The following is a 57,142-nucleotide window of genomic DNA, read 5'->3' on the forward strand; positions in this document are numbered from 1 at the left end:
CGCTGCAGTTAGAAGCGTTAGAAGCTGAAATTGCCATCTTGCAATCTCAAGTTAGTGCGCCGGAATTTTTTAATCAGCCCCATGGCGTTACTGAATCAGTATTAAAAGCGTTAGCTGAGAAAGAAGCAGAAATGGAAATGACATTTGAGCGTTGGCAAGAATTAGAATCACTTAAAGATAGCCAATAATTTGGCATTATGACTGTATAGAGGAGAGAAAAGTTGTGCTCTCATAATCATCTTAATGAAAGTTGTCATAATAAGATACTCTGCCCGCAATGTGATTTATTGGTAGCATTACCGGTTTTAGAACAAGGCACTAAAGCCAGCTGTCCACGCTGTCATACTGTTTTATCTGCTAAGTGGAAGTATCCAGCTAATCAACCAACTGCAATTGCGATTAGCGCATTAGTGATGTTGCTTATTGCCTGTTTATTTCCTTACGTAAAAATGAGTGTCATGGGCATTGAAAGTCAAATTTCACTGTTTAATATTGCTCATGCCATGTTTGATGTAAATTATGCTAGTCTTGGCTGGTTTTTTCTCCTTTTCGTCGTTGCAGTACCCGCTTTTTGTATGGTTGCCATTATTTTATTATGTCAACGAGTTAATCTCCCGCTTTGGTTAAAAATAAATCTGGCAAGGATGTTATTTCAAATGAAAACCTGGTGCATGGTAGAAATTTTTCTAGTTGGTGTGCTGGTTAGTTTTGTAAAACTAATGGCCTATGGTGAAATTACTTTGGGTATCAGTTTTGTTCCTTATTGTTTTTTTTGTTTGTTGCAGGTCAGGGCATTTCAATGTTTAGATAGACATTGGTTATGGCAGCAAATAGGTGAAGTGCCAAAGCTTGAGATCCCGCTGCAAGAAGGCAAAAGTGGTATTAGTCAAGGAGTCAGATCCTGTCATATTTGTATGGCCATTTTGCCAGCTGAACGTAAATACTGTCCTCGTTGCCATACCAAAGGCTATGTTAGGCGGCCTAATAGTTTACAAAATACCATGGCATTATTGCTTTCCTCATTAGTCCTTTATATTCCAGCAAACGTTTTGCCTGTTATGATCACCAATACGTTAGGTAGTAGACTAGACTCTACTATTATGTCCGGTGTTATTTTGTTATGGGGTGATGGTTCGTATCCGGTCGCCATTATTATTTTTATTGCTAGCATTATGGTACCTAGCTTAAAAATAGTGGCAGTAGGCTGGTTATGTTTTGATGCTAAAGGCTATGGCAATCGGGATCCGGCGAGGATGCATTTTATTTATGAACTTGTTGAATGGGTTGGACGTTGGTCAATGATTGATATTTTTGTGATTGCAGTATTATCGTCATTGGTGCAAATGGGACGATTAATGAGCGTTTCACCGGCACTTGGGGTGATTTTATTTGCTGCTGTTTTGATTTTAACCATGTTTGCGGCAATGACTTTTGATCCGCGTTTAACTTGGGATCGCTGTAATGTTGTATCGCAGAGTAGAATTCGGTTAGAAAAGGGGTTGCAAGGTGGCTAATAAAGATAACACTGACGCGCAAGCAAAGATCAGTAAACTAAAAAGCTGGTCACCGATTTGGATCATTCCGATTATCACCATCTTTATTGGTGCCTGGATCCTAATTTACCATTTTAGCCATTTAGGTCCTGAAGTGACATTGATTACTTATAATGCCGAAGGTGTTGAAGCGGGAAAAACCAAACTTAAAAGTCGTAGTGTTGATATAGGCTTGGTGGAAAAAGTTTCCCTTGATAACAACTTCAAGCGTGTAATTATTAAAGCACGTCTAAATGATGGCATGAGGGATTTGTTAAAGAAAGATACCGCATTCTGGATCGTTAAACCGGCTATTGGCAAAGAGGGAATAACCGGTTTAGGAACGCTGTTTTCTGGCGTATTTATTGAAGTACAACCTGGCAATAGTGAACAGTATGCTGAGAAATTTGACTTATTGGGTTCGCCACCATTAGCTTCACCTGATGCTAAAGGTATTCGAGTGATTTTGACTAGTGATCAGGCTGGTAGATTAAATACTGGCGCCCCAGTGCTATTTCATGGTTATCAAGTCGGTTCGGTAGAAGCGAGTTCGTTTGATATTAAAAGCCGCAATATGCATTATCAACTCTTTATTAATGCCCCTTATGATGGGCTAGTTACGGAAAATGTTCGTTTTTGGAGGGATAGCAGTATTGCTTTTGATCTATCGGCACAAGGTGTTCGCTTAGAGATGGGCTCTTTAACCACACTATTTAGTGGTGGGGTTAGTTTTGATGTTGTAAAGGGTTGGCAACCAGGTAAACGGGTGGAAGATAAAAGCCTATTCAGACTTTATGAAGATCAAAGAAGTATTCAGAACTTTTTATATACTGTACATAAAGATTTTATTTTGTTTTTCTCTGATTCAGTTCGCGGATTACAACCTGGCGCACCGGTTGAATTTAGAGGAATTCGTTTAGGAACCGTGATGGAGGTTCCGTTTGATTCTGAGAAATTGCGTCAAAAATTGGATAATGAATTCCGTATTCCGGTTTTAATTCATATTGAGCCTGGTCGTGTTAGTACTGATATTGATCTAGAAAAAGAGTTTGCTGCAGCATTAAGACAAGGATTAAGAGCAGCTTTAAAATCGGCTAACCTAATTACCGGAGCATTATATGTCGATTTGGATTTCTATCCAGAAAAAGGCCAATGGAAAGGGTCATTAAAAGTTGCTGATTACGATATTATTCCAACGGTCAGTGCTGGATTATCACAGATCCAACAAAAAGTGGTTGAGGCATTAGATAAAATCAATCGTCTGCCGATTGAACCTATGATAAGTCAAGCCACAAATACGCTAGCAGAAAGTCAGAAAACCATTCGTGAAGCACAGCGTACTTTATCTGAGTTGAATAAACTGATGACTAGCAAAGACTTTCAAAAGATTCCTGTTGATCTGCAACAAACTTTGCTTGAATTGAATCGGGTTATGCAAGGTTTGCAACCAGGATCACCTGCCTATAATAGAATGATCGATAATATGCAGCGTCTTGATCAGGTGTTAAGAGATATTCAACCCGTTATCAAGACATTAAATAATAAGAGTAATGCACTTGTTTTTGAAGCAAAATCGATGAAGGATCCAGAACCGAAGAAGGTTACAAAATAATGAGATATTTGGCATGGATTTTGTGTTTTTTACTTATTGGTTGTAGTAGTGGTATTGAAAAATCTTATTATCAATTACCAACAACGCCGAGCTTAGTGACTAAAAAAAGTGATTTACTAACGCAAAAACAGCTTTGGGTACAGACAGTGCAATTGTCTGGAATATTGGCAGCTAATGGTATTACTTATCAAACTAGCGATGTTAATTATATTAATGCAAACAATCATCTATGGGCAAGCCCGTTGGAACAGCAATTGATGCAAAATTTAGTCAATCAGTTATCAATAATGTTGCCTAATCGATTAGTATCGGCTCAACCGCTGGAAAACAGACCTGATAGCCTTAATGTCTTTTTGACCGCTTTTCATGGCCGCTATGATGGTAAGGTGATTATCCAGGGAAACTGGATTTATAAAAGTGATAAAGGCATTATCAAGCGAGATTTTAGTCTGCAGCTTGATCAAGATGAAAATGGCTATTCGCCATTAGTTAGGACGTTAGCAAGAGGCTGGACTCAGGTTGGACAATCTATAGCGAGCCAATTATCTTGAATGTATAAAATATTTGCTCCTTCAGCTTGATAACAGAAGGGGTTTTTGACAAAAAAATCTGGCTTTAAAAGCTACTTGTATCTTGAAATAAACCGACTTTCAAATCTTTTGCTGTGTAAATACACTTATCATCAACCAAGACTTCACCATCAGCCACTCCCATAATCAATTTTCGATTAATAACGCGTTTTAAATGGATACGGTAGGTTACTTTTTTTGCGGTTAGCAAAACTTGTCCAGTAAATTTGACCTCACCTACGCCCAGTGCCCGGCCTTTACCTTTACCACCGAGCCATCCTAGGTAGAAACCAACGAGTTGCCACATTGCATCTAAACCTAGACAACCAGGCATAACGGGATCATTAGTGAAGTGACAACTAAAAAACCATAAATCAGGTTTGATATCAAATTCTGCTTCGATAAACCCTTTATCATAATTGCCGCCAGTTTCGGTCATTTTTGTGATGCGATCCATCATCAACATATTACCGGAAGGTAATGGCGGCCCATTTTCACCAAAAAGTTCACCTCTTCCGGAAGCATCTAAATCTTCTTTGCTATAAGAGCTGTGTTTATCAACCATATTACTAAATAGCCTTATTAAAAATAATAAGGCTAAAGAATAGCGTTCACTTGTAAGCTGAACAACTCCGATCAGCTATTTTTTTAATTTAGCCACTTTAGCAGCCCCATGAATTTGGGTCTTTCTTGGTCATTAGCTTGAGTAATTCGTTCTTGTATTAAAGCTAACAGATGTAAGTTATTTGTATCATATTGTTGCTTATAATAAGCATGTTTGGTTAAAATTGAAATGGCTTCAGAAACGTGTTCAACCGGCCAAATGTGAAATACGCCAGATTTGACTGCCGCAATAAGATCGGCTTTTAAGCATAAATGACGAATATTAGCCGCAGGAATGATAACGCCTTGCTGACCGGTTAATTCACGTTGGAAACAGACATTAAAAAAGCTTTCGATTTTTTGGTTAATACTGCCAATCGGTTGTACATAACCGAATTGATCTACTGCACCAGTAACCGCAATTTGCTGATCGATAGGCTGAAGAGAAAGTGCACTAATTAATGCACAAAGCTCAGCTAATGATGCGCTATCGCCATCAACTTCATTGTAAGACTGTTCAAATACGATTGAGGCAGAAAAGGGTTGTGGCTGTTCAAGCTTTAATTCGTAATTGAGATAGGCTTGCATAATCATCATGCCTTTAGCGTGAATATTACCGCCCAGCTCAACTTTACGTTCTACATCAGTAAACTCACCATCACCGAAGTGAGCAACACAAGTAATACGTGATGGTTCACCGATAAGTTCTGGATGCCCTGGGTACTGCATAACCGATAATCCATTGATTTGGCCAATCATTTCACCTTCAGTTTTAATAAAAACTTGTTTTTGCAGAATATCATCCAGATTGCGTTTGGCTAGGTAACCGTGTTGCCACTGGCGCTGTTGCATCGCTATTTGGAACGATTTTGCAGTTAACTGGTTATCCTGTTGAAATTGATTTGCCTCAGCTAAACAACGAATTAGCCACATTCTATCTAGCGGTAGGATAGATTTGTCTTCCGTATATCGAATTGCTTGAGTAATGAAGGTTGGCCACGCATCAGTTGTTAAAACAGAAAATTGGCAATCGGTAATAATTTGTTTAACAAATTGCATCCATAGCGATAATTGACCACTATGTTCAAAATTCAATTCAAATTCATATTCGCCATACGTAGCTTGAGAAAAAAGCTCTGGCTCTTTTGTTTCAAGTTTTTCAAGGCTAAAATGGTCGCCGACCAAAATGAGTTTAATATCAAGTGGCATTGAATCAATTGGATAGGGTAAAAATTGATTATCATTGGCTGGAAGCCATTCAAACCGTTTTTGCATCACCATCTGTTTTAAACGCTGCCACATTAATGGCTGCGCTGATAATGTACCAACAGAAAGTAATAATACTCCGCCATTGATTTTGTGTAATAGTCCTGGCTCTAAGTGAACACTATTTTGATGTTGATGAACACTGCCAAATAATTGAGGCATTTCTATCCAATTACAGAAATAGACTGAATGACAGGGCGTAAATGATCCTTTAGTGCCTGCTTGCCAATGAAATCTTCCATTTGATTGTTGATAATCTCCAGTGATAGCTATTGAGGATGGATTAATATTTTTAATGCATTTTGCTAACTCAGATAAGTAGCTTTGGCATTCTAATGCTTTAATGACAGCAAAAGGAGAATAGGTTGGTGTTAATAAAAACCTTTCAAGACTATTATATAATCTAGGTTGAATGATGGCCAAAGTGGCATTATCTAGTTTATCAGTAGAAGCAAAAAGATTAAGATAAGGTTCATAATCAGGTGCTAAATTCTGCCATATTAATTCGTTACTAATCACGCTATTTTTCAACTTATAATTTAGATAAAAAGTTTATAAATTATCCTCAATATCCTGATTGTATGAAGTCAAGATAGAAGACATTTTAGAAATACGCTATTGTTTTTAGAGAAACGGGTACATTTTACTATAAAAACAAGATATCCGTTTCCAGCATTATAAATTTTTTAGGATGAAATCATTATATTAACCTGAGTTCGGGATAAGCATTATCAATTATGCTTGAAGATATGTTCCTGCCACCGGTATCTTTGGTTTAGATGGAATTAAACAATATGCAACCAGGCCGGCTAATAAATTCACTATAAAGTTAGCAGGAGATCGGTGCCGCGTATGCTCTATCTGACAAAGATTTTTTAACTCATCAAATACCGTTTCAATGACAGAACGATGACGCAAGATGGCTTTGTCGAAACAAGTCTGTTCAACAGGCTTCATTTTCTTCTTGATATTCGTTATAAGGTTAATTCCCATTGTTTTCAGTTGCTGTTATCAGTGAGCCGATAAATACCCTTTATCCGCATACAAACAACCAGAAAGATCTTTTATCAGCTCAGGTAATGGTTTCCGATCATCTGTGTTTCCTGGTGTAAGTCGAAAACTGAGTATTTCCCCCAAGTGATTGATAATTACATGAAGTTTGAAACCAAAGAACCAACCTGTTGAGGTTTTTCCTCGTTCAGCTATCCCATCGAAGACTTTATGCCGGCGGATCCGTAAGTTATCACACAGCTATCGGAGTAGAATCGGCAACCGACAGACCCGTGCACTTTCCCTTAATTGACTCAAACAGTGCCGTTAAAGCTAAGGCACTGCGCGGAAGTAACTCTACGCAGCGTGAATATGATGGCAAGTTAGGAAATTCCTTCCTGAGATGTAGACGGACATAATAGAGATAAAATACCTTGAATCGTCTGAATCGGAGTTGATGAAACAAAACAACCAGTGTCATCATTTCAGCCAATGAAAGCTGAGTAGACCGTCTACGACGCTTACTACCGTTATTCAGCAAAATTTCATGCATTTTTGGCTCGAAGTCTTTACAAAAATCATCCATCAGGCAATAAAGTTTCAGTAAGATTTTCCATCATTGTTTAACAATGCTCTACGCTTTAACCAGATTGTTAGAGTATTTTAACGAAATATGCGCATTCAACTATTTGAATAGCAAGACTTTCACTTTATTTCTTATCCCGAACTCAGGTTATATTAACGTTTGTTTAAATTTATGCCACTATTAATTTCGTATATTTTAAATATAATTTAATTAATAAACTGTAGTAAGTGCAATAGAAAATGTAAAAGTCTAGTCAACGTAAATAATTTGGGACTGAATATTAGTAACTAATGGTTAGTATCCAAGTAGTAAGCTAATGACAAAAACCACTAATACAGTAGATACAATGTATTATTTCAATTTAAAACATAGTGAAAATTACTAGCTATAAATGTGAATAATCATATTCTATCGCACTAATTATGATTTTTTTGTCGATTGACTTGAATAAATAGGAAAAATTATATTTTTTGCTAACATTTCAATATAGTGTGATTTCTTACTAATATTTTATTAAATTGGCTAAATAAACCAAACGTTTTTATTTTTAAATGTTGTTATAATTACATAAGTTACGTTGTCATAGAGATGATTATGAAATATCAACAGCTTGAAAATCTTGAATGCGGTTGGAAATGGGATTACTTGGTTAAAAAGTATCGAGATGGTGAGAATATCACTAAGTATATAGAAAAAAGCGCCTTTCAGGATGCGATTGAGCAACTGTTGAAATTAGAGAATACCCCAACAAAAGTGATAAACTGGATAAAAAATCATATGTCGCCAGATTTATCCAATCGAATGAAGCAAACAATTAGAGCCCGCAGAAAGCGACATTTTAATGCCGAGCATCAGCACTCATGTAAAAAATCTATCGATTTAGATTTTCTTGTATGGCAAAGACTATCTATTTTAGCAAAAAAACAAGGCTGCACGTTGTCTGAAGCTATTGTGCATCTTATTGAAGATGCAGAGAGAAAAGACCAGTATGCAAATCAAATGTCGACATTTAAGCAGGATTTGCAAAATATACTGGGTGACTAGAGCACAAGTTTCGCACAAACCTAATTTGGGTATACTTATAACCCCCCTGATCTGCTCAGCAATAGCATTTTTGATTACATGCCAATTTTGTTGATAAAGAGTTATTTTTTCAGATATACGGCGTTTATGTTGTTCAAACCACGCAGAAATTGCGAGAAAAGAGGGTGTTCATAATTCTGTGTCAGGGGATTTTATATTTTGATTATACCATCTAGGCGCCCTTTAAAATAGATGGACAATTGAGCAATGGTTAACGCCCAGTTACTAATCGGCATAGTCCATTTGTTGGATACCTGATTGATGCCAATATAGAGTAATTTTAATAAGCTGTTTTCATTAGGAAAAGCCCCTTTGGTTTTAGTTAATATCCTAAACTACCGATGCCGCCTCTACTGCATTGGTCGTATAAATGGGTTTTCTAATGGCTTTAGGGTATCGAAAATAAGCACTGAGCAACTCCCATTTACTTCGCCAGGATTCTGGCACTATCGGGTATTTTTCACCTCATTTCGTTTCCAGTTCATCAAAGGCAAGCTCAGCAGCCGCTTTAGTATCTGCACGATAAACCGGCTTTAAATCAGCCATAAAGGCTTTTTGGTCTTTACTGGCAATATAACGTAAGCTATTGCGAATTTGATGAACTACGCATAGCTGAACTTCTGTCTGCGGGAAAATACTGGCTATCGCTTCTGGAAACCCTTTTAATCCGTCAACACAAGCGATTAAAATATCTTGTATACCACGGTTATGTAAGTCAGAACGCTCAGCCAATGATGTGCTCCTTCTGTTTCAGACATATAGAGTCCTAACAATTCCTTATGCCCATCGGTGGTTAGTCCAAGTACTGTGTAGATTGCCTTATTGATATAGTGACCATCATGTTTTATCTTGTAATGAATGGCATCGAGCCAGACAAAAGGATAGAGCGCCTCCAGAGGGCGTTGTTGCCAGGCTTTTAATTCAGGGAGTAATTTGTCAGTAATATGCGTAATAGCTCCATCCTGCAGGGCAGCTTCGGTCAGCTGTTTTATGAGTGGTGTGAGTATTCCATCCGTACCGAGTAAATTTTTACCTGATTGTAATTGCTTCAACGCTTCATCAAAATTAAATGATTGATTTCTCATATGTCATACTTCTTTTTTTGAGTTTAAGATATGACACAGATTTTTGAACACTACCCGAGAAATATGATTTCTTTGCGCCCGACTCGTGCGAGCCTGACAGCGTTCAATACCACAATTTTGTTTAATTCTCGATGATAAACTTCAACAGACTAACGGGCATCCATGATAGATTTGACGTATTCATGGGTGGGATTGTCTTTGTTTGTTACTCTGTAATCAATACGGCCGTTTTTGGCTATAAATTGAAAACTGTCACCCAACCATAACCTCGTAAGTGTATTAAGGTTCCTTCTTCTGAGGTGTCTAACTTGTTCAATTGTATATAGCTAGGCGACTTAATTTTGATTACAGCATATGTATTAAAAACAGGTCATCGATAGTGCATCCTGTTTCCATCTTTTTACGTTTAGCTTGAGACCATTTATGTTCTATAGGATTTAAATCTGGTGAATACACAGGCAAATATTCTATCTGGTGTCCTGCGTTTATAATTGCCTGTTCAATATTCTTACCTTTGTGAAAGCTAGCGTTGTCCATAAAAATAACAGAATTTTCAGGAAGTTCTGGGAGCAATATTTTTGTGATCCAAACATAAAAAACATCACGATTAATATTGCAATCAAATAATCCGATAGCAAAAAGGGTTGTTCCCAATAAAGCGCCAATAACATTTGTTCTTCCCTTAGCACCCCAGTTTTTCAGGCCAAAACAACGGTGACCTTTTGGGGAATAGCCGTGAGTTCGTGGAGTGTCATGTGAAAAACCACTTTCATCAATAAAAACAACAGATTTATCTTTTTTTTCATATGTTGTCTTTTTTGCTGATGTGCCAGCCTGTCGCTTTCGTTGGTTTTTGGATGGAATAGAGTTTTTTTTATAGGTTAATCCCAGCTTTTTAAGGGATTGCCAAATAGTCTTTTTACAAACACCGAATCGCTCTGCCCGTTCCTTTTGGTAAGCATCTGGATACTGTTCCACATCTTTTGCTAAAGCATTTTTATCGAGCTTCCTCTTACGTGGCGTTGAATTTTTTGGCTCTGGTCGTTTAAGCCAACGTACTAAAGACGCTTTTCCAATACGGAATTGTTTCGCAGTTTCTCGAATTGTTAAACCTTCGGCTTTCCTTACAGATATTACTTTACGTCGAAAATCAATTGTATAACTCATAACACACCTTGTAATCAAAATTAAGTCGCCTAGCTATATTACGGTTAACAATCCGATTTTTTCTCAGCGTAGTTACCCAAACACAACCATGAGAGCGAATTGATTTCAGATTATCCAGGCTAGAATACCAAGCATCCATCGCTACCGCTTCAGGCTTGATCCCTCTTTTTTTAGCAAGTGCGAGCATTTCGGAAAAATGCGTATTTTTTGTTTTTCCATCGGAATCTTTATCATAAATACGATAATCAATAGGAATTGATTCAACAGTTGTTAGATTTGCCAAAGTAAATTAACTAAACCTATGCCAGCAATAACATCATGTTCATTACTTGAATATTGATAATGGACCATCTCTATTTTTTACTACGTGTTTTGGCAATCAATGTATCATCGGCAATTAGTACGCAAGGGCTTTTTTTGTTTATAGAAGGTTGAATTAATCGCTATAAGTCTTTAGGTCGAAAACATCTACTTTTTAGCCATCGGCTAACAGTGTCATGAGATAAAGGCGATGGGCTTACTTCTGATAACGCCAAACCAGAGTATCTTACACTGCTTACTCGTAAGAATGTTTTGTAGATATCTTTAATGCATGGATAAACTGACAAAATATAAACATCCTAATTTTTTCTTGTTTTGAACTTTATACTTCTTTTTCGGAGATTGCGAAACTCGTGTAGAGTAAAAAATAGGATCTTAAATCTGGATTTTTTAGCCCACCTACCTTGGCAATAAATTTTAAGCAATAAAATAACCCTTTCTTCTAGGGTTATTTTATTTGTAAAGGAATAATTTTTAAACAGATACTAGGGTTGCGGAGTTACTTCTGTAGTACCTTGGATCTCGATTTCAACTCGACGATCTGGTGCTAAGCAATTAATTAATGCAGAGCGAGGTTTTACGTTATTACAAGTACTACCTGTTACTGGATTTTCTTCTCCGCGACCTTGTGAACTAATTGCGTTCGCTGGGATACCTTTAGAAATCAGGTAGCTCATAACTTCATGTGCGCGTTTCTGAGATAAAGGTTTGTTGTAGGATGGTGAACCAATACGGTCAGTATAGCCAAGAACCATCACACGACCTTGAATTGGGTCAAGATTCGTTAGTTCGCTATACAACTTATCAAGTTCAGCTTTACCTGCTGGCCTCAAGGTATGTTCATTGAACTCAAATAAAACGTCAGAACGTAAAGTAAAATGTTTGTTTTCGATTGGTGCTGGAGTTGGTGCTGGAGTTGGTGCTGGTGCTGGTACAATCACAGGCGCTGCGTCTTGATTGAATCGATATGCAACACCAACGCTCAACATCCCATTATCTGGACGAACGGATAGTGAATCTTTATCGCCAATATGACTCACCCATTGATAATCTAAACGAGTTGCCCATTCTGGGGTAAGAGCATATTCAAGCCCTAGCGCATAAACTGGAGAAACACCAGTGTCATGCTCTTTAAAGGAATCTTGACCGGATACGTTTGCTTTTGCATCAGCCCGCCATACCATACCACCGAGACGACCATAAACATCTAATTCGTCTGTCAGTGGATAGCTTAGACGAGCGGTTAATTGAACACCCATCGATTTCAGGCTACCGTTGTTTGGCTGACCAGAATATTTCATTCTGCCAAACCAGTCATAACCTAATTCGAAACCGAGATATTGATTATGTTGGTAACCAATATAGGCACCTGCGCCTAGTTGATCGCGCTTAGTTTTACCACTCCCAACATTTTCATCGTAAGGATGAAAGCCGGTATTTTCAAAGTGTGACCAACCTAATTTAGCACCAGTATACCAGGTATTATCTTTGGGTGCCGCCTGAGCTGCAGTTGCGAAAGCTGCCACTGCTACTGCGATAGCTATCTTTTTCATTTTACGCCTCGTTATCATCCAATATAAGCATCAGCTTCTTGAGCTTTTTTATAAGCCGTATGGTTTAAAATGCTTGTTAAATTATTACGCTCTACTATCTCCGTCTCTACTCTATCTGCCTAAGGAATCATTCAAATAAAAAGTAGAATCAAAGCACTACCTTAACATTGTAAAGTCTACAACGAACTTCAAAAGTTACAAGTAGAGGAAACATTAATCTCATTAACTTTTTAAAAGGCAATCGGTGAATTATAGATATAATTTATAACTATATTGCCATGGTTAAAGAATTAACCAAATGATTTATATTATTTTTTTTTGTTTTTGTCTATTGTGGTTTACAATTCACAAAATAGATTGGGAATAATCCTAATCTAGGCTAGTGATAATAATTAGAATGAATTTTTAGCTGATTAGGATGTCTGCGGGCACAATTTATATTTTCAGGCTGCATAACAAAGCCAATACTGTTTCCTATCTGTGCTGCATGCTCTAAATGTTGTAAACATGATGGTGATAAAGTCGGTAACCAGCCTAAGATAAATACTACAATTGCCGCTAGATAATGCTTTTATCATAGCAATGACGCTCATTTCTGGGCTTAGTGAATTTATTTGTACTGTTTTATTTAATGGTAGCTCTGAATTAATCAACCAACTACGGCTTAATTTTCGGTTAGGATTTAGCCATAATAGCCAACGAGATTCATCGCTAAGCCGGTGTAATAATGATGTCAGAAGTACTTCAACCATAGGATTATTTTCATTATATACCCATTCATTAACTGCGCTGTTTGAATAAACTGGCGCATTTCTATAATTTGGTAATAGTAAATTTTGGACATTACTAGGTTGATACTACTCTGTTTTTATTGGGTAATTCCATGTGTTGGTATTCATATTGACCTCAGCTAATTACTGTTCGCATATACAGCATTTGTATATTCATATAATATATAGCTAGGCGACTTAATTTTGATTACAAGGTGTGTTATGAGTTATACAATTGATTTTCGACGTAAAGTAATATCTGTAAGGAAAGCCGAAGGTTTAACAATTCGAGAAACTGCGAAACAATTCCGTATTGGAAAAGCGTCTTTAGTACGTTGGCTTAAACGACCAGAGCCAAAAAATTCAACGCCACGTAAGAGGAAGCTCGATAAAAATGCTTTAGCAAAAGATGTGGAACAGTATCCAGATGCTTACCAAAAGGAACGGGCAGAGCGATTCGGTGTTTGTAAAAAGACTATTTGGCAATCCCTTAAAAAGCTGGGATTAACCTATAAAAAAAACTCTATTCCATCCAAAAACCAACGAAAGCGACAGGCTGGCACATCAGCAAAAAAGACAACAGTATGAAAAAAAAAGATAAATCTGTTGTTTTTATTGATGAAAGTGGTTTTTCACATGACACTCCACGAACTCACGGCTATTCCCCAAAAGGTCACCGTTGTTTTGGCCTGAAAAACTGGGGTGCTAAGGGAAGAACAAATGTTATTGGCGCTTTATTGGGAACAACCCTTTTTGCTATCGGATTATTTGATTGCAATATTAATCGTGATGTTTTTTATGTTTGGATCACAAAAATATTGCTCCCAGAACTTCCTGAAAATTCTGTTATTTTTATGGACAACGCTAGCTTTCACAAAGGTAAGAATATTGAACAGGCAATTATAAACGCAGGACACCAGATAGAATATTTGCCTGTGTATTCACCAGATTTAAATCCTATAGAACATAAATGGTCTCAAGCTAAACGTAAAAAGATGGAAACAGGATGCACTATCGATGACCTGTTTTTAATACATATGCTGTAATCAAAATTAAGTCGCCTAGCTATATCAAGCCGATTTTACAAAGCGCTTCGCAAAAAATTAACTTTTCTGCTTAATTGAACATTTAATCGTTGCAGTTTGGATAAGATTGCGTATTTTTTATTCTACCTGTTAAGTAGAACATTTTTATTAACTATTAATGATTTAAGTGGATATATGCTACAGTTTATTTATTATAAATATTGAATATAAAGGGTAACTGTTATGTTTTGTAATTGGTAAGATATTTATTTAGCTATATTTAATATTTAAACGATGCTTAAGGTTTTATTCGTCGCCTTTTGTATACGCGGTTTTGCAATGATCTAGGGGGTTTTTAAAATGGGTGAAATAACTTAATAAATTTTCTTACTATTTTAACTGATTAAAATATGGAGAAGTATAAAAATATTAGATTTGTGAGCATTCACATGGAGAGTGGCAATTATGCTTTTATTTGATTCTCGTTTTTCTTGTTTGCAAAGCCTAATGGAAAATTATGGCCATATAAAGAAAAAACCGCATTTTGGGGGTTATTGTATTCTAGTCAATCATGTCATTATTGGGCAGGTATTGGATGGTGAGTTTTATTTGCGAGGTTGTTTATTTGCTGAACTTCAATTTGAAGTGTTTGGATTGCAAAAACTGATTTATACCAAGAAAGGCGTTCCTCTTATATTAAAGTATTTTTTTATCAATGAAATGCTTTGGAATGATAATTTACTTTTATGTTATTACATTGATATCGCTTATAAAGCAGCCGTGGAAGAGTTATCTCAGAAACAGCATTCACATATCAGGATCAAAGACTTACCTAATATGAATGTGTCGATAGAAAGGGCATTAGGTAAAGTAGGAATTAGCGATGTAGACTATTTAAAAATGTTAGGTGCTAAAGTTTGTTATTTAAAATTAAGGCAGAAGAAAGTCAATCGGAGTATTAAATTACTATTTGAATTAGCTGGGGCTATTGAAGGCTATCATATCGCAGTACTTCCTGAGTCAATAAAAATTGAATTAATTACTTGGTACAATAGCCTAACGTAAAGAAATACATCAAGAAAATGGGTAGTGTTCAAAAATCTGTGTCATATCTTAAACTCAAAAAAAAGAGGTATGACAATATGAGAAATCAATCAGTTAATTTTGATGAAGCGTTGAAGCAGTTACAATCAGGTAAAAATTTACTCGGTACGGATGGAATACTCACACCACTCATAAAACAGCTGACCGAAGCTGCCTTGCAGGCAGAAATAGAACACTACCTATCGACAAGGTCAATCGATACGCGTAAAAATGGCTATATTCGAAAAACGGTTAAATCGACATCAGGTCAATTTGAACTGAAAACGCCCAGAGACAGGTCAGGTGCTTTTTAGCCTCAGCTCATTTAAGAAAAATCAGACAAAATTATCAGAGGATATTGATAACAAAATCCTATCGTTATTTGCATTAGGCATGAGTTATCGTGATATTCAAAAACATGTTGCAGAATTATATGGACTGGAAATATCAGATGGAGCTATTACGCATATTACTGATAAATTACTCCCTGAATTAAAAGCCTGGCAACAACACCCTCTGGAGGCGCTCTATCCTTTTGTCTGGCTCGATGCCATTCATTACAAGATAAAACATGATGGTCACTATATCAATAAGGCAATCTACACAGTACTTGGACTAACCACCGATGGGCATAAGGAATTGTTAGGACTCTATATGTCTGAAACAGAAGGAGCACATCATTGGCTGAGCGTTCTGACTGACTTACATAACCGTGGTATACAAGATATTTTAATTGTAGTGGCATACTAAATTTGGCCACCTAAGTTGAGGTGATATGCTTACCTCATAATTTTTATAGGTGCCGAAATGAGTAAAATAATTACTGCTGAATTTAAATGTGAAACCGCCAAATTAGTCCTTGACCAAAATTACACCTACCAGGAAGCCGCGAAAGGCATGAAGGTCAGTCTTTCAGCGATTAGCCGGTGGGATATTGAGCGGACGATAAAACGTAGCCTAGTCAGCGAAGCGTGGAACGTTAGTGGCGGCTCTGCTGGCGCAAGGACTATCGCCACGATGGTTACCAATACACACAACGTGAAACTTGGGCGGTGGTTAGCGGGTAAGTTGATGAAAGAATTAATCATCGTCAGTTGCCAAGAGCGAAAACATAAATACAACCGCGGTGGAAATGAACGTATTGATATTCCAAATCTGCTCAATAGGCAGTTCGCTGTTACAAAGCCTGACCAGGTTTGGTGCGGCGATGTAACCTATATTTGGACAGGCTCACGATGGGCCTATCTGGCTGTGGTATTGGATTTGTTTGCCCGAAAACCGGTGGGCTGGGCAATGTCATTTGCACCAGACTCAGAATTAACCGCCAAAGCACTACAAATGGCTTGGGAACTACGTGGGCATCCCAAACAGGTGATGTTCCATAGTGATCAGGGAAGTCATTATACCAGTCGTCAGTATAGGCAGGCATTGTGGCGTTATCAGATGACCCAAAGTATCAGTCGCAGAGGGAATTGTTGGGATAATAGTCCGATGGAACGATTCTTCCGTAGTCTGAAGACCGAATGGGTGCCAACGACTGGCTACCAAAGCTTTAGTACTGCTCAGTCAGCCATTATTCGCTACATAACCCACTACTATAGCGATATAAGACCTCACTGGTATAACGGTGGATTAACGCCAAACGAATCAGAGCGACTGTTCCGTGAACAGTCAGGTAGGGTGTGGCCAATTTTAGTTGACCACTACAAATCGCTTGTGTTGACGGATTAAAAGGGTTTCCAGAAGCGATAGCCAGTATTTTCCCGCAGACAGTCAGCTATGCGTAGTTCATCAAATTCGCAATAGCTTACGTTATATTGCCAGTAAAGACCAAAAAGCCTTTATGGCTGATTTAAAGCCGGTTTATCGTGCAGATACTAAAGCGGCTGCTGAGCTTACCCTTGATGAACTGGAAACGAATGGGGTGAAAAATACCCGATAGTGCTAGAATCCTGGCGAAGTAAATGGGAGTTGCTCAGTGCTTATTTTCGATACCCTAAAGCCATTAGAAAACCCATTTATACGACCAATGCAGTAGAGGCGGTTCATCGGCAGTTTAGGATATTAACTAAAACCAAAGGGGCTTTTCCTAATGAAAACAGCTTATTAAAATTACTCTATATTGGCATCAATCAGGTATCCAACAAATGGACTATGCCGATTAGTAACTGGGCGTTAACCATTGCTCAATTGTCCATCTATTTTAAAGGGCGCCTAGATGGTATAATTAAAATATAAAATCCCCTGACACAGAATTATGAACACCCTCGTTATTCAGCAAAATTTCATGCATTTTTGGCTCGAAGTCTTTACAAAAATCATCCATCAAGCAATAAAGTTCAGTAAGATTTTCCATCATTGTTTAACAATGCTCTACTCTTTAACCAGATTGTTAGAGTATTTTAACGAAATATGCGCATTCAACTATTTGAATAGCAAGACTTTCACTTTATTTCTTATCCCGAACTCAGGTTATTATTAGTGGCGTTCTTTTCTTTACATTCCGCAATAGTCAATGTGCCCAAGCCACCTTATTTATTACTCTGCTGGTTTTACTTAGTTTTAACTTATTGGGTGAGGGGTTCAAAGTTATGCTTCCCCGAGTAACTAATACAATCATTGGTTGTAGCATTGCTTGGATTGCAGTAAATTATATTTGGCCTGATTGGAAATTTCGACAACTACGCAACAAACATTAAACAGTAATTGCCGTTATCTTGCCGCTATTTTATTTCAATATCATCAAGGTAGAAATAACAGTGTCGATTATCGTATTGCCCGTCGCGATGCCCACATTAATGACGCAGAACTGGTTTCTGTGCTATCTGATATGCTTGCCAGAACTAAAACTAATAATATCTCCCCAGAAAGATTTTTAGATTACTCTGCATTAATCACAGCATGTTGAGTTATATTTCCGCCTTGGGAGCACATCGCGAACAACTTAATAATCAAACTATTTTATCTATTCTTGATAGTACAATCGCCTATATTGAGTCGGCGTTATTGAATAACCAAGCAGTCAAAGAGTTAGACACCCCATTGATTCAACGTTTCCAAACCATACAATTAGGAGAAAATAACAAAGAACAACTCATTGTTGAGCAATTATTATTGATTAACCTGTTGCCAGAAATCACCTCTCTGATTGTTTTTATTAACCAATAAGAGCCAGACTAAAATAGTTATAATTAGTAAATTTTATTAAATATAAAACTGGCCATAAAATCATTTTCTGAGGGTGTTCATAATTCTGTGTCAGGGGATTTTATATTTTGATTATACCATTTAGGCGCCCTTTAAAATAGATGGACAATTGAGCAATGGTTAACGCCCAGTTACTAATCGGCATAGTCCATTTGTTGGATACCTGATTGATGCCAATATAGCTAGGCGACTTAATTTTGATTACAGCATATGTATTAAAAACAGGTCATCGATAGTGCATCCTGTTTCCATCTTTTTACGTTTAGCTTGAGACCATTTATGTTCTATAGGATTTAAATCTGGTGAATACACAGGCAAATATTCTATCTGGTGTCCTGCGTTTATAATTGCCTGTTCAATATTCTTACCTTTGTGAAAGCTAGCGTTGTCCATAAAAATAACAGAATTTTCAGGAAGTTCTGGGAGCAATATTTTTGTGATCCAAACATAAAAAACATCACGATTAATATTGCAATCAAATAATCCGATAGCAAAAAGGGTTGTTCCCAATAAAGCGCCAATAACATTTGTTCTTCCCTTAGCACCCCAGTTTTTCAGGCCAAAACAACGGTGACCTTTTGGGGAATAGCCGTGAGTTCGTGGAGTGTCATGTGAAAAACCACTTTCATCAATAAAAACAACAGATTTATCTTTTTTTTTCATACTGTTGTCTTTTTTGCTGATGTGCCAGCCTGTCGCTTTCGTTGGTTTTTGGATGGAATAGAGTTTTTTTTATAGGTTAATCCCAGCTTTTTAAGGGATTGCCAAATAGTCTTTTTACAAACACCGAATCGCTCTGCCCGTTCCTTTTGGTAAGCATCTGGATACTTTTCCACATCTTTTGCTAAAGCATTTTTATCGAGCTTCCTCTTACGTGGCGTTGAATTTTTTGGCTCTGGTCGTTTAAGCCAACGTACTAAAGACGCTTTTCCAATACGGAATTGTTTCGCAGTTTCTCGAATTGTTAAACCTTCGGCTTTCCTTACAGATATTACTTTACGTCGAAAATCAATTGTATAACTCATAACACACCTTGTAATCAAAATTAAGTCGCCTAGCTATAACTCAACAAATTCGATAAGTGTAGTAGCACTTTATTGCGATTTATATCATAGTTTAGTAATTATTTTTTTAATTATGGAGTTGTTGCAAATGGATGATCAGAAACTGACACGAGTTTCGCACCAATAAAAAAACGCTCTATTTTTAAGTTTAATTCAGCATAATATATAAATAGACAAAATCTTATAAATTAAAAGCAACTTATTGTAATTTAAACAAATTTATACGTTTTAGTAACTTGCAAATTAACCATTGCTTTTAAGCCATCTCTGGAATTTTATATGCCTGTGCGAAACTCGTGACTGACAGATATCTTAGCTAAAGTAAAATTAATAGCATTAGTTGGCGCCAGTGATAAAGCTGACCGCTCAAGTTATAAGGTGATGAAATACCTTATAAATCAAGGATATAATGTGACCCCCGTCAGTCCAAAATTAGCTGGCAAAGAATTACTCGGTCAAAAAGTTTATGCCCATTTAGTTGATATTCTATATCCAATTGATATGGTTGATGTTTTTAGAAATTCAGCCGCTGCCTTTGAAGTTGCCGAACAGGCAATAGAAATCAATGCAAAAGTAATTTGGCTACAATTATTAATGAAGAAGCTAAAAAATAGCTGAGAGAGCAGGATTAGCGGTGGTGATGAACGCTTGCCCTAAAATAGAGATACCTCGCTTAGGCTTAGAGAAATAGATCAAGGAAGATGATAGACTAACCATCTCCATTGATTGTATTTAAAATTAGTTAATTACGTAATTGCGGAGCTCTGAGTTGAGTTTTAATTGATTCCGATAGCTCATCTAACGATGATTGTTCTGGGTGCTCATCAGAAGTTTCATAAGTAATCTGGGCTTCAGCCAGATAAGTGTGAATAGGTTCACCATTATCATCTTCCATAACGACATGGTACCAGGGAGCTGAGCGTAGAGCTGCATTAGCTGCAATATCGTCATCCTGTGGTTTATCCAGAGAGTATTCGGCGTCAACATCGACGATTACTCCAAGATAACCCAGGAGTTTGTGCCTTACTTGTTGCCCAATACTAAATTTACTGGTAGTCATCATAGCTACCTCCTAGAAGCCTTGCATATTCTATAGGTAATGATATGTGGGTAATAATATAAATTTCAAGCAGGTCACTCTGTTACGCTAGTTTCTTAATAACTCTAATCCATGTAGATTAAAAATCTTTATACTATGAGAGTATCTGTTGTTTACACAAAAAACAATATGTTGAAGTTATTATTTATTATAAGAGAGCACTAAAATGCGAAAGATAGGTAGAAATTACTATATATATGGGCGAGTTCAGGGTGTAGGGTTTCGTTATCATACCTTGCATTGGGGGAAAGAACATGGACTATATGGTTATGTTTATAATCGTTATGATGGTAGTGTCAACATAAAAGCTTTCGGTACACTACAGCAAATTCAGCAGCTAGAGGATTGGCTAAAAGCTGGTGGGCCAGTGGGTGCTAAAATTGAATATTATAAAAGTGAAGAGTGCCATGTTGAAAAAGAGGTAGTAGATTTTCATATTCGACACTCGCTGTGATAACTCAAATACATTTTACTGGCTTAGGTAAACCTGCAAGTTTTGTTGCTTGCTTCGCTGGTCCTTTTGGAAAAAGGCGATAAAGATAGCGGCTATTACCAATATCCTCACCATATTTTTTAGCAATTGCCTTTACTAACATACGAATAGACGGCGAGGTATTGAATTCTAGATAAAATTCACGAATGAAGCGAATAATTTCCCAGTGTTGCTCTGTTAATGTAATATTCTCTTGTTTGGCTAGTAGATATACCATGGATTCACACCATTCTTGGCTATTTTTAAGGTAACCATCGGCATCAGTGTTAATTTCACGGCCTTCAAATATAAACATATAATATTTCTAAGCTTAAAAAAATGTATGGTTAATTTAACAAAATTGAACTCTTTACCCAAGTATATTAGTAAAATGCCGATAAATTAAGCGAATAATCACTTAATAGCATAAATATATAGCGATTAAATTATATAAAGCTTTACAACCATCCAAGCTGTGTTTATAGTTCTTGACATTGTGGAGGGGTGGCCGAGCGGCTGAAGGCAGCGGTCTTGAAAACCGCCGATGGGAAACCATCCGAGAGTTCGAATCTCTCCTCCTCCGCCATTTTCGTTTTAGTCGCGTCTTTTAACTACAGACAAATATTTATCAATCCAGCAAATTAGTAAATTTCATTGTGTACAATGGGTTATTGCTATCTTGCTACAATTTATTATATCGAATTGTTCACTGTCATTTTTTATCCCATCGATCTATAAAGCTGTTTGATATGGTTAGTAAGCTCATTTAGTCAAATTGATATTTACAGAAATCAGAATTAAACACGAGTTTCGCAATCTCCAAAAAAGAAGTATAAAGTTCAAAACAAGAAAAAATTAGGATGTTTATATTTTGTCAGTTTATCCATGCATTAAAGATATCTACAAACATTCTTACGAGTAAGCAGTGTAAGATACTCTGGTTTGGCGTTATCAGAAGTAAGCCCATCGCCTTTATCTCATGACACTGTTAGCCGATGGCTAAAAAGTAGATGTTTTCGACCTAAAGACTTATGGCGATTAGTTCAACCTTCTATAGACAAAAAAAGCCCTTGGGTACTAATTGCCGATGATGCATTGATTGCCAAAACACGTAGTAAAAAAATAGAGATGGTCCATTATCAATATTCAGGTAATGAACATGATGTTATTGCTGGCATAGGTTTAGTTATTTTACTTTGGCATAATTTAACAACTGTTGAATCAATTCCTATTGATTATCGTATTTATGATAAAGATTCCGATGGAAAAACAAAAAACACGCACTTTTCCGAAATGCTCGCTCTTGCTAAAAAAAGAGGGATCAAGCCTGAAGCGGTAGCGATGGATGCTTGGTATTCTAGCCTGGATAATCTGAAATCAATTCGATCTCATGGTTGGGTTTGGGTAACTACGCTGAGAAAAAATCGGATTGTTAACCGTAATATACAATTGAACAAGTTAGACATCTCAGAAGAAGAAACCTTAATACACTTACGAGGCTACGGTTGGGTGACTGTTTTCAAATTTACAGCCAAAAACGGCCGTATTGATTACAGAGTAACAAACAAAGACAATCCCACCCGTGAATACGTCAAATCTATCATGGATGCCCGTTGGTCTGTTAAGCATGTTGCTCAATAGTGAAATAAAGTTGCTTAAAATAAAAACAAGTTAGATACATCTAAAAAATACAAAAATAGTTTATTTTTTAATCTTACATAGGTTATCTTTAATGCAAAAATTGATGATTTTATCATCATCGGCTGGTTTTTTTGTAAGTCATAATTAATTTTGCTATTGAGCAACAGGCTTGTTGAAGTTTATCATCGAGAAATTAAACAAAATTGTGGTATTGAACGCTGTCAGGCTTGCACGAGTCGGGCGCAAAGAAATCATATTTTCTCGGGTAGTGTTCAAAAATCTGTGTCATATCTTAAACTCAAAAAAAGAGGTATGACATATGAGAAATCAATCAGTTAATTTTGATGAAGCGTTGAAGCAATTACAATCAGGTAAAATTTTACTCGGTACGGATGGAATACTCACACCACTCATAAAACAGCTGACCGAAGCTGCCCTGCAGGCAGACAAGGTCAATCGATACGCGTAAAAATGGCTATACTCGAAAAACGGTTAAATCGACATCAGGTCAATTTGAACTGAAAACGCCCAGAGACAGGTCAGGTGCTTTTGAGCCTCAGCTCATTAAGAAAAATCAGACAAAATTATCAGAGGATATTGATAACAAAATCCTATCGTTATTTGCATTAGGCATGAGTTATCGTGATATTCAAAAACATGTTGCAGAATTATATGGACTGGAAATATCAGATGGAGCTATTATAGCTAGGCGACTTAATTTTGATTACAGCATATGTATTAAAAACAGGTCATCGATAGTGCATCCTGTTTCCATCTTTTTACGTTTAGCTTGAGACCATTTATGTTCTATAGGATTTAAATCTGGTGAATACACAGGCAAATATTCTATCTGGTGTCCTGCGTTTATAATTGCCTGTTCAATATTCTTACCTTTGTGAAAGCTAGCGTTGTCCATAAAAATAACAGAATTTTCAGGAAGTTCTGGGAGCAATATTTTTGTGATCCAAACATAAAAAACATCACGGTTAATATTGCAATCAAATAATCCGATAGCAAAAAGGGTTGTTCCCAATAAAGCGCCAATAACATTTGTTCTTCCCTTAGCACCCCAGTTTTTCAGGCCAAAACAACGGTGACCTTTTGGGGAATAGCCGTGAGTTCGTGGAGTGTCATGTGAAAAACCACTTTCATCAATAAAAACAACAGATTTATCTTTTTTTTCATACTGTTGTCTTTTTTGCTGATGTGCCAGCCTGTCGCTTTCGTTGGTTTTTGGATGGAATAGAGTTTTTTTTATAGGTTAATCCCAGCTTTTTAAGGGATTGCCAAATAGTCTTTTTACAAACACCGAATCGCTCTGCCCGTTCCTTTTGGTAAGCATCTGGATACTGTTCCACATCTTTTGCTAAAGCATTTTTATCGAGCTTCCTCTTACGTGGCGTTGAATTTTTTGGCTCTGGTCGTTTAAGCCAACGTACTAAAGACGCTTTTCCAATACGGAATTGTTTCGCAGTTTCTCGAATTGTTAAACCTTCGGCTTTCCTTACAGATATTACTTTACGTCGAAAATCAATTGTATAACTCATAACACACCTTGTAATCAAAATTAAGTCGCCTAGCTATACGCATATTACTGACAAATTACTCCCTGAATTAAAAGCCTGGCAACAACGCCCTCTGGAGGCGCTCTATCCTTTTGTCTGGCTCGATGCCATTCATTACAAGATAAAACATGATGGTCACTATATCAATAAGGCAATCTACACAGTACTTGGACTAACCACCGATGGGCATAAGGAATGGTTAGGACTCTATATGTCTGAAACAGAAGGAGCACATCATTGGCTGAGCGTTCTGACTTACATAACCGTGGTATACAAGATATTTTAATCGCTTGTGTTGACGGATTAAAAGGGTTTCCAGAAGCGATAGCCAGTATTTTCCCGCAGACAGAAGTTCAGCTATGCGTAGTTCATCAAATTCGCAATAGCTTACGTTATATTGCCAGTAAAGACCAAAAAGCCTTTATGGCTGATTTTAAGCCGGTTTATCGTGCAGATACTAAAGCGGCTGCTGAGCTTGCCCTTGATGAACTGGAAACGAAATGGGGTGAAAAATACCCAATAGTGCTAGAATCCTGGCGAAGTAAATGGGAGTTGCTCAGTGCTTATTTTCGATACCCTAAAGCCATTAGAAAACCCATTTATACGACCAATGCAGTAGAGGCGGTTCATCGGCAGTTTAGGAAATTAACTATAAAACCAAAGGGGCTTTTCCTAATGAAAACAGCTTATTAAAATTACTCTATATTGGCATCAATCAGGTATCCAACAAATGGACTATGCCGATTAGTAACTGGGCGTTAACCATTGCTCAATTGTCCATCTATTTTAAAGGGCGTCTAGATGGTATAATCAAAATATAAAATCCCCTGACACAGAATTATGAACACCCTCCATTGATTAATACGTAGTTAACTATTTTTACTCAAAATGTTAATGTTATATCATTAATGGATCAAATAATTATAAAAAAAAGAGAACATTAGTAATTTTTGTAGTTATAAGACAAATAGAGTTAGTTGTCAGCATCAGTTGATAAATTAGCTATCAGTACAGAATTTTTATTTAATTTAGATGACTTTAATTAATTATTTGTTCGCTCCTGAGATGGTTTATTATGAGAATTAATATCAGATACTTTGCCAATTTGTAACAGACGGAATAAGCATGACTCGATTGAAAATTTTTGGGTTGCCTGAAGTTGTCCTCGTTGTGCCATTTCTTGATATTTTTTAGGTTGTTGTAGAAAATCATCAATAGCTGCTACCCAATTGTTGATATCAGATGGTGGTAGTAATAGTCCATTGCTTTTATGTTGGATAATATCAGGTAGCCCACCCACATTACTAGCAAAGACGGGCACAGCAAAGAAAAGTGATTCAACTGCTACCATACCAAACGCCTCCTTAGTAGAAGGAATTACGGTTAAAGATGCATATGAATATATGGCAGAAGAAGGAAAAACAATACCGCCTAGGAGTGTTTCAGGTTCTAAATCATAGTCGATAATTTTTTTCTGTAATTTAGCCTTACAAGCGCCATCACCAATAATTAAATAACGAAATGAACGGCCTTGACGCTTTAATTGGGCGAGTGCTGCTAAAATAATATCATGTCCTTTTTCTTCTCTTAGCATACCGACTTGAATTATAATTGGCGCTGTTCCATCGTTTATCCAAGTTAAAATACTATCAGCGACAGGTGTATGATTTTCGGCAACCATTTTAGAAAAATCAAATCCAGGATGAACAACCTTCACCTTTTGTGGCATACAACCAGATTGCAATAATGTTTTCCGCATTGGTTCGCTGGGTACAATGACGTAATCGAATAAGTAATTCATACTGAAGGCTTTTATTTTACCTGACAAATAGGTTTTTTGTCGCAGTACACATGGTCGTTGTTTCTCAGCTAGTGTTTTTACTGCGATGGCAAGGTTATTCGCATCATGGCCACTTTGACAAACGGATAAAATTGTTTGCTGCTGGCGTAGTAGTCTGCGTAGACGTATGATTGACGTAGGATGAGCACTATTAGTAAATGAAACATGATAGATAGGAATGTTGTTTTTTTTTGCTTCATGTACAATTTGGCTGTCAATATGGCAAGCTAAAGTTACGTTAAAGCCTCGACGTATTAGGCCTTTCATTTGTAGTAAAGCTTGAGCTTCTTGGCCACCAAAGTTCATCGAAGATTCGGTATAGATAATGGATGTATTCATAATATACGCTGATAATTAGCCCGTTTGTTAATTGACTTACTATTCAATTAACAAAATAAATAAATGACGTAATATTCTAATTTTTATGTTATTTTGCCAAAAAATTTAGGAGGGTGTTCATAATTCTGTGTCAGGGGATTTTATATTTTGATTATACCATCTAGGCGCCCTTTAAAATAGATGGACAATTGAGCAATGGTTAACGCCCAGTTACTAATCGGCATAGTCCATTTGTTGGATACCTGATTGATGCCAATATAGAGTAATTTTAATAAGCTGTTTTCATTAGGAAAAGCCCCTTTGGTTTTATAGTTAATTTCCTAAACTGCCGATGAACCGCCTCTACTGCATTGGTCGTATAAATGGGTTTTCTAATGGCTTTAGGGTATCGAAAATAAGCACTGAGCAACTCCCATTTACTTCGCCAGGATTCTAGCACTATCGGGTATTTTTCACCCCATTTCGTTTCCAGTTCATAAGTGGGGTTTTCTGCAGTTCCACCGGTATATCCGCTTTCTACCGATTTTACACCAATTACCTCTTTAAATATCGCTTCGGTACACCAAAAACATCCACCACTAATTACTGCATATTCAATTGTCATAGTGATTGCCTTGTAAGCTGTTAAATAGAGTTAGAATTAATTAATGCGATTTATCAAAAAAGATGATAGCTATTTTTGTCATATAAAATGAGTCGTTTGAGCCTAGTTTATTACTGTAATATAGTTTTAGGTTGATAGCTATTTAAGTGGCTAGCTTATGGTTTTGATGCTGAAAATAGTCAACATTTTGATTTTTATTCGTTATTAATAGCTCCCCTTTATTTTTCGATTGAGGGGAAGGAATTTATTATTTAGCCTAAATTGTTTGTTGATCGGCGTTTTGTAGCATTTTTCTGATAGGAATAATTAAGATTGCCAATACCGCAGCGCAAATTATTAAGGCAATAGAAACGTGGGAAAAGAGGGCCGGCATAGACTGTAACTGTTCTTTATTGATATTTCCGCCCATAATTCCTGCAACCAGATTACCTAACGCGCTAGCACAAAACCAAAGCCCCATGACTTGTCCACGCATTTTTTTAGGCGCCAGTAGTGTCATTGTTGCTAGTCCAATTGGACTCAAACATAATTCACCTAAGGTTAATAATAATATACTGCTGATTAACCAAATGGATGAAACATTGACATTATGCATGATAACTATGTTTGCGGCTACCATCATAACGGCAAACCCAGCAGCAGCAAATAAGATACCTATGACAAATTTTGTGGTACTAGTCGGGTTTATATTGCGCTTAGCCATTGTTGGCCATAGCCAACTGAATAGCGGGGCAAGCGTGATGATGAAAAGCGCATTAATTGATTGAAACCAAATAGTTGGAATTTCAAATCCATTAGTAAGATGGCGATCAGTATAGTCACGAGCAAAAATATTAAATGAGGTCGGTTTTTGCTCAAAAGCTGACCAGAAAAATGTCGCTGAAATAAGTAGGATAAGGCAGACTAATAGGCGCATCCGCTCATTTTGATTTAATCCCGCCAGGAAAAACATATAAATAAAATAGAGGCTAACAAAGGTGGCAATGATATAAGCAAAACTTTTGGCTACAATGGTAGCATTAAATGGCACGATATCGGTCGCAATAAGTATCACGATAGCGGCCAATAATACCATTACAAATGTGATCCACTTACCAATGTTTTTACGCTTGACGGTTTGTTGTTCCCAACTAGCATCAATACCTGTTTCTTTACTGTAGCGACGCATTTGAGGGACGGCATAAAATCGGAAGATAAGTAGAGCAACCAGCATACCAATTCCACCAAGGCCAAAGCCGATATGCCAACCATATTTTTCATAAAGTGGTCCAATAATTAACGGGGCAATAAATGAGCCCATGTTAATTCCCATATAGAACAGTGAAAATCCGCCATCACGGCGTATATCATCTTTTCTATACAGAGTACTAACCATAACAGTAACACAGGTTTTAAATAAACCTGTTCCAAGTACAATAAATAATAATCCGATAAAAAATAGGCTATTACCCCAAATTGCAGAAAACGCGATGGAGAGATGGCCTAATGCAATAATTAGTGATCCATACCAAACTGCTTTACGCTGCCCAAGCCAGTTGTCAGCTAACCATCCGCCAGGGAGTGAGGTAATATAAACTCCACCGGCAAAAATACCAACAATAGCTGATGCTTGCTCGATTGTTAACCCCATTCCTCTTTGCAATAAGGTTGCACTCATAAAGAGGATCAACAGTGGCCGTACGCCGTAAAATGAAAAACGTTCCCACATCTCAGTTAAGAAGAGAGAGCTCAGAGGATAGGGATGACCAAAGAAAGTTTTAATTACTGTGCGTTGCATCTAAATATTCCCCACCAATACTCTACCAGTGAAATTATAAAAGTAAAAAATATTAGCCTTAGGTTGTAAAATATTATCTTTTTCAGTCAAATATTGCTGTTAATCCAATATTGTGCAATATTATTTTCTGTTTAATTATTAGAAAGCTATATTTACTTTTATTTAAACCATTTTTTATAAAAAAGTCGACAAAAATATTATTTTTCCTATCTTAGATGGATTAAAAACAGAAAATATAGTTAATATAATTTTTTAAATTTAATTATTGTTAAATTTAAAAAGCATGTAAATCAATAAGATAAATGTTTATTTTTTGATTGTTATTGTATTGTTTATAATAAATTTAATTTGAAGTAAAAAAATGATAAAGCCATCATTTAATCACATATTGAGGTAATATTTTAGCATTTAATCAATAGTTAATTTAATGATAGTGGATTAGCAAAAAATTGTCTGGATAAGCCTAGTAACTGGTCAGATAACACAGTCACTGGTAATTTTGTTAATAGTGTATGTTATCAAGCTCACCATAAAGCGATGGCATGTCTATAGGTCTGGTTTTAAATCGACGATGCAACCACATATATTGCTCGGGCGCTTGCATAATCTGTTTCTCAATCAATTTATTCATAAAAGCTGCGGTAGAAATTTCATCCTGCTGTGGCAAGTGGGTTATTGCGGGTTGGATAAGCAATTCATAACCTTTTGCGTTAGCTAACCGCCTGGGGATAAAAGGTATTATGGCTGGATCGGCAAGTTTTGCCAGAATATGGGTACCGATGGTGGTAGCAGTATGTTTGACAGCAAAAAAAGGTACAAAAACACTTTTTCTTGGGCCATAATCGTGATCTGGCGCATACCACAAAATTTCTCCTTGTTTTAGGCTGCGTATCATGCCCTTTATATCTTTGCGATCAAGCATAAATTTATTAGAGCGCAACCGTCCTCGGGTTTGCAACCAATCCAGTAATGGATTGTCGTTAGGGCGATAAACACCAATACCAGGATTTAATATACCAAAGATACGAGCGCCTAACTCGAGAGTTAGAAAATGAATTCCTACGACGATGATCCCTTGTCCTGTCTGCTGAATTTTTTCAATATTATTCTGCCCCTTAATCGTAAACCAGCGGTGTATTCGTTTATCAGACCAGAACCAGGCCATACCTGTCTCAAATAATCCCATACCTACCGATTCAAAATTTTTATCGATCATTTGCTGGCGTTGCTGCGCACTCATAGCCGGAAAGCAGAGCTCTAAATTACGCTCTACAATCTGTAGGCGTTTTTTTAGAAAATATTTGGATAACCGTCCAAGGCGAGTTCCTAGCCAATAGATAACAGGATAAGGCAGTAAAACCAGTAAATAAAGGAGCCCAATTCCTAACCATGTTAGCCAATATTGGGGATGTAAATATAAAATTTTAAAAGGAGATACTTTTATCATCTGCGTTTTGTTTAGTCAGTATTAATATTAATATTATCTATTGTGACACCTTTTTAGCAAAGCTAAAACTATAATTGTATATTTAATCGACATTCACTTCTTATCCTTGGTTTGCTTCAAGAGGGGTTTACTATACATTTTTCCGTTGATGAGGGTGATATTCTGCAATTTTATATGGTCTTTCTTTTTAGCAGTTGGTATAACTTATTAAAGATCATATATTGAAGTATTTTATCAATGATATTAGGTGTAAATGAAATAAAAGATAGTGAGCACGAGAATGATTGGTCGTACACATTTTAACTAAATACAACGCAAGAAAATTGATATAAATTAAGAATAAAATTAATTATATTATTTATAATATGATTAAGTTGTATTCTTTTTGTAAATAGAAAATATTTTAATCATTTGAATATATATATTTAAAAATATTATAAACAAAAAAAAGTTCAATTCGATTATTAACAAAAATTTTTTCAGTAATGTGTCTTTTATGAGAATAAACAGTGCTATTACTAATTCCAAGTTTTCTGGCAATAACGTGATTAGGTACTGCATTCATCCAATTTTTGATAATTTTTTGCTCTTGATAACTAAAAATAGATGCATTGTCATTGGATAAACAAGTGATATTTTTTAATATGCTATTGGTTTCTATTAAACGTTCTAATACGTGATTTAATATTTTTTTAGACATAATAAAACATTGATTTTTTAGTAAGATGGGCCGATTCGTGAAAGGGTAAGGAGAATCAAGATAAATATAGAAACGTATATTATGTAGTTTTTCAATAAATGTTTGTAGTTGATTACAATACTCTGCATGATGACAATAATGTGTTAAATTGGCTAAAACAACATCAGGAGAAAAATTATTAATATGATTAATGGCAGAGTTAATATTATCCTGACTAATAAACTGCAGTTTATTGATTTTTGATAAATATTCACTGATGCCTAATCTTGTATAATAACATTTGTCAATGATTAAAACTTTCATTACAAAACATCCTTGTCTAAGTAATAGATAAACGATAAATTTCTTATTGATTTCTTGCTATAAGTAAAATAAGAAATAACGATAAAATTTTGTAAATGTCTTGCTGTTATATAATTAAAATATCATAGTAAGTATTTAATTGAATACCCATATTAGCTTAATATTGTTTATTAATTGATTTAGTTTATTTATATAATTTAGCTTTATTAATAACGCTTTTCAGAATGTATATTCATTATCTTTCTGGATTTTTATTAGTCTTATTGTTTATTTTATAGAAATTTTTTGATAAACAAATTAACTAATGCATGATCTTATATTGATTATAAATAATATGTTACTATCAACAATAGTCGTTAACAGTCACTGATAGTCGATAATTTAAAATTAACTCTATGTTTTATAGTGTTTTTATTTTTCATCTTGGCAGAAGATAGCTGTTTTTAGTCACCTATTATAATCCTTGCGTCATGAAATTTATGTACATATTGGTGTACATGTAATATTATATAAAAAACGCAAGGAGAAAAAAATATGGAGGTGAGTGATTCTTGGTTAAGAGCGGTAAATGGTAAGCCGCAAGATAAAATGCTGACTAAATCAGACTGAGAGGGTTTATCCGTTGGCGTGACACTGAAAGGTAAAGTGATTTTTCAATATCGCTACCACTGGCAAGGGAAAGGTGATCGGATAGACATTGGAACGTATCCGGCAATCAGTTTAAAAGATGCCCGTGATAGCGCGCTTTTCTACCGTGGTGAACTGGAACAGCACAGAAACCCTAAAGTGGTTAAACTCACCCGTAAGCAACAGTCAATTGATGCGCAAACGGTTGAATCGGTTATTCACGACTGGTGGGAAAAGTCGCTTAAAAATGCACAGGTAAAAGCGGGTGAAATATTACGGTCATTTGAAATTTACGTCTTTCCCAAGATCGGCAATTTGCCCCATGACGAAACCCATTTGCATGTTTGGTTATCACTAACACGAGTTTCGCACAGGCATATAAAATTCCAGAAATGGCTTAAAAGCAATGGTTAATTTGCAAGTTACTAAAATTACAATAAGTTGCTTTTAATTTATAAGATTTTGTCTATTTATATATTATGCTGAATTAAACTTAAAAATAGAGCGTTTTTTATTGGTGCGAAACTCGTGGCTAATTGAAGAGGTGGTAAAAATAAAATCGACAATTGGTGCATGGATCTTACTTTATGCCAAAACCGCGCATCGGTGGGGGATACGCAGGGGGATTATTTGTTTAAATCCGCTTATCGATGTAACATCGCAGGATTTAGGGGTAAAAACGCAACAGGGTGAGAGGGTGTTAAATGACAATGAACTCAGGGTATTATTTGCGTTAATTGATGCGCCAGACTATAACCCCAGAAACGCCTTGATAATCAAATTAGCGTTATTATTCGGTTGCTGGATAGGGGAATTGCTAAAAGCGAAAATGACCGATTTCACTAAAGGAATATGGACAGTCCCGCCCGAAAATCATAAAACCGGGCGAAAAAGCAAAAAGCCGATTATCCGTCCCATCATTCCGGCGGCAAAGGAATTAATAAAAACCGCCAAAAAACTGAGTCATGGTAGTGATTATTTGTTTACAGTCTTAGAGGGTAAAACATTATGTGTAGGCGGTCATATTGTTTTCAAAAAAATGGCTTGTAGATTTGAGAATTACACGAGTTTCGCACCAATAAAAAACGCTCTATTTTTAAGTTTAATTCAGCATAATATATAAATAGACAAAATCTTATAAATTAAAAGCAACTTATTGTAATTTAAACAAATTTATACGTTTTAGTAACTTGCAAATTAACCATTGCTTTTAAGCCATTTCTGGAATTTTATATGCCTGTGCGAAACTCGTGAATTACACTAACTGGTCAATTCACGATTTACGTAAAACCATGCGTACGAGGTTGCGGAGTTAACCCAGCACCATGTTGCTGAGATAATGTTAGGTCATAAATTACCAGGGGTTTGGCTGGTATACGACAAGCATACCTACCTAGAGGAACAGCGAGAGGCTTATGAACGCTGGTGGAATAAAAAAATTAATCAAATCGTTTGCCATTCTCCCAATCCATAATATCCTGCCAGTCAAAATTAAGCTCATCGGATCTAAACTTAGGGCGTGGAAAACCTTCCCGCCGTTGTTTTCCAGTACCCGCCCACAGTCTGATAGTGTGCATTGTCACTTTGTACCTTTTTGCCAGTTCACTGGTTTTGACAAAAGGGGATTCATTCATAGGATTTTTCTCCTTATTACATCTTTTCGGTATGGGTAGTTTTAGTGGGGTAAATTCTGGTGGGATAATGATTTATCGATCTAGACTACTTCTTCAATGCGTCGAGAAATACTCCCAAATAGACCATAAGTGCTGGCACTATCATGACAGCGATAGCCAGTAGCTCTTGCCCGCCCAAATGAATATTGCCTAATCGCCACGTTTAAACCTAATTTGCGGGTCAATAGCTGTTGCAGCATGCGCAATATGTCCAACTCACGAGTTTCGCACCAATAAAAAAACGCTCTATTTTTAAGTTTAATTCAGCATAATATATAAATAGACAAAATCTTATAAATTAAAAGCAACTTATTGTAATTTAAACAAATTTATACGTTTTAGTAACTTGTGAATTAACCATTGCTTTTAAGCCATTTCTGGAATTTTATATGCCTGTGCGAAACTCGTGCAACTATCAATTCGAAGGCGAACGCCGCGCTGATAAATACTAATGTCGTGATTAATAATTTGATGATATTAAGTTTCATGGTTATACCTTGTTGGAATTAGCTTACTTCTTAACGCAAATCGCTTTGGCGTTGATATCCTTGAAAGTTTCAAATTCCCGCTCAAACAGTTTAGCGGCGAATTGTGACACATATTTTCAGTGTCAAATTCTTGTGTATGAACACTTGCAAAGTTACTTGATGCGTAAGGGCTGGCGTACACGGCTAAGATTAAAATCCACATGGTAGGTGCTCCTTAATTAAGAAAAATATTTATAAACTTAAGGTTAATTAACTTTCTGTACAAATAATTACACTGTCTATAAATACAGTCTTACTAGACTATGGTATAGTTATTTAGTTGTGTGTTTGTTAACAGCAATATTTTCCCTGGTGTTGGCCAGCCTAGCGCTGGTCTTTTTTATTTCCTTTTCATTGCTTCCAGTAATAAATCCTGTATTGCACGTTTTGAATTGCGCCGTTCCATGACCACTTCATCGAGTGTATCTTTAGCGACGATATGATGGATAAAGACCGGGCGGTTATGTCCTGCTTGTGCTTGACGGGTGGGACCGATACGCTCGAGAATTTGCTGGTACTGCTCCAAGTCCCACCAGTGGGAGAAAAAGACCAGAATATTACCACCGTCCTGTAAATTTAAGCCGTGTCCACAGTTTGCAGGGTGGGCAAAAAGCAGTGGGATTTTGCCATTATTCCAGTCTGTAAGGGTTTGTGGGTTAGCATCTAACGTTTTGCCTTTGTGGTAGCTCAGACTTAATCTGACAGTTGCCGGTTATTTATACAGTACCTGTCAGGTTAAATTTGATTTAAATCTTTCTCTCTCCAAAGTTGTTTTCCATCGTGTAAAGTTGCCATAGGAGTTCGACCGCAACACATTTTTCCTTAAGCGTGTTGCTTAATAGTGAAATAAGGGTATTTCGGTGATTGAAGTAAATTTTAGGCTGTTCTGAGATGGAAATTCCAAAGACCGGCACTAAGGAGTAAAAAGGTATCATCAATAAAGGGTCTACGATTCCGTAAAATTTGGGTCATACAACCGAGGCGCTTGATACCCGCGATGGCGTGTTCAACCGTAATACGGATGCCCGAGATTATTTTATTTTCTTGTTTTTGTTCAGGCGATAAAGGTCTTTTTCGAGTTCCTTTTTTTGGGATTTGTGTATTAGGATGCTGTTTATCTATACCTTGAAAACCGGTATCGGCCCAGATGGTTACCTCAGGGGGAATATGGCGAATTATATCGACTTTATCGAGTAAGCGTTTATCGTGACGGCGCCCATTTTTGATCATGGGGATAAATCCAATTTTCCTCGTTTCGTCAGTCATAATAAGCCCTTTTCGAGTGGTCTGTCTTTTCTTTCCCGAATACATTTTTTTTCGCCGACGCAGATTCTTAGGCTTTTGGACAGGTCGCTCTGTCCCATCAATAAAGACGTCTTTAACTCCAGGAAAGGCGCGAAAAAATTCCTCAGCAGAGCGAATTTGACGAGCGGGCAAAACACATTCTCGCCCCAAGGTCATCTCTAAAACCGGCAATAATATTTTTACCCAGCGACATACCCGTGTTCTATCTAAACCAAAAAGAAGTCCTTGCAAATCATAGGTCGGATAACATTTTAAATACAATAAAATAAAAAGCAGTTTATCTAATGGGGTTGGGATAAATCCTTTCTGCCCTGCACCCATCTGCCGCTCGTGATCTTTTCGATTCTTTTTCCGATAAATCAAATAACAAGCTGAAAATTCAGCGGCTAAATTTTTCAATTCTTCGACTGATAATCCAATGATTGCTTTACATAAACGATTATCTCGTAACAACCGCTCTTTGTTGATCATTTCAAACCGTTATTTTCTAAGTTAAACCTCTTTTTATTGTCTATAGCGTGACAAAAAATGCAAGTCTCTATTCAGCAACTATTTTCTTGATGAGTGCGTTGGTTATTATATTCCGCTAACCATTTATCTAAATCAGCTTGTAATTCATTTAAAGCCCTATAGATTTTCTTACGAAAAGCCACCTGATAGAACTCTTGTAATACAGTTTTATGAAAGCGTTCACAAATCCCATTAGTTTGAGGTGAACGAGCTTTAGTTTTTGTATGATCAATATCATTGATAGCGAGATAAAGTTGATAATCGTGATGTTCAACTTTACCACAATACTCACTGCCTCTGTCCGTCAGTATACGTAACACCGGTAACCCATGCTGGGAATAAAAAGGGAGAACCTTGTCATTTAATAAATCTGCCGCCGTTATCGCGCTTTTTGTTGTGTAAAGCTTACAATGAACGACTTTACTGTAAGTATCAATGTAAGTTTGTTGATAAACACGACCAACGCCTTTTAAATGACCGACATAAAAAGTATCTTGTGAACCCAGATAACCTGGATGCGCTGTTTCAATCTCACCACAGGCTTCATCATCTTGCGCTTTCTTTTCTAGAGCACTGATTTGTGATTCTGACAGGATAATTCCTTCTGTTGCGATTTTATCTTCAAGCGCTTTTAGGCGATTTGTAAAATTTTCGAGATTATGGCGCAGCCAAATAGAGCGAACGCCACTCCCCGAAACAAAAATGCCTTTTTTTCTTAGTTCATTACTACTGCGGTGTTGACCGTGTGCAGGGTATTCAATCGCATACTCGACTACAGCGCTTTCAATCTGTTCATCTACTCTATTTTTTACGTTAGGCACCCGTCGATTTTGATTAATTAAAGCGTCTATCCCACCATCGTTAACAAGTTCCTGGTATAGCTAGGCGACTTAATTTTGATTACAAGGTGTGTTATGAGTTATACAATTGATTTTCGACGTAAAGTAATATCTGTAAGGAAAGCCGAAGGTTTAACAATTCGAGAAACTGCGAAACAATTCCGTATTGGAAAAGCGTCTTTAGTACGTTGGCTTAAACGACCAGAGCCAAAAAATTCAACGCCACGTAAGAGGAAGCTCGATAAAAATGCTTTAGCAAAAGATGTGGAACAGTATCCAGATGCTTACCAAAAGGAACGGGCAGAGCGATTCGGTGTTTGTAAAAAGACTATTTGGCAATCCCTTAAAAAGCTGGGATTAACCTATAAAAAAAACTCTATTCCATCCAAAAACCAACGAAAGCGACAGGCTGGCACATCAGCAAAAAAGACAACAGTATGAAAAAAAAGATAAATCTGTTGTTTTTATTGATGAAAGTGGTTTTTCACATGACACTCCACGAACTCACGGCTATTCCCCAAAAGGTCACCGTTGTTTTGGCCTGAAAAACTGGGGTGCTAAGGGAAGAACAAATGTTATTGGCGCTTTATTGGGAACAACCCTTTTTGCTATCGGATTATTTGATTGCAATATTAATCGTGATGTTTTTTATGTTTGGATCACAAAAATATTGCTCCCAGAACTTCCTGAAAATTCTGTTATTTTTATGGACAACGCTAGCTTTCACAAAGGTAAGAATATTGAACAGGCAATTATAAACGCAGGACACCAGATAGAATATTTGCCTGTGTATTCACCAGATTTAAATCCTATAGAACATAAATGGTCTCAAGCTAAACGTAAAAAGATGGAAACAGGATGCACTATCGATGACCTGTTTTTAATACATATGCTGTAATCAAAATTAAGTCGCCTAGCTATATGTCCGTTTATATCTCAGGAAGGAATTTCCTAACTTGCCATCATATTCACGCTGCGTAGAGTTATTTCCGCGCAGTGTCTTAGCTTTAACGGCACTGTTTGAGTCAATTAAAGGAAAATGCACGGGTCTGTCGGTTGCCGATTCTACTCCGATAGCTGTGTGTGATAACTTACGGATCCGCCGGCATAAAGTCTTCGATGGGATAGCTGAACGAGGAAAAACCTCAACAGGTTGGTTCTTTGGTTTCAAACTTCATGTAATTATCAATCATTTGGGGGAAATACTCAGTTTTCGACTTACACCAGGAAACACAGATGATCGGAAACCATTACCTGAGCTGATAAAAGATCTTTCTGGTTGTTTGTATGCGGATAAAGGGTATTTATCGGCTTCACTGAAACAGCAACTGAAAACAATGGGAATTAACCTTATAACGAATATCAAGAAGAAAATGAAGCCTGTTGAACAGACTTGTTTCGACAAAGCCATCTTGCGTCATCGTTCTGTCATTGAAACGGTATTTGATGAGTTAAAAAATCTTTGTCAGATAGCGCATACGCAGCACCGCTCTCCTGCTAACTTTGTAGTGAATTTATTAGCAGGGCTGGTTGCATATTGTTTAATTCCATCTAAACCAAAGATACCGGTGGCAGGAACATCTCTTCAAGCATAATTGATAATGCTTATCCTGAACTCAGGTTACTTAAATCCTGACTGTCCATGTAGTGGCATACTAAATTTGGCCACCTAAGTTGAGGTGATATGCTTACCTCATAATTTTTATAGGTGCCGAAATGAGTAAAATAATTACTGCTGAATTTAAATGTGAAACCGCCAAATTAGTCCTTGACCAAAATTACACCTACCAGGAAGCCGCGAAAGGCATGAACGTCAGTCTTTCAGCGATTAGCCGGTGGCTAAGAGCCCTTCGTTTAGAACGTCAAGGGAAAACATCGCCTGGTCTGCCATTAACACCTGAACAAATTGAGTTCAGAGAAATGAAGAAAAAAATCCACCGGCTGGAAATGGAGAATGACATCTTAAAAAAGGCTACTGCGCTCTTAATGTCCGACTCACTGAAAAATTTTCGGTAGTTGAAAAGCTAAGAGTGCTTTATCCGGTGGAAACTTTGTGTCGTATTTTTAATGTTCACCGAAGCAGTTATCGCTATTGGTGTCGGCCTAAGGAGCCAGATATTGAGCGGACGATAAAACGTACCTAGTCAGCGAAGCGTGGAACGTTAGTGGCGGCTCTGCTGGCGCAAGGACTATCGCCACGATGGTTACCAATACACACAACGTGAAACTTGGGCGGTGGTTAGCGGGTAAGTTGATGAAAGAATTAATCATCGTCAGTTGCCAAGAGCGAAAACATAAATACAACCGCGGTGGAAATGAACGTATTGATATTCCAATCTGCTCAATAGGCAGTTCGCTGTTACAAAGCCTGACCAGGTTTGGTGCGGCGATGTAACCTATATTTGGACAGGCTCACGATGGGCCTATCTGGCTGTGGTATTGGATTTGTTTGCCCGAAAAACGGTGGGCCGGGCAATGTCATTTGCACCAGACTCAGAATTAACCGCCAAAGCACTACAAATGGCTTGGGAACTACGTGGGCATCCCAAACAGGTGATGTTCCATAGTGATCAGGGAAGTCATTATACCAGTCGTCAGTATAGGCAGGCATTGTGGCGTTATCAGATGACCCAAAGTATCAGTCGCAGAGGGAATTGTTGGGATAATAGTCCGATGGAACGATTCTTCCGTAGTCTGAAGACCGAATGGGTGCCAACGACTGGCTACCAAAGCTTTAGTACTGCTCAGTCAGCCATTATTCGCTACATAACCCACTACTATAGCGATATAAGACCTCATTGGTATAACGGTGGATTAACGCCAAACGAATCAGAGCGACTGTTCCGTGAACAGTCAGGTAGGGTGGCCAATTTTAGTTGACCACTACACCAGTACGATGACCTGATGACCTAGAGCAAAAAGCCGTGCGTGTTCGCGTAATTGGTAAGGGGTAGGTTTTTCGCCAGGTGCTTTACATTCCACAAAAATAATGTTGCCATTGGGGAGTGCAACTAATCGGTCAGGTACTCCGCGTCGCCCCTGTGAAACAAATTTATAGGCAATTCCCCCGATTTTTCGCACCAAATTTTTTTCGATGCTATCTTCCCTGATTAACCGCATGAATGCATCCTTTTAATATGTTCCCGTTTGATTTGCATAAGGCAAAAATCGGCGCGGTTCTCACTCCAGATACGATTATTGCGATTGCGCGCCAGTCGGTTTGCCTGTGACCATGCGCGCGCAGCTTCATGGTATTGGCCTGACTGTTCAAGGTGAACCGCATCGTGTGCCGCGTTAAAATAAAGTGGGCTGTCGTTTTTTCTAAAGGCCATGATAGCTCCAAAAATAAACCACTTCCTAGTCGGCTGGAAGGGTATTGCTCTTAGGGGGCGAATAGTGAGGTAAATGTGTTTTAAGTATTTTTTCAATAACCAAGGTTGCTGACGGATTATCTTGTAGTTGAATGGTGTTATTACTATATAGATTAATGTATACACCGGATGGTAATTCATAGCATATAAAATTCCCTTTCATTTTCGGTGTGATTTTACCTAATCTGCATTTTTCCAGTATAGCTAGGCGACATTATTTTGATTACCAAAAGATATGATCTTATCCAATATAAATTTACTGATATGATAGCAATTTATTATAATCATTTTAAAGTCGCTTAGCTATAATCCAGAAAAAGTCGTTATTGGGTAAGGGTATTTTTTCAGCGGTAATATATTGAGTTCGTCTTGCATAGTGGATAAACCTTATAATTTTCTAATTTATTCCTTTCGATAGCGATAAGTCTCAAAGCCATTGGCTCTAAGGGGTAAATCTAAAGCCCAGTCTGGATTAAGACTTAACAGTATACTTAACCCCTCGGCTGAGAATTGTAGGGTATCCGGCGTTTCACTGATAATTTCATCATGGACGGTTAAGACAATCTCATAACCTGCCTTTTCAATACGTGGCATGTTATACGTTAGGACATCCCGTGCGGCGGCCTGACAAATATTTTCAGTAATTTTTCCGCCGTAGGTTTTTAACCGTTCCCATTTACGGCTGTAGGGATTAGTACCCATATAGGTAATTTGTCCATTCTCTATTCGCGCAGAAGGGTAGCAAATACTGCGCCCTGAAGGTAGACAAATCCTGAGCCAACCTTTATCGCGACGGACGGTAAGTTTACGGCATTTGAAAGGTATATTCGGCACCTGAATGGACTTTTTTACCGCGTCTTCAATATCGTGCCAAAATGATACCGTTTGTGGATGGGCATTGCGCCACATGCGCTTAAGGGAATCGCAGGTAACAAAGACTTTTTCGCTGAGGCCATAAGTTTTATCCGCTTCAACGGATTTTTGATACCAGCTCATCGCCTCTCGCTTAACGTTAGGCGGTATGTTAGGTAACGCCGCTTCCGCCAGTTCATCTAATTCTAGTCCATAGGCGAGGGCGAACGTCAAAAATGCCGCAACGCCCCCGCCATAGCCCAAGCCCAGCTCCATCACCTTACCGATTTGCCGCTGGGCTTTAGTAACATTTTCAGGTAAAAGATTAAATGCGCGTGCGTAGGCGAGTTTATATAAGTCATCGCCTTTGCCGTTATCAAATTCGCTAAAAGCGTTGACTTTCCATTTTTCCCCTGCCAGCCATGCCAACATGCGACCTTCAATATTTGATAGGTCAGAAATAACCAGTTTTTTACCCGGTGGTGCGATAATACATCCTCTTAGCGCAGAACTGGTCAGTCGCATAATGTCATCGCAAATGAGTTCGGCGCAACCGGCTTTTAAGGCTTCAATACCGTTATCAATCGTCTTTTGGTCAAGAGAGGGTCTTGGGAGATTATCCGGCTGAAAAATACGCCCCGCCCAGCGTCCGGTGCGTGAGGCGCCACAAAATTGCTTAGTCCCTCGAAGACGTCCATCTACACTTACCGATTTTAACAGCGCTTTGTATTTACTGGTGCTGGTTGTGCACGATTGCAGACGGATTGACAACAGTTCGCGTAAAGCCGGTGGAATATCAGGGTCATTAATTCGGCGCTGGAGGGTGCTGGCCTGCATATCCGGTAATGCGATACCAAATGCTGAAACGATATGCTGTAACAGGGCATCGCGTTGTGTGGCAGCCTGTACGGTATTATCCGTTAATTGCTGTGTGATTGCTGATAACCGTTTTTGCTCGTTTTCAACGGCTGTCAAGGCGCTTTTGGCCAACTCAACATCCATACCCATCCCCCGACGATTAATCTTTTGGTCTAACTGCCATAAATCTATTTCGTCAAAATTCATATTCCAACGGGGTAAATGTTGATAAATCTCGCGCATGGCTGAAATATCTGAACCAGCGTATTGCTTAAAACGTTGCCATTCCTCTGCGTGAGTTAACGCAGTGGCGCGTTGTATTTTGCTGTTTTTAGGACGGGGTTTGCAAAATAGCTGTATGAGCGCTTTACCCTCTTTATCTTTGGCTTTATCGTTATTGACATTGAAAATATCGCAAAGCGAATCAAGCGCACCGGGTAGGCCATGCGCCAGGGAGTGTACCAGGGTATCGTGAACGCGAGATAAAGGTAAGTCGATATTTAACACCGTGTTTAAAATCACCGCATCAAACATCCCCCCATTATGCCAAACGGTTAAGATTTCTCGGTTATCAAGATAGGCTTTTAAATCTGTGGGCATCGTTTTATCTTCGGTCACATCCCAGACCTTGACAGGGTCATGATTGTAAGCATACGCAAAAAGTAATATTTCTGCATTTTCAGCATAGCGATGAGTGCCACAATTAATCGGTATATCGCTGTAGGTTTCTAAATCGCAAAACAGTAAACGAGGCATAATCTATCCTTATTGTCAACGATCACCGAAAACTGATCCACTTTTTAGCTAAATACGATCAATCAAAATTGATCCACTATTTTATTCGGTTATTGCTCCTGAGCGCCGCTTATCTTTCAATCGATAGCTTTTACCGCTCAATTGCAGTACATGCGAATGATGAAGTAAACGATCAAGCATAGCGGCGGTTAATGTTACGTCATCAGCAGAGGCACCGGGCCATTGCCCAAATGATAAGTTACTCGTCAATATAACACTGCCATGCTCATAACGCTTGGCAATCACATTGAAAAATAGGTTTTCTTCCTCTCGCCCAAACGGTAGGTATCCAATCTCATCTATGATCAACAACTTCGGTGCCATCACCGAACGTGATAGATATTGTTTGAGCTTATTTTGTCGTTTAGCCGTTGAGAGTTGCAACATCAGTTCAGCCGCTGTTGTAAAGCGGGTTTTCCTCTTGGCCTGTACTGCTTTTAATCCTAATCCAATAGCTAAATGCGTTTTGCCTACACCACTTGGGCCAAGCAACACTACATTTTCATTACGCTCAATAAACGTTAATGCGCTTAATTCCTGTATTTGTTGCTTAGGAACGCCCGTTGCAAACTTAAAATCGAACGTACTGAGTTGTTTGTGCGTTGGGAATCCCGCCATCCGACTAAAGAGATTGCGAGTTCGTTCATCTCGTTGTTGTTGCTCACATTTTAATAGGGACAGTAAAAACTCTCCGTAGCTTTTGTCTTGGGCGATGCACTGTTCGGCAAGTGATGACCAATGAGTCGGAACAGAATTTAATTTCAATGACTCACACAGGTGTTCAATTTGTTCATGCAATAACATGTCCACCTCCCAGCAATGCTTCATATACGCTGATTGAGTGTTGCAAATTGACAGATTCAAGGGGCGGTACGATACGGATATTAAGCGTATTAGTCTGCGAGATAGATTGGCAAACCCTTGCTGGTAAGGGAAGAAAATACTTAACTTCCTTATCTAATCTGTTTGCTGGCTTTTCTAAGGTTGTTCCATGAATCCGCTGATGAGCGACTCGTTCTAACCATGGACCCACTTTTGCATTGGCTATCTCGATATTCAGTTCAAGATTATGAGCACGAAGTACGGTATTTAATGGTATGATAAACCTGTTTTTTAAATAGTGGTTAAAGCGCTCTACTTTACCTTTCGTTTTTGCCCTGTATGGCTTGCAAGTGTAGTGGCATACTAAATTTGGCCACCTAAGTTGAGGTGATATGCTTACCTCATAATTTTTATAGGTGCCGAAATGAGTAAAATAATTACTGCTGAATTTAAATGTGAAACCGCCAAATTAGTCCTTGACCAAAATTACACCTACCAGGAAGCCGCGAAAGGCATGAACGTCAGTCTTTCAGCGATTAGCCGGTGGGTAAGTGCCCTTCGTTTAGAACGTCAAGGGAAAACATCGCCTGGTCTGCCATTAACACCTGAACAAATTGAGTTCAGAGAAATGAAGAAAAAAATCCACCGGCTGGAAATGGAGAATGACATCTTAAAAAAGGCTACTGCGCTCTTAATGTCCGACTCACTGAAAAATTTTCGGTAGTTGAAAAGCTAAGAGTGCTTTATCCGGTGGAAACTTTGTGTCGTATTTTTAATGTTCACCGAAGCAGTTATCGCTATTGGTGTCGGCCTAAGGAGCCAGATATTGAGCGGACGATAAAACGTAGCCTAGTCAGCGAAGCGTGGAACGTTAGTGGCGGCTCTGCTGGCGCAAGGACTATCGCCACGATGGTTACCAATACACACAACAAAATAGTTGCTGAATAGAGACTTGCATTTTTTGTCACGCTATAGACAATAAAAAGAGGTTTAACTTAGAAAATAACGGTTTGAAATGATCAACAAAGAGCGGTTGTTACGAGATAATCGTTTATGTAAAGCAATCATTGGATTATCAGTCGAAGAATTGAAAAATTTAGCCGCTGAATTTTCAGCTTGTTATTTGATTTATCGGAAAAAGAATCGAAAAGATCACGAGCGGCAGATGGGTGCAGGGCAGAAAGGATTTATCCCAACCCCATTAGATAAACTGCTTTTTATTTTATTGTATTTAAAATGTTATCCGACCTATGATTTGCAAGGACTTCTTTTTGGTTTAGATAGAACACGGGTATGTCGCTGGGTAAAAATATTATTGCCGGTTTTAGAGATGACCTTGGGGCGAGAATGTGTTTTGCCCGCTCGTCAAATTCGCTCTGCTGAGGAATTTTTTCGCGCCTTTCCTGGAGTTAAAGACGTCTTTATTGATGGGACAGAGCGACCTGTCCAAAAGCCTAAGAATCTGCGTCGGCGAAAAAAAATGTATTCGGGAAAGAAAAGACAGACCACTCGAAAAGGGCTTATTATAGCTAGGCGACTTAATTTTGATTACAGCATATGTATTAAAAACAGGTCATCGATAGTGCATCCTGTTTCCATCTTTTTACGTTTAGCTTGAGACCATTTATGTTCTATAGGATTTAAATCTGGTGAATACACAGGCAAATATTCTATCTGGTGTCCTGCGTTTATAATTGCCTGTTCAATATTCTTACCTTTGTGAAAGCTAGCGTTGTCCATAAAAATAACAGAATTTTCAGGAAGTTCTGGGAGCAATATTTTTGTGATCCAAACATAAAAAACATCACGATTAATATTGCAATCAAATAATCCGATAGCAAAAAGGGTTGTTCCCAATAAAGCGCCAATAACATTTGTTCTTCCCTTAGCACCCCAGTTTTTCAGGCCAAAACAACGGTGACCTTTTGGGGAATAGCCGTGAGTTCGTGGAGTGTCATGTGAAAAACCACTTTCATCAATAAAAACAACAGATTTATCTTTTTTTTCATACTGTTGTCTTTTTTGCTGATGTGCCAGCCTGTCGCTTTCGTTGGTTTTTGGATGGAATAGAGTTTTTTTTATAGGTTAATCCCAGCTTTTTAAGGGATTGCCAAATAGTCTTTTTACAAACACCGAATCGCTCTGCCCGTTCCTTTTGGTAAGCATCTGGATACTGTTCCACATCTTTTGCTAAAGCATTTTTATCGAGCTTCCTCTTACGTGGCGTTGAATTTTTTGGCTCTGGTCGTTTAAGCCAACGTACTAAAGACGCTTTTCCAATACGGAATTGTTTCGCAGTTTCTCGAATTGTTAAACCTTCGGCTTTCCTTACAGATATTACTTTACGTCGAAAATCAATTGTATAACTCATAACACACCTTGTAATCAAAATTAAGTCGCCTAGCTATATGACTGACGAAACGAGGAAAATTGGATTTATCCCCATGATCAAAAATGGGCGCCGTCACGATAAACGCTTACTCGATAAAGTCGATATAATTCGCCATATTCCCCCTGAGGTAACCATCTGGGCCGATACCGGTTTTCAAGGTATAGATAAACAGCATCCTAATACACAAATCCCAAAAAAAGGAACTCGAAAAAGACCTTTATCGCCTGAACAAAAACAAGAAAATAAAATAATCTCGGGCATCCGTATTACGGTTGAACACGCCATCGCGGGTATCAAGCGCCTCGGTTGTATGACCCAAATTTTACGGAATCGTAGACCCTTTATTGATGATACCTTTTTACTCCTTAGTGCCGGTCTTTGGAATTTCCATCTCAGAACAGCCTAAAATTTACTTCAATCACCGAAATACCCTTATTTCACTATTAAGCAACACGCTTAACGTGAAACTTGGGCGGTAGTTAGCGGGTAAGTTGATGAAAGAATTAATCATCGTCAGTTGCCAAGAGCGAAAACATAAATACAACCGCGGTGGAAATGAACGTATTGATATTCCAAATCTGCTCAATAGGCAGTTCGCTGTTACAAAGCCTGACCAGGTTTGGTGCGGCGATGTAACCTATATTTGGACAGGCTCACGATGGGCCTATCTGGCTGTGGTATTGGATTTGTTTGCCCGAAAACCGGTGGGCTGGGCAATGTCATTTGCACCAGACTCAGAATTAACCGCCAAAGCACTACAAATGGCTTGGGAACTACGTGGGCATCCCAAACAGGTGATGTTCCATAGTGATCAGGGAAGTCATTATACCAGTCGTCAGTATAGGCAGGCATTGTGGCGTTATCAGATGACCCAAAGTATCAGTCGCAGAGGGAATTGTTGGGATAATAGTCCGATGGAACGATTCTTCCGTAGTCTGAAGACCGAATGGGTGCCAACGACTGGCTACCAAAGCTTTAGTACTGCTCAGTCAGCCATTATTCGCTACATAACCCACTACTATAGCGATATAAGACCTCACTGGTATAACGGTGGATTAACGCCAAACGAATCAGAGCGACTGTTCCGTGAACAGTCAGGTAGGGTGGCCAATTTTAGTTGACCACTACAAGCACGCGAGTAGCCAAGCGTTGCAACAAACGCTTTTAGTGATCGTTTTTTGCATTTGTTGACCTGGCTGTGTTTCAAAACGGACGACAGGTTCGGGAACAATGCTTGGTTTAAATTGACAAACAAATCGACGTAACTGAGCAATACCGCCTTGATAGCCTCTTTCAGCTACCTCATTAAATCACGAGTTTCGCACCAATAAAAAACGTTCTATTTTTAAGTTTAATTCAGCATAATATATAAATAGACAAAATCTTATAAATTAAAAGCAACTTATTGTAATTTAAACAAATTTATATGTTTTAGTAACTTGCAAATTAACCATTGCTTTTAAGCCATTTCTGGAATTTTATATGCCTGTGCGAAACTCATGATTTTGTGCGTTCATTAAATTTTGCATGTAGAAATCTCTCAATAATAAAATTGATGAAAGATTGCCCCTATAATAAAGGGCGTAAGATTAATTAATGGCGTTCTAAGAAGTGGGTAAGTTCACCTTCGTACCACTGATCGGTACGAGTGGTGATTATCCCGATTTGTTCATGGTGAAAATGCTCAAAAAGCTGTTTGATCTCCGCTAACACGGTATCGATATTCTCACGCTTACGTAAAAGTCGCTTAATCGTCTGCTTTTCAGCGTCATTGATAATTTGGCGCAATGTCTCGGTTATATAGTAAATCCGCCGGCACTCATCAGCCATTAACGGAATATGCGCTACCTGAAAACGCTCCGGTGAAGGTGTGCCGGTCACTTCACGCAAAGCCAACCACACTGCATTACTCCATGAACGCTCAAAACGAAAACCATTTGTCATACACCAAACTAAATGTGTCAGGTTACGGGTGTCTGAATGGCTAAAACGCTCTGTGGCTTTAGGTTGGTATTTTGGTGTAGAGTGTAACTTGGTTTCCATGCGATTAAATTCAGCAATATAGGCTTCCTTAAATTGTGCTGCTTTTTTGCCTGTAAATCCCATGACTAAAAATACGAAGCCGTCTTTGGTCATTTCGTAGTAAACGACTTCACGAGTTGCACCCTTAGCAAGTTGTACGTTTTTTATCATTCGCGAAAAGTTGCGAGTGATAAATTCTTCTGAGCATTCAAGCGATTCTACTTTTTGTACAACATGATGATGTTGTTTGCCAAAGTAATGAGCTACATTGTCAGTTGTAGTGATCGCTTTACCGTTATGGATTTTGACGTTAGGTCTGATAGTAGATAATTGAAGTGTCATAAGACCTCCATTGATAATCTGAATTTACCACCACCAAAGAGGTACAAAACTCATCTTGGTGGTGAACTGAACAGGGTTTGCACTACCGCGATTATCAGACGGCCAACCTTTCGGTTGCCCCATCCAGCCCACCATAGAGATGTGACTAGATTACGACATTAAAAAACACGCTCGCGGCGTGTACATGTGTCGTGATAATCACAGCGGGGTGCAAATCCCGACATCTGATTTTGCAGATGTAAATAAACTATAGCGCATGATTTCTTCTTTCGTCAATGGGTATTTTGTGGTTATAATTGCGAGGTCTTGGGTTATTAGCTCAGTTGGTAGAGCAGTGGACTCTTAATCCATCGGTCGCAGGTTCGAACCCTGCATAACCCACCAACTCAACGATGGCTTTTTGCCAATCGCTGATTCTCTTTTCTCAAGTATTGGTTTTCTTCAGCCAGTAGTTGAATCATATTGATTAATGTTTTGGTTTCTTCATCGGTGTAACAGGGTTGCGCTAAATTAAGCAGATAATGGCTGTTATTACTGGGGTTAGTGAGCGTAATGCTTTCACACATATTATCTAATTTCATTTCGAGCCTCCTCAAGGAATTTAGCGTGATGCCTGATTGTTTCACTACCTCAGGCTGCGGTAGTTCGTGTGTTAGCTGGCTAATAATGCTTCTTCCTCAGCCATGCTCAGGTCGTCAAATTCTTCAACAGAGGCCACATTTCCACCGCTAAAGGCGTCACCATCACGGAAAAACTGAACGCCTCTTAATGACACTGAAACCCCTTTACCGTTATTGTCATAGGCGTAAAACTCAATGGTGGCGTTAACGTAACAGCCAGAGTAGGGGCGACCATCCTGTGCGGTTAACGGTGAAGTGTTACGGTCAATAACTAACGGACGAGATTTGTTGCTGGCGCTAATGTACAGGTTTCCGGCATAGCCGTCGTACTCTTTGGTATCCCCATCGCGTAAGCAAAAACGGTTAGGATTATTACAAATGCTGTTATAGATTTTTTCGATATCCTTTGCGCCCCATTTTTCGCCAATCACGTGTTTAATACCGGCTTTAATTTCATCAATCAGCTCAGTACGACTTTTGGCGATAAGGAAAGTGGCGCGGTATTTGAATTCGCTCTGACCACTAAACTGAGAAGGTTCAAATAAATCAGGAAAAGCCAGACGTACGTTGTTTAATTTGATTTTCATAACATTACCTTTTAATTAGATGGATTTGTCAGCGAGTGACGCTTCGGTCACATCGTCAAAGTCGTTTAAGGGATTAATAACCAGAGCAGGGCGAGGGTCAGATTCCGGAGCGATGACCGGTTTACCGTCTGCCCGTTGAATAAGTGCTTCCAGTTTTGCCCAGCGATTAGGTTTGTCTTTCTTAAGCAAATTTTCAGCCTGTCGTGGGCTGATAATTTTCTTGTGGTAGATTTGCTCTTGTTTAAGTTTTGCGCCTTTTAACAGCGATTCGGCTTCACGTTCATCACACCAAGTGCGATTACCCTGTTTGCCAATAACCAGTTTAAAGCCAGGTACTGATTGCCCAGTATGTAATGCCTCGGCGACCCGATTTCGCAAGGCTTTACAAAAGCTCTCTATCAAATCGACATGCTGGTAGAGTTTTGCCATTTGCTCAGGCGTTAGTAGCGTAATGCGCTGTGGTGCCTCGCTTAGTTGGGGCGCTAAAGGTTGAGTTAAATCGACAAAATCGCCTTTGACTTCGTTATGCACAAACTGCGCCTGCGCAAAACACAATCCGCCTTTTGCTTTACAGAACTGGCATTGCTTGATGCCCGGTGAAAAGGCACTATCCGGTAAGGCATCAAGACCGCTGCGCTCGGCAAGGGTTGCCATCTCTGTGGCTTTTTGCGCCCTCAATTTGGCTAAGTCACCAAAGTTTTTTAAGTCCTCAACCGATACTGTCCATTCGGACAGATGGTTAAGTCTGGGCTGATGAATAAAAAGACGAACCGTTTTAAAATCATAAACAAGGTCAAACTGATGTAACGCCCCCAGCGCATAAAGCATGAGCTGCGCATTGTTCTGGGCATCCACTTTAACGCCTTTACCATATTTCAGGTCATGGATTTGTAGCTCATCATCACTGACAATAATCGCGTCCGCGGCACCAAATGAATTTTCTACGCCAATGACCTGAGAAAAATCTACTCGTTCTTCAACCTGTAAGAGTTTTCCGTCCGCCAGTTGCCAGACGGTATCGATATAGGTCTGGACGTGTTCAATCATCTCTTCATCCACTTGGGGCGAATTGGCTTTTAGCAACGGATACGCGCCGATATAATCCTTCGCATCAAAGCCAGATGTTCGCTTACGCCCTTCACTATAGGGATTTTGGCGCATTTTTAAGATACTTTCCGCTAAGGCATGCGCAGCGCTGCCTTCTTCAGCAAACGGTGATGTTTTATCGGGTAAGGTGGCTTCTACTGCGAGACTGGCGGCGCATCTCAACCATCTATGCGCTGAGGAGGGGGAAAGTTTTGCATGTTCAGCCATCGCTACCCTCGGATTTATCATCGGCTAAAACGCTTTGTGCTTTTTCGATAAACTGAACTAAATTGTCATCGGTAACGTCACCCAGTTTTTTAGCGTTGAATGATGTGAGGATATCCACCGCTTCATTGCGATATCTCCCTTTTACAAGTTGGGTAATCAATGTTGATGCATCACTACGCAGTGCTTTTTTGAATAATGGCAAGGCGAATTCTCGACGTTCGGTAATGCCAGAGAGATTATTCCAATTGGCCAAAATTTTTAGGCACAAATCAAAAGTCGAGGTTTTTGAGAGCATTTTAATTTTACTTATGCCATCTAAGGCGCAATAAAGCGCATCAATTTGCCCCGTTGTACTATCTGCTTTTTCGGATGCAGGAATTGCTCTGGCGCTAGCCAATTGCATATTGTCAGGTTTAACCGCTTTGTTGCCAAATAAAACCGATAGGGCAACAATTTCACGTAGCTCAAGCGATTCAATATCAACAGGTTCGGGTTTAGGCTCTACTTTAGGCGCTTCAACAATCGGTTCAATAGGTTTAGGTTTCGTTTCTGTCTTAGGGGCTTTAACCTTTTTCTCGGCGACAACAGGCTCAGGCTCAGACTTAATTTGTTCTTTAGGCTCATCGATAACCGGCGTTGCAGGTTGTAGCTTAACATCCGGCGCAAAGGATTTCGGTTTGTTTGCCCCTGTCGGTTCGTTTGGGTCACTCGGGTCATTTTCAAATTGTCCGACCAGCTGACTGATTAACATTTTATGGGCTTCAGCCAGTTGATTATGGGCGATGACCATTTGCGTGTGATTTTCTGCCAGTCTTGCCAGCAGGGGGGTATTTGCGGTAAGCATTATGCGTCGACCTCAACGATATAAAGTGACAGGAAATTGGTGATTAGCATTGCGTTTTAGCGCTTCTAATTTTTGTAAATAGCGTAAGCGCCGGACGTTGTTGTTCATCGGAAATCGCTCCGATGACAGGATTTTTGTTTTTTGCATGGTGGTTTTTCCGATGGATTGGGTTAGATAGAGGATGCCTGATATTTCTGGCGCGTCAGGCTCGCTCCCTTCTGTGTATTCCCACGACACACAAAACAGGTATATAAATTACCGCAAAGCTAAAGTAAGGATATTAGCAATAGGTGACTATATGATGCTGATTCAAAACAATATGAAATCTTTTATCTTATGGTTGTCCATCTATAATATTTTGTAGCATGGTTGACGATTGGGAAGCCTGGTTACCATATGCATTATGAATTAGCAAAACCAAAATTCTTGTTATTTTTACCAGAATCTTTACTAGCATTTTTTTCTGACTCTTCTATTTCCAGCGCAATAAAACCGTCTCCGATAGCCGAGGCAAGCGCTTTCGCCCTGACCTTATCAATAATACGATTTGAATCCATTTCCGCCTGTAATGCATACAGTAAAGCTTCACTGGCTTTATCTTGGGATTTTTCACTTAATTCTTCAAATTTTATCATTTCTCCTAAATACAAATCAGTTTTGGTGGTGTGTGCCGGAGCTATCCGGTTTATATTTACAGCCATACTGGTAGTGCCCTGGGTGTTGCTTTTAACTTGATGGCTGTATTTTGGTTATTTCACACACCCCAAAACCGACTGTCTTTGACATCATTCATTCCCTTCAGACCTTACAGGTGTAGTGGCATACTAAATTTGGCCACCTAAGTTGAGGTGATATGCTTACCTCATAATTTTTATAGGTGCCGAAATGAGTAAAATAATTACTGCTGAATTTAAATGTGAAACCGCCAAATTAGTCCTTGACCAAAATTACACCTACCAGGAAGCCGCGAAAGGCATGAACGTCAGTCTTTCAGCGATTAGCCGGTGGGTAAGAGCCCTTCGTTTAGAACGTCAATGGAAAACATCGCCTGGTCTGCCATTAACACCTGAACAAATTGAGTTCAGAGAAATGAAGAAAAAAATCCACCGGCTGGAAATGGAGAATGACATCTTAAAAAAGGCTACTGCGCTCTTAATGTCCGACTCACTGAAAAATTTTCGGTAGTTGAAAAGCTAAGAGTGCTTTATCCGGTGAAAACTTTGTGTCGTATTTTTAATGTTCACCGAAGCAGTTATCGCTATTGGTGTCGGCCTAAGGAGCCAGATATTGAGCGGACGATAAAACGTAGCCTAGTCAGCGAAGCGTGGAACGTTAATGGCGGCTCTGCTGGCGCAAGGACTATCGCCACGATGGTTACCAATACACACAACGTGAAACTTGGGCGGTGGTTAGCGGGTAAGTTGATGAAAGAATTAATCATCGTCAGTTGCCAAGAGCGAAAACATAAATACAACCGCGGTGGAAATGAACGTATTGATATTCCAAATCTGCTCAATAGGCAGTTCGCTGTTACAAAGCCTGACCAGGTTTGGTGCGGCGATGTAACCTATATTTGGACAGGCTCACGATGGGCCTATCTGGCTGTGGTATTGGATTTGTTTGCCCGAAAACCGGTGGGCTGGGCAATGTCATTTGCACCAGACTCAGAATTAACCGCCCAAGCACTACAAATGGCTTGGGAACTACGTGGGCATCCAAAACAGGTGATGTTCCATAGTGATCAGGGAAGTCATTATACCAGTCGTCAGTATAGGCAGGCATTGTGGCGTTATCAGATGATCCAAAGTATCACTCGCAGAGGGAATTGTTGGGATAATAGTCCGATGGAACGATTCTTCCGTAGTCTGAAGACCGAATGGGTGCCAACGACTGGCTACCAAAGCTTTAGTACTGCTCAGTCAGCCATTATTCGCTACATAACCCACTACTATAGCGATATAAGACCTCACTGGTATAACGGTGGATTAACGCCAAACGAATCAGAGCGACTGTTCCGTGAACAGTCAGGTAGGGTGGCCAATTTTAGTTGACCACTACAAGGGAAATATTTATCTAAGAAAGTTTGAATTGATAAGAGGAGCGCTTCAGCCTTGGTTTCCCATCTACCTATAAAAATACGCAAATCAGTATTTTGAATTACACCAAGACACGAGTTTCGCACCAATAAAAAAACGCTCTATTTTTTAAGTTTAATTCAGCATAATATATAAATAGACAAAATCTTATAAATAAAAAGCAACTTATTGTAATTTTAGTAACTTGCAAATCAACCATTGCTTTTAAGCCATTTCTGGAATTTTATATGCCTGTGCGAAACTCGTGCAAGATAAAAAATGATTGGAAGAGCAAGGACTAAAAATAAAAATCTAATCGAAATATTGATGTATTTAAGCATTGAACAACCTCTTGATATCGGTATCTGATGTGCAACTGTCGTTACTCACCATAGGCCACTTCGCAAAATGACCTATAATTAGTGTTGTTTGCGTTTGCATTTCTTTCTCTGTCAGTGTTGCCCTTTCACGACCATTTTTATCAAATGGGGCTAATCTTCTCGCCAACCGGATCGCGTTTGACGATACATCGCATTTTATGCGCAGGGGTCTATACAGAAAAATCTGTGCTGTTCCGACTTTCTAAATTGTTAAAGAGCAGATATTCATATAAACTCTTTTATTCATAATCGCATAGATGATGTTATACTAAAAATGCATTTAGTCAATTATTTTTCGCATTATTTTTAAGAAATCGTATTGATGGTTGAGTGGACGTACTCACTTAGTCTCTATAATAAAGAGAATCCTTAACAATGCCTGCCACGTAAATGATTTTTTTAATGGTTGACGATGCGAGACGTATTGGTGGATGGTCAGCGTTAATAGAAAGCAAATGAATAACATCATCTCTTTGATAAAGAAATGTTTTTACCATAACCTGGCCGTTATCATCTTGAACTAGAACTTCGTCACCGGGTTTATATTTATAGTTGGGCTCCATAACAACGAATTCTCCATGTTGAATTCGTGGCATCATTGATTCGCCTTGGCAACGAAGCGCAAAAGCATCTTTATCCTCCGTTGGCCAAATAATATAACCATAGTCATGTTCGATCGATGATTCCTTGGAATTCCAATATCCACCTCCACCCAACTGTGTTGTTCCTAACACAGGAACCTTGCAAAAATTGAACGGAATAGCATTAAGTTCGACCCTTGTAAATGATGTTGTATCGCTTTCTTCAGAGATGTTTGTCGTACTCAAATCTTTATATAGCAATTCACTTGCTTCGACTCTAAAAAAATTAGCAATTTTTTGAACTACTTCTAATCGTGGACTTTTAACTTCTCCACTTAACATTCTATGGAGTGTAGGTTGTGGCATCCCAATACGACGTGATAGTTCCGCAACACTTTTAACCCCCTTTTCATCCATTAATATCTTGATATTTTTATTTAAATTTTGAGTCCCCATCCCCATTATGTTACCCCTTATAATTATGTATTAAATTCAGAATATACTTTTACGCATATTATAATTGAATTTAAATAAAATTTTCGCATTGAAAATATTTATGCGAATTGGTATTTTTAACGATTGAATGAAACGAAATTGGAAAAATACCATGTATAAGAAATCACCTATAGAAATCGTCAAAGCATTATTATCACTTGGATTAACTCAATCAGAAATAGAAGCTCATACCGGTATTAAACAGCCTTCAATAAGCCGAATACTGACTGGAAAAACAAAAGATTCGCGTATATCTACAATGGTTGCCCTAGAAAAATTTTATTTAAAGCAAATGACTAATTCCTCTATCAAGTCAAGATTAAATAAGTCAAAGGCCAAATAACCCATGCAAATAAATTATTCCGTCGGGCGTAGTGTTAGTGATCAGCGCCCGAGTCCTACTGTTGCTGGCTCTTATGACGAGCTTGATCGCCTAAAAACATGGGGTGCGTTGCCTGATGAATGGGCGCACTTCGATTTAGTCCTCGGTTATACCGATAAATTATTACCTGTGGTTTGTAATACTGAAGCTACTATTTCGCCTTACAGCAAAATGAAAGCGCTAGGCAAAACGCCAACTGTGTATAATTCTCAGCGACAGGTTATTGGGATCACCGAATGGACTACTAAATCGTCGACAGGGGAAGACATAGAAAAATGGATGGTGGAGCCTGATTACGGTATCTGTGTCAAAACAGGCTCTGGTATAATAGCACTGGATTGTGATAGTGACGATGCAGATGTCCAAGCCAGTATCCAGTCCTTTATGCTAAAGTCTTTTGGTCAAATCCCGCCACGTCGTTTTCGAGATAACAGTAACAAATGCCTTTACCTCATCGCAGTAGAAGGTGATTATTCTAAACGTGTGCATCGTTTAAAAAACGATTTGGGGATCATTGAGCTTCTCGCTAAAGGTCAACAGTTTGTCGCCATGGGGGCGCATCCTACTGGTGCGCGGATTCGATGGGATAATGATTTACCGTCTGAACCTTTTATGATTACAGAAAAACAGTTAAATGATTTCTGGAAGGCTTTAGCTACCGAATTACCCGTTGTGTCTTCGTCTGAATCGAGTCGCTTAGGTAAAGTAAGAGACCGTTCGATCGCAACGCCTAATGCAACTGATGAAGTCGCTGAATTCTTGGATAGTCAGGGGCTAACACTAGACTATGGCCGTAATGGAGAACGCTATATCAGTTGTCCTTTTGAAAGTGGGCATAGCACTTATAGTGGGGTCACCAGTACGGCGTATTTCCCTAAAAACACAGCTGGTTTTGACGTCGGGCATTTTAAATGTCTGCATGCCAGTTGTGCTCATAGAAACGATGGTGATTTCTTGCACGCTATTGGGTTTGGTAAAGATGATTTTGACGATCTGTCGGATAATAAGACTGAAGATGGTTTTACCAATATCAATATGGATATGACAAGTCATTTCCTTGAACGTTTTATTTATGTGATTGAAGGTGATCAGGTCTGTGACCTACTACGACCTCCTTATAATTGTATGATGGAGATGAGATCGTTTAAAAATCTAATGGCACCTTATCAAATACCTTCAGCAAGTAAAAAAGGTCAGCCAATTGCTGCAACGAAACGCTGGATAGAGCATCCTAAAAAACAAGTGGCTGAGTGTGTGGGGTATCAACCCGGAAAAGATAGGTTAGTGCAACGACCTGACGGGCGTTTTGATATTAATCAATTCTATATGCCGAAGCATGCAAAAAACTTAAACACACGTAAGACTGAGATCTTTCTTAACCATATGAATTACTTAGTGCCAGATGAATGGCAACGTAAGTTTTTCATTGCACGTCTGGCATGGTTCGTTCAGCGTCCAGAACGTAGGTGTCCTATATCCATATTACATGTGGCCACTGCGCATGGTACCGGCAGGGGATGGCTTAGCCAATTAATGGAAAGAGTGTTAGGAGCATGGAACTGCTCCCGAACACGTATGAATGTCTTGTGTGATAACCAGTATCACGATTATCTGTATCACACGTTA

51 protein-coding genes, 2 tRNA genes and 24 pseudogenes (2 of these 77 only partly in view) are annotated in these 57,142 nt (G+C 38.4%); 34 read left to right on the plus strand and 43 right to left on the minus strand.

What is annotated here, in order from left to right:
* The 4 genes in view from AYJ55_RS07745 to pqiC are tightly spaced (at most 33 nt apart) and all read left to right on the plus strand, a layout consistent with a single transcriptional unit that may run on beyond the window.
* On the plus strand, window positions 1-188 hold the end of the coding sequence (locus tag AYJ55_RS07745) for an ABC transporter ATP-binding protein (RefSeq protein WP_063655366.1). The gene continues 1,723 nt to the left of window position 1, outside the view; 188 of the gene's 1,911 nt are visible here — the last part of the coding sequence; its start codon lies beyond the left edge, outside the window; it ends in the stop codon at window positions 186-188.
* A 33-nt stretch (window positions 189-221) separates the two neighbouring features.
* Window positions 222-1,514, plus strand: coding sequence for a membrane integrity-associated transporter subunit PqiA (pqiA, locus tag AYJ55_RS07750; protein ID WP_063655367.1), 1,293 nt, complete (start codon window positions 222-224; stop codon window positions 1,512-1,514).
* On the plus strand, window positions 1,507-3,144 hold the full coding sequence (gene pqiB, locus AYJ55_RS07755) for an intermembrane transport protein PqiB (RefSeq protein WP_063655369.1): 1,638 nt from the start codon (window positions 1,507-1,509) through the stop codon (window positions 3,142-3,144). The genes pqiA and pqiB overlap by 8 nt, the downstream gene beginning before the upstream one ends.
* On the plus strand, window positions 3,141-3,695 hold the full coding sequence (gene pqiC / locus AYJ55_RS07760) for a membrane integrity-associated transporter subunit PqiC (RefSeq protein WP_187153206.1): 555 nt from the start codon (window positions 3,141-3,143) through the stop codon (window positions 3,693-3,695). Before pqiB ends, pqiC begins: the two co-directional genes overlap by 4 nt.
* 64 nt (window positions 3,696-3,759) lie before the next feature.
* On the opposite strand, the gene fabA is transcribed toward pqiC, so the two are convergent.
* The 4 genes and pseudogenes from fabA to AYJ55_RS35705 form a co-directional block, all read right to left on the minus strand.
* Complete coding sequence (gene fabA, locus AYJ55_RS07765; protein WP_063655371.1) at window positions 3,760-4,278, minus strand: bifunctional 3-hydroxydecanoyl-ACP dehydratase/trans-2-decenoyl-ACP isomerase; 519 nt, start codon at window positions 4,276-4,278, stop codon at window positions 3,760-3,762.
* A gap of 83 nt (window positions 4,279-4,361) precedes the next feature.
* Window positions 4,362-6,101, minus strand: a complete 1,740-nt coding sequence (locus AYJ55_RS07770; RefSeq protein WP_063655482.1) for an AAA family ATPase — start codon at window positions 6,099-6,101, stop codon at window positions 4,362-4,364.
* A gap of 216 nt (window positions 6,102-6,317) precedes the next feature.
* Window positions 6,318-6,833 (minus strand): annotated as a pseudogene (locus AYJ55_RS35700) (IS982 family transposase).
* Complete coding sequence (locus AYJ55_RS35705) at window positions 6,826-7,158, minus strand: hypothetical protein (RefSeq protein ID WP_425393782.1); 333 nt, start codon at window positions 7,156-7,158, stop codon at window positions 6,826-6,828. The pseudogene AYJ55_RS35700 and the gene AYJ55_RS35705 overlap by 8 nt, the downstream one beginning before the upstream one ends.
* A gap of 594 nt (window positions 7,159-7,752) precedes the next feature.
* Between AYJ55_RS35705 and matP the strand changes: the two genes are divergently transcribed.
* Entirely contained in the window at window positions 7,753-8,202 is a 450-nt protein-coding gene (gene matP, locus AYJ55_RS07780; RefSeq protein WP_063655372.1) for a macrodomain Ter protein MatP, read from the plus strand.
* Window positions 8,203-8,229: 27 nt separating this feature from the next.
* Here the strand turns inward: matP and AYJ55_RS35710 are convergent.
* The 7 genes and pseudogenes from AYJ55_RS35710 to AYJ55_RS07805 all read right to left on the minus strand — a co-directional run.
* Window positions 8,230-8,361 (minus strand): annotated as a pseudogene (locus AYJ55_RS35710) (IS701 family transposase); the annotation flags it as partial.
* Between the two features lie 32 nt (window positions 8,362-8,393).
* Window positions 8,394-9,326: pseudogene (locus AYJ55_RS07785) on the minus strand (IS256 family transposase).
* 60 nt (window positions 9,327-9,386) lie between these two features.
* Window positions 9,387-9,645, minus strand: a pseudogene (locus AYJ55_RS35715) (IS701 family transposase); the annotation flags it as partial.
* Between the two features lie 26 nt (window positions 9,646-9,671).
* Window positions 9,672-10,493 (minus strand): IS630 family transposase, encoded by an 822-nt coding sequence (locus AYJ55_RS25380; RefSeq protein ID WP_074167976.1) that lies wholly within the window; start codon window positions 10,491-10,493, stop codon window positions 9,672-9,674.
* 37 nt (window positions 10,494-10,530) lie between these two features.
* Window positions 10,531-11,101: pseudogene (locus AYJ55_RS35720) on the minus strand (transposase); the annotation flags it as partial.
* Window positions 11,102-11,299: 198 nt separating this feature from the next.
* Window positions 11,300-12,367 (minus strand): porin OmpA, encoded by a 1,068-nt coding sequence (ompA, locus tag AYJ55_RS07800; RefSeq protein ID WP_063655375.1) that lies wholly within the window; start codon window positions 12,365-12,367, stop codon window positions 11,300-11,302.
* Window positions 12,368-12,810: 443 nt separating this feature from the next.
* Window positions 12,811-13,143: pseudogene (locus AYJ55_RS07805) on the minus strand (SulA-like leucine-rich domain-containing protein); the annotation flags it as partial.
* Between the two features lie 216 nt (window positions 13,144-13,359).
* Here AYJ55_RS07805 and AYJ55_RS07810 point away from each other — a divergent pair.
* From AYJ55_RS07810 to AYJ55_RS25385, 6 genes and pseudogenes are all read left to right on the plus strand, one after another.
* The gene (locus AYJ55_RS07810; RefSeq protein WP_063653415.1) at window positions 13,360-13,725 is read left to right on the plus strand and encodes an IS630 transposase-related protein; all 366 of its coding nucleotides are present in this window, start codon (window positions 13,360-13,362) and stop codon (window positions 13,723-13,725) included.
* The gene (locus AYJ55_RS07815; RefSeq protein ID WP_063654041.1) at window positions 13,722-14,183 is read left to right on the plus strand and encodes an IS630 family transposase; all 462 of its coding nucleotides are present in this window, start codon (window positions 13,722-13,724) and stop codon (window positions 14,181-14,183) included. The genes AYJ55_RS07810 and AYJ55_RS07815 overlap by 4 nt, the downstream gene beginning before the upstream one ends.
* Window positions 14,184-14,627: 444 nt before the next feature.
* Window positions 14,628-15,227: a TfoX/Sxy family DNA transformation protein gene (locus tag AYJ55_RS07820; RefSeq protein WP_063655379.1), complete on the plus strand. Its 600-nt coding sequence runs from the start codon at window positions 14,628-14,630 to the stop codon at window positions 15,225-15,227.
* 77 nt (window positions 15,228-15,304) lie between these two features.
* Window positions 15,305-15,980 (plus strand): annotated as a pseudogene (locus AYJ55_RS32810) (IS256 family transposase); the annotation flags it as partial.
* Window positions 15,981-16,052: 72 nt separating this feature from the next.
* Window positions 16,053-16,976 (plus strand): IS3 family transposase, encoded by a 924-nt coding sequence (locus AYJ55_RS07835; RefSeq protein ID WP_162505395.1) that lies wholly within the window; start codon window positions 16,053-16,055, stop codon window positions 16,974-16,976.
* Window positions 16,955-17,483, plus strand: a pseudogene (locus tag AYJ55_RS25385) (IS256 family transposase); the annotation flags it as partial. The gene AYJ55_RS07835 and the pseudogene AYJ55_RS25385, both read left to right, overlap by 22 nt.
* A gap of 31 nt (window positions 17,484-17,514) precedes the next feature.
* Here the strand turns inward: AYJ55_RS25385 and AYJ55_RS34475 are convergent.
* Window positions 17,515-17,601 (minus strand): annotated as a pseudogene (locus AYJ55_RS34475) (IS982 family transposase); the annotation flags it as partial.
* Window positions 17,602-17,722: 121 nt separating this feature from the next.
* On the opposite strand from AYJ55_RS34475, the gene AYJ55_RS35725 reads away from it, so the two are divergent.
* On the plus strand, window positions 17,723-17,944 hold the full coding sequence (locus tag AYJ55_RS35725; RefSeq protein WP_425393783.1) for an FUSC family protein: 222 nt from the start codon (window positions 17,723-17,725) through the stop codon (window positions 17,942-17,944).
* A gap of 205 nt (window positions 17,945-18,149) precedes the next feature.
* The gene (locus tag AYJ55_RS35730) at window positions 18,150-18,413 is read left to right on the plus strand and encodes a hypothetical protein (RefSeq protein ID WP_063655385.1); all 264 of its coding nucleotides are present in this window, start codon (window positions 18,150-18,152) and stop codon (window positions 18,411-18,413) included.
* A 100-nt stretch (window positions 18,414-18,513) separates the two neighbouring features.
* On the opposite strand, the pseudogene AYJ55_RS35735 reads toward AYJ55_RS35730, so the two are convergent.
* The 3 genes and pseudogenes from AYJ55_RS35735 to AYJ55_RS07860 all read right to left on the minus strand — a co-directional run.
* Window positions 18,514-18,633, minus strand: a pseudogene (locus AYJ55_RS35735) (IS256 family transposase); the annotation flags it as partial.
* A 20-nt stretch (window positions 18,634-18,653) separates the two neighbouring features.
* Window positions 18,654-19,115 carry an IS630 family transposase gene (locus AYJ55_RS07855; RefSeq protein WP_063654041.1) on the minus strand — a complete coding sequence of 154 codons (462 nt, stop codon included), beginning with the start codon at window positions 19,113-19,115 and terminating at the stop codon, window positions 18,654-18,656.
* Entirely contained in the window at window positions 19,112-19,477 is a 366-nt protein-coding gene (locus tag AYJ55_RS07860; RefSeq protein WP_063655387.1) for an IS630 transposase-related protein, read from the minus strand. The genes AYJ55_RS07855 and AYJ55_RS07860 overlap by 4 nt, the downstream gene beginning before the upstream one ends.
* A 339-nt stretch (window positions 19,478-19,816) precedes the next feature.
* Here AYJ55_RS07860 and AYJ55_RS07865 point away from each other — a divergent pair.
* Window positions 19,817-20,207: pseudogene (locus AYJ55_RS07865) on the plus strand (CoA-binding protein).
* 51 nt (window positions 20,208-20,258) lie between these two features.
* Here AYJ55_RS07865 and hspQ read toward each other — a convergent pair.
* Complete coding sequence (gene hspQ, locus AYJ55_RS07870) at window positions 20,259-20,579, minus strand: heat shock protein HspQ (RefSeq protein WP_180560911.1); 321 nt, start codon at window positions 20,577-20,579, stop codon at window positions 20,259-20,261.
* Window positions 20,580-20,781: 202 nt separating this feature from the next.
* On the opposite strand from hspQ, the gene yccX reads away from it, so the two are divergent.
* Window positions 20,782-21,069 carry an acylphosphatase gene (gene yccX, locus AYJ55_RS07875; RefSeq protein WP_032116695.1) on the plus strand — a complete coding sequence of 96 codons (288 nt, stop codon included), beginning with the start codon at window positions 20,782-20,784 and terminating at the stop codon, window positions 21,067-21,069.
* Between the two features lie 4 nt (window positions 21,070-21,073).
* On the opposite strand, the gene tusE is transcribed toward yccX, so the two are convergent.
* Window positions 21,074-21,403, minus strand: a complete 330-nt coding sequence (gene tusE / locus AYJ55_RS07880) for a sulfurtransferase TusE (RefSeq protein ID WP_032116696.1) — start codon at window positions 21,401-21,403, stop codon at window positions 21,074-21,076.
* 182 nt (window positions 21,404-21,585) lie between these two features.
* On the opposite strand from tusE, the gene AYJ55_RS07885 reads away from it, so the two are divergent.
* The 3 genes and pseudogenes from AYJ55_RS07885 to AYJ55_RS32820 all read left to right on the plus strand — a co-directional run.
* A tRNA-Ser gene (locus tag AYJ55_RS07885) sits at window positions 21,586-21,673 on the plus strand.
* 285 nt (window positions 21,674-21,958) lie between these two features.
* Window positions 21,959-22,713: pseudogene (locus AYJ55_RS07890) on the plus strand (IS701 family transposase); the annotation flags it as partial.
* Window positions 22,714-23,047: 334 nt separating this feature from the next.
* Window positions 23,048-23,435, plus strand: a pseudogene (locus AYJ55_RS32820) (transposase); the annotation flags it as partial.
* A 17-nt stretch (window positions 23,436-23,452) separates the two neighbouring features.
* On the opposite strand, the gene AYJ55_RS07900 reads toward AYJ55_RS32820, so the two are convergent.
* Both AYJ55_RS07900 and AYJ55_RS07905 read right to left on the minus strand, forming a co-directional pair.
* A complete protein-coding gene (locus AYJ55_RS07900) occupies window positions 23,453-23,986 on the minus strand; it encodes an IS630 family transposase (protein WP_162505291.1) in 534 nt (177 codons plus the stop codon).
* A complete protein-coding gene (locus tag AYJ55_RS07905) occupies window positions 23,910-24,275 on the minus strand; it encodes an IS630 transposase-related protein (protein ID WP_063653415.1) in 366 nt (121 codons plus the stop codon). Before AYJ55_RS07905 ends, AYJ55_RS07900 begins: the two co-directional genes overlap by 77 nt.
* A 40-nt stretch (window positions 24,276-24,315) precedes the next feature.
* On the opposite strand from AYJ55_RS07905, the pseudogene AYJ55_RS25395 reads away from it, so the two are divergent.
* Window positions 24,316-25,114, plus strand: a pseudogene (locus tag AYJ55_RS25395) (IS256 family transposase); the annotation flags it as partial.
* A 221-nt stretch (window positions 25,115-25,335) separates the two neighbouring features.
* Here AYJ55_RS25395 and AYJ55_RS07915 read toward each other — a convergent pair.
* From AYJ55_RS07915 to AYJ55_RS07935, 5 genes and pseudogenes are all read right to left on the minus strand, one after another.
* Entirely contained in the window at window positions 25,336-26,472 is a 1,137-nt protein-coding gene (locus tag AYJ55_RS07915; protein ID WP_162505396.1) for a glycosyltransferase family 4 protein, read from the minus strand.
* A gap of 140 nt (window positions 26,473-26,612) precedes the next feature.
* A pseudogene (locus tag AYJ55_RS07920) lies at window positions 26,613-27,076 on the minus strand (transposase).
* 256 nt (window positions 27,077-27,332) lie between these two features.
* Window positions 27,333-28,853: a peptide MFS transporter gene (locus tag AYJ55_RS07925; RefSeq protein WP_063655397.1), complete on the minus strand. Its 1,521-nt coding sequence runs from the start codon at window positions 28,851-28,853 to the stop codon at window positions 27,333-27,335.
* A 502-nt stretch (window positions 28,854-29,355) separates the two neighbouring features.
* The gene (locus tag AYJ55_RS07930) at window positions 29,356-30,300 is read right to left on the minus strand and encodes a Kdo(2)-lipid IV(A) acyltransferase (RefSeq protein ID WP_063655399.1); all 945 of its coding nucleotides are present in this window, start codon (window positions 30,298-30,300) and stop codon (window positions 29,356-29,358) included.
* Window positions 30,301-30,703: 403 nt separating this feature from the next.
* Window positions 30,704-31,303, minus strand: coding sequence for a LuxR C-terminal-related transcriptional regulator (locus tag AYJ55_RS07935; protein ID WP_063655406.1), 600 nt, complete (start codon window positions 31,301-31,303; stop codon window positions 30,704-30,706).
* A 624-nt stretch (window positions 31,304-31,927) separates the two neighbouring features.
* On the opposite strand from AYJ55_RS07935, the pseudogene AYJ55_RS07940 reads away from it, so the two are divergent.
* The 3 genes and pseudogenes from AYJ55_RS07940 to AYJ55_RS32825 form a co-directional block, all read left to right on the plus strand.
* Window positions 31,928-32,344 (plus strand): annotated as a pseudogene (locus tag AYJ55_RS07940) (integrase arm-type DNA-binding domain-containing protein); the annotation flags it as partial.
* A gap of 103 nt (window positions 32,345-32,447) precedes the next feature.
* Window positions 32,448-33,053 (plus strand): tyrosine-type recombinase/integrase, encoded by a 606-nt coding sequence (locus tag AYJ55_RS07945; RefSeq protein ID WP_063655410.1) that lies wholly within the window; start codon window positions 32,448-32,450, stop codon window positions 33,051-33,053.
* 139 nt (window positions 33,054-33,192) lie between these two features.
* Window positions 33,193-33,404 (plus strand): annotated as a pseudogene (locus tag AYJ55_RS32825) (tyrosine-type recombinase/integrase); the annotation flags it as partial.
* On the opposite strand, the gene AYJ55_RS07950 reads toward AYJ55_RS32825, so the two are convergent.
* The 4 genes and pseudogenes from AYJ55_RS07950 to AYJ55_RS07965 form a co-directional block, all read right to left on the minus strand.
* The gene (locus AYJ55_RS07950; RefSeq protein WP_063655411.1) at window positions 33,370-33,564 is read right to left on the minus strand and encodes a hypothetical protein; all 195 of its coding nucleotides are present in this window, start codon (window positions 33,562-33,564) and stop codon (window positions 33,370-33,372) included. The pseudogene AYJ55_RS32825 and the gene AYJ55_RS07950 overlap by 35 nt on opposite strands.
* 906 nt (window positions 33,565-34,470) lie before the next feature.
* A pseudogene (locus AYJ55_RS25400) lies at window positions 34,471-34,806 on the minus strand (ATP-dependent helicase); the annotation flags it as partial.
* Between the two features lie 200 nt (window positions 34,807-35,006).
* Window positions 35,007-35,906, minus strand: a complete 900-nt coding sequence (locus AYJ55_RS07960; RefSeq protein ID WP_063653812.1) for a transposase family protein — start codon at window positions 35,904-35,906, stop codon at window positions 35,007-35,009.
* 74 nt (window positions 35,907-35,980) lie between these two features.
* Window positions 35,981-36,823, minus strand: a pseudogene (locus tag AYJ55_RS07965) (IS481 family transposase); the annotation flags it as partial.
* Between the two features lie 36 nt (window positions 36,824-36,859).
* Here AYJ55_RS07965 and AYJ55_RS07970 point away from each other — a divergent pair.
* From AYJ55_RS07970 to AYJ55_RS28350, 4 genes and pseudogenes are all read left to right on the plus strand, one after another.
* Window positions 36,860-37,225 carry an IS630 transposase-related protein gene (locus AYJ55_RS07970; RefSeq protein WP_063653415.1) on the plus strand — a complete coding sequence of 122 codons (366 nt, stop codon included), beginning with the start codon at window positions 36,860-36,862 and terminating at the stop codon, window positions 37,223-37,225.
* Complete coding sequence (locus AYJ55_RS07975; protein WP_063653499.1) at window positions 37,194-37,682, plus strand: IS630 family transposase; 489 nt, start codon at window positions 37,194-37,196, stop codon at window positions 37,680-37,682. The genes AYJ55_RS07970 and AYJ55_RS07975 overlap by 32 nt, the downstream gene beginning before the upstream one ends.
* A gap of 19 nt (window positions 37,683-37,701) precedes the next feature.
* Window positions 37,702-38,379: pseudogene (locus tag AYJ55_RS07980) on the plus strand (IS982 family transposase); the annotation flags it as partial.
* A 121-nt stretch (window positions 38,380-38,500) separates the two neighbouring features.
* A pseudogene (locus AYJ55_RS28350) lies at window positions 38,501-39,664 on the plus strand (IS3 family transposase).
* 3 nt (window positions 39,665-39,667) lie between these two features.
* On the opposite strand, the gene AYJ55_RS32830 reads toward AYJ55_RS28350, so the two are convergent.
* The 4 genes from AYJ55_RS32830 to istB form a co-directional block, all read right to left on the minus strand.
* A complete protein-coding gene (locus AYJ55_RS32830; RefSeq protein ID WP_063655421.1) occupies window positions 39,668-39,904 on the minus strand; it encodes a PDDEXK family nuclease in 237 nt (78 codons plus the stop codon).
* Window positions 39,895-40,296, minus strand: coding sequence for an ANR family transcriptional regulator (locus AYJ55_RS35115; protein ID WP_342668150.1), 402 nt, complete (start codon window positions 40,294-40,296; stop codon window positions 39,895-39,897). Before AYJ55_RS35115 ends, AYJ55_RS32830 begins: the two co-directional genes overlap by 10 nt.
* Window positions 40,297-40,557: 261 nt before the next feature.
* Window positions 40,558-42,621 carry a DNA polymerase gene (locus tag AYJ55_RS08005; protein WP_063655425.1) on the minus strand — a complete coding sequence of 688 codons (2,064 nt, stop codon included), beginning with the start codon at window positions 42,619-42,621 and terminating at the stop codon, window positions 40,558-40,560.
* A gap of 81 nt (window positions 42,622-42,702) precedes the next feature.
* The gene (gene istB / locus AYJ55_RS08010; protein WP_063655427.1) at window positions 42,703-43,464 is read right to left on the minus strand and encodes an IS21-like element helper ATPase IstB; all 762 of its coding nucleotides are present in this window, start codon (window positions 43,462-43,464) and stop codon (window positions 42,703-42,705) included.
* A 442-nt stretch (window positions 43,465-43,906) separates the two neighbouring features.
* Here istB and AYJ55_RS32835 point away from each other — a divergent pair.
* Both AYJ55_RS32835 and AYJ55_RS08030 read left to right on the plus strand, forming a co-directional pair.
* Window positions 43,907-44,400: pseudogene (locus AYJ55_RS32835) on the plus strand (transposase); the annotation flags it as partial.
* Between the two features lie 97 nt (window positions 44,401-44,497).
* Entirely contained in the window at window positions 44,498-45,100 is a 603-nt protein-coding gene (locus AYJ55_RS08030; protein WP_063654504.1) for a transposase family protein, read from the plus strand.
* Here the strand turns inward: AYJ55_RS08030 and AYJ55_RS25405 are convergent.
* Window positions 45,031-45,564, minus strand: a complete 534-nt coding sequence (locus tag AYJ55_RS25405; protein ID WP_162505291.1) for an IS630 family transposase — start codon at window positions 45,562-45,564, stop codon at window positions 45,031-45,033. The genes AYJ55_RS08030 and AYJ55_RS25405 overlap by 70 nt on opposite strands.
* The gene (locus AYJ55_RS08035; RefSeq protein WP_063653415.1) at window positions 45,488-45,853 is read right to left on the minus strand and encodes an IS630 transposase-related protein; all 366 of its coding nucleotides are present in this window, start codon (window positions 45,851-45,853) and stop codon (window positions 45,488-45,490) included. The genes AYJ55_RS25405 and AYJ55_RS08035 overlap by 77 nt, the downstream gene beginning before the upstream one ends.
* A gap of 37 nt (window positions 45,854-45,890) precedes the next feature.
* Between AYJ55_RS08035 and AYJ55_RS08040 the strand changes: the two genes are divergently transcribed.
* Entirely contained in the window at window positions 45,891-46,280 is a 390-nt protein-coding gene (locus AYJ55_RS08040) for a transposase family protein (protein WP_063653631.1), read from the plus strand.
* 76 nt (window positions 46,281-46,356) lie between these two features.
* Window positions 46,357-46,995: pseudogene (locus AYJ55_RS08045) on the plus strand (IS3 family transposase); the annotation flags it as partial.
* A gap of 8 nt (window positions 46,996-47,003) precedes the next feature.
* On the opposite strand, the pseudogene AYJ55_RS35740 reads toward AYJ55_RS08045, so the two are convergent.
* Window positions 47,004-47,178 (minus strand): annotated as a pseudogene (locus AYJ55_RS35740) (IS21 family transposase); the annotation flags it as partial.
* 289 nt (window positions 47,179-47,467) lie between these two features.
* Window positions 47,468-48,238 carry a Rha family transcriptional regulator gene (locus AYJ55_RS08050; RefSeq protein WP_063655439.1) on the minus strand — a complete coding sequence of 257 codons (771 nt, stop codon included), beginning with the start codon at window positions 48,236-48,238 and terminating at the stop codon, window positions 47,468-47,470.
* 308 nt (window positions 48,239-48,546) lie between these two features.
* Here AYJ55_RS08050 and AYJ55_RS08055 point away from each other — a divergent pair.
* Window positions 48,547-48,622, plus strand: a tRNA-Lys gene (locus tag AYJ55_RS08055).
* Window positions 48,623-48,624: 2 nt separating this feature from the next.
* Here AYJ55_RS08055 and AYJ55_RS08060 read toward each other — a convergent pair.
* The 6 genes from AYJ55_RS08060 to AYJ55_RS08085 form a co-directional block, all read right to left on the minus strand.
* Window positions 48,625-48,819, minus strand: coding sequence for a hypothetical protein (locus AYJ55_RS08060; RefSeq protein ID WP_063655441.1), 195 nt, complete (start codon window positions 48,817-48,819; stop codon window positions 48,625-48,627).
* Window positions 48,820-48,890: 71 nt separating this feature from the next.
* A complete protein-coding gene (locus tag AYJ55_RS08065; RefSeq protein ID WP_063655443.1) occupies window positions 48,891-49,445 on the minus strand; it encodes a DUF2815 family protein in 555 nt (184 codons plus the stop codon).
* A gap of 15 nt (window positions 49,446-49,460) precedes the next feature.
* Window positions 49,461-50,759 carry a DUF2800 domain-containing protein gene (locus AYJ55_RS08070; RefSeq protein WP_063655445.1) on the minus strand — a complete coding sequence of 433 codons (1,299 nt, stop codon included), beginning with the start codon at window positions 50,757-50,759 and terminating at the stop codon, window positions 49,461-49,463.
* Window positions 50,752-51,603: a hypothetical protein gene (locus AYJ55_RS08075; protein ID WP_063655447.1), complete on the minus strand. Its 852-nt coding sequence runs from the start codon at window positions 51,601-51,603 to the stop codon at window positions 50,752-50,754. Before AYJ55_RS08075 ends, AYJ55_RS08070 begins: the two co-directional genes overlap by 8 nt.
* Before the next feature lie 12 nt (window positions 51,604-51,615).
* Window positions 51,616-51,750, minus strand: coding sequence for a hypothetical protein (locus AYJ55_RS34480; RefSeq protein WP_281181108.1), 135 nt, complete (start codon window positions 51,748-51,750; stop codon window positions 51,616-51,618).
* A gap of 254 nt (window positions 51,751-52,004) precedes the next feature.
* On the minus strand, window positions 52,005-52,304 hold the full coding sequence (locus AYJ55_RS08085; protein WP_063655451.1) for a hypothetical protein: 300 nt from the start codon (window positions 52,302-52,304) through the stop codon (window positions 52,005-52,007).
* Window positions 52,305-52,488: 184 nt separating this feature from the next.
* On the opposite strand from AYJ55_RS08085, the gene AYJ55_RS08095 reads away from it, so the two are divergent.
* Window positions 52,489-53,654, plus strand: a protein-coding gene (locus tag AYJ55_RS08095; protein ID WP_162505400.1) for an IS3 family transposase whose coding sequence is annotated in 2 segments (ribosomal slippage) — window positions 52,489-52,744 and window positions 52,744-53,654 — 1,167 coding nt in all. Because the reading frame shifts where the segments join, the coding sequence is not laid out codon by codon here.
* A 748-nt stretch (window positions 53,655-54,402) separates the two neighbouring features.
* Here AYJ55_RS08095 and AYJ55_RS08100 read toward each other — a convergent pair.
* Window positions 54,403-55,101: a S24 family peptidase gene (locus AYJ55_RS08100; protein ID WP_063655455.1), complete on the minus strand. Its 699-nt coding sequence runs from the start codon at window positions 55,099-55,101 to the stop codon at window positions 54,403-54,405.
* 121 nt (window positions 55,102-55,222) lie between these two features.
* Between AYJ55_RS08100 and AYJ55_RS08105 the strand changes: the two genes are divergently transcribed.
* Both AYJ55_RS08105 and AYJ55_RS08110 read left to right on the plus strand, forming a co-directional pair.
* Window positions 55,223-55,477, plus strand: a complete 255-nt coding sequence (locus AYJ55_RS08105; protein WP_074167982.1) for a helix-turn-helix transcriptional regulator — start codon at window positions 55,223-55,225, stop codon at window positions 55,475-55,477.
* A 3-nt stretch (window positions 55,478-55,480) separates the two neighbouring features.
* A protein-coding gene (locus AYJ55_RS08110; protein WP_162505401.1) for a DUF5906 domain-containing protein crosses the window boundary here: on the plus strand, window positions 55,481-57,142 show its 5' portion. The gene runs 678 nt beyond the window's last position; only the first 1,662 of its 2,340 coding nucleotides appear in the window; its start codon is at window positions 55,481-55,483; the stop codon falls past the right edge of the window.

The sequence above is a fragment of the Candidatus Arsenophonus triatominarum genome (assembly GCF_001640365.1).
Lineage (GTDB): Bacteria > Pseudomonadota > Gammaproteobacteria > Enterobacterales > Enterobacteriaceae > Arsenophonus > Arsenophonus triatominarum.

Coding starts and splice junctions, on each gene's coding strand:
- fabA (WP_063655371.1), bottom strand. CDS start 4,278: ATGGTTGATAAACACAGCTCTTATAGCAAAGAAGATTTAGATGCTTCC.
- AYJ55_RS35705 (WP_425393782.1), bottom strand. CDS start 7,158: ATGGATGATTTTTGTAAAGACTTCGAGCCAAAAATGCATGAAATTTTG.
- matP (WP_063655372.1), top strand. CDS start 7,753: ATGAAATATCAACAGCTTGAAAATCTTGAATGCGGTTGGAAATGGGAT.
- AYJ55_RS25380 (WP_074167976.1), bottom strand. CDS start 10,493: ATGAGTTATACAATTGATTTTCGACGTAAAGTAATATCTGTAAGGAAA.
- ompA (WP_063655375.1), bottom strand. CDS start 12,367: ATGAAAAAGATAGCTATCGCAGTAGCAGTGGCAGCTTTCGCAACTGCA.
- AYJ55_RS07810 (WP_063653415.1), top strand. CDS start 13,360: ATGAGTTATACAATTGATTTTCGACGTAAAGTAATATCTGTAAGGAAA.
- AYJ55_RS07815 (WP_063654041.1), top strand. CDS start 13,722: ATGAAAAAAAAAGATAAATCTGTTGTTTTTATTGATGAAAGTGGTTTT.
- AYJ55_RS07820 (WP_063655379.1), top strand. CDS start 14,628: ATGCTTTTATTTGATTCTCGTTTTTCTTGTTTGCAAAGCCTAATGGAA.
- AYJ55_RS07835 (WP_162505395.1), top strand. CDS start 16,053: ATGAGTAAAATAATTACTGCTGAATTTAAATGTGAAACCGCCAAATTA.
- AYJ55_RS07855 (WP_063654041.1), bottom strand. CDS start 19,115: ATGAAAAAAAAAGATAAATCTGTTGTTTTTATTGATGAAAGTGGTTTT.
- AYJ55_RS07860 (WP_063655387.1), bottom strand. CDS start 19,477: ATGAGTTATACAATTGATTTTCGACGTAAAGTAATATCTGTAAGGAAA.
- hspQ (WP_180560911.1), bottom strand. CDS start 20,579: ATGATGACTACCAGTAAATTTAGTATTGGGCAACAAGTAAGGCACAAA.
- yccX (WP_032116695.1), top strand. CDS start 20,782: ATGCGAAAGATAGGTAGAAATTACTATATATATGGGCGAGTTCAGGGT.
- tusE (WP_032116696.1), bottom strand. CDS start 21,403: ATGTTTATATTTGAAGGCCGTGAAATTAACACTGATGCCGATGGTTAC.
- AYJ55_RS07905 (WP_063653415.1), bottom strand. CDS start 24,275: ATGAGTTATACAATTGATTTTCGACGTAAAGTAATATCTGTAAGGAAA.
- AYJ55_RS07915 (WP_162505396.1), bottom strand. CDS start 26,472: ATGAATACATCCATTATCTATACCGAATCTTCGATGAACTTTGGTGGC.
- AYJ55_RS07925 (WP_063655397.1), bottom strand. CDS start 28,853: ATGCAACGCACAGTAATTAAAACTTTCTTTGGTCATCCCTATCCTCTG.
- AYJ55_RS07930 (WP_063655399.1), bottom strand. CDS start 30,300: ATGATAAAAGTATCTCCTTTTAAAATTTTATATTTACATCCCCAATAT.
- AYJ55_RS07935 (WP_063655406.1), bottom strand. CDS start 31,303: ATGAAAGTTTTAATCATTGACAAATGTTATTATACAAGATTAGGCATC.
- AYJ55_RS07950 (WP_063655411.1), bottom strand. CDS start 33,564: ATGAATGAATCCCCTTTTGTCAAAACCAGTGAACTGGCAAAAAGGTAC.
- AYJ55_RS07960 (WP_063653812.1), bottom strand. CDS start 35,906: ATGATCAACAAAGAGCGGTTGTTACGAGATAATCGTTTATGTAAAGCA.
- AYJ55_RS07970 (WP_063653415.1), top strand. CDS start 36,860: ATGAGTTATACAATTGATTTTCGACGTAAAGTAATATCTGTAAGGAAA.
- AYJ55_RS32830 (WP_063655421.1), bottom strand. CDS start 39,904: ATGCGGTTAATCAGGGAAGATAGCATCGAAAAAAATTTGGTGCGAAAA.
- AYJ55_RS35115 (WP_342668150.1), bottom strand. CDS start 40,296: ATGAATTACCATCCGGTGTATACATTAATCTATATAGTAATAACACCA.
- AYJ55_RS08005 (WP_063655425.1), bottom strand. CDS start 42,621: ATGCCTCGTTTACTGTTTTGCGATTTAGAAACCTACAGCGATATACCG.
- istB (WP_063655427.1), bottom strand. CDS start 43,464: ATGTTATTGCATGAACAAATTGAACACCTGTGTGAGTCATTGAAATTA.
- AYJ55_RS08030 (WP_063654504.1), top strand. CDS start 44,498: ATGATCAACAAAGAGCGGTTGTTACGAGATAATCGTTTATGTAAAGCA.
- AYJ55_RS08035 (WP_063653415.1), bottom strand. CDS start 45,853: ATGAGTTATACAATTGATTTTCGACGTAAAGTAATATCTGTAAGGAAA.
- AYJ55_RS08040 (WP_063653631.1), top strand. CDS start 45,891: ATGACTGACGAAACGAGGAAAATTGGATTTATCCCCATGATCAAAAAT.
- AYJ55_RS08050 (WP_063655439.1), bottom strand. CDS start 48,238: ATGACACTTCAATTATCTACTATCAGACCTAACGTCAAAATCCATAAC.
- AYJ55_RS08060 (WP_063655441.1), bottom strand. CDS start 48,819: ATGAAATTAGATAATATGTGTGAAAGCATTACGCTCACTAACCCCAGT.
- AYJ55_RS08065 (WP_063655443.1), bottom strand. CDS start 49,445: ATGAAAATCAAATTAAACAACGTACGTCTGGCTTTTCCTGATTTATTT.
- AYJ55_RS08070 (WP_063655445.1), bottom strand. CDS start 50,759: ATGGCTGAACATGCAAAACTTTCCCCCTCCTCAGCGCATAGATGGTTG.
- AYJ55_RS08075 (WP_063655447.1), bottom strand. CDS start 51,603: ATGCTTACCGCAAATACCCCCCTGCTGGCAAGACTGGCAGAAAATCAC.
- AYJ55_RS34480 (WP_281181108.1), bottom strand. CDS start 51,750: ATGCAAAAAACAAAAATCCTGTCATCGGAGCGATTTCCGATGAACAAC.
- AYJ55_RS08085 (WP_063655451.1), bottom strand. CDS start 52,304: ATGGCTGTAAATATAAACCGGATAGCTCCGGCACACACCACCAAAACT.
- AYJ55_RS08100 (WP_063655455.1), bottom strand. CDS start 55,101: ATGGGGATGGGGACTCAAAATTTAAATAAAAATATCAAGATATTAATG.
- AYJ55_RS08105 (WP_074167982.1), top strand. CDS start 55,223: ATGAAACGAAATTGGAAAAATACCATGTATAAGAAATCACCTATAGAA.